The organism is Stenotrophomonas sp. YJH_SMC_69 (assembly GCF_059370495.1).
The window spans coordinates 113124-169607 of record NZ_JCAFTS010000009.1; the positions used below are offsets into that span (position 1 = coordinate 113124).

Sequence of the window (56484 nt, forward strand, 5' to 3'; positions counted from 1 at the left end):
ATGTCACCGTGGTCGGTGGCGGTGCCGTGGGCGTTGACGTAGTCGATCTGCGCCGCGTCCAGGCCGGCATCCTCCAGCGCCAGGCGCATGGCCTGGGCCATGGTGTCGGCGCTGGGCTGGGTGACGTGCTGGCCATCGCTGTTGGTGCCGTAGCCGACCACCTCGGCAAGGATGGTGGCGCCGCGCGCCTGCGCGTGCTCCAGGTTTTCCAGGATCAGCGTGCAGGCGCCCTCGCCCAGCACCAGGCCATCACGGCCGGCATCGAACGGGCGCGGGGTGGTCTGCGGCGCATCGTTGCGCACGCTGGTGGCGAACAGGGTGTCGAACACCGCCGCTGCGGTGGCATCGAGCTGCTCGGCACCGCCGGCCACCATCACCGTCTGCTTGCCACTGCGGATCGCTTCATAGGCCGCACCCACGCCCTGGCTGCCGGAGGTGCAGGCACTGGAGGTGGTGTACACGCGCCCGGACAGGCCGAAGAACACGCCGATGTTGACCGGCGCGGTGTGGCTCATCATCTTCAGGTAGGTGGTGGCACTGATGCCATCGGTGGTGAACTCGTTGAGCATGCGCCCGAATTCACCGGTGGCCTCGTGGCTGCCCGAGGACGAGCCGTAGGCCACGCCGGTACGACCGCTGCGCAGCACCGGATGCTCGTGCAGGCCGGCTTCACGCAGTGCCACCTCAGTGGCGCGCACCGACATGATCGCGACCTTGCCCATCGAGCGGGTGGTCTTGCGGTTGTAGTTCGGCGGCAGCTCGAAATCCTGTGCCGGCGCGGCCAGCTTGGTGTTCAGCCCGGCATAGACATCCCACTCGGGCATCGCACGCACCGCATTGCGGCAGCTGCGCAGGTGTGCCTCGATGGTCGGCCAGTCGTGGCCGAGCGGACTGATGGCGGCGGCACCGGTGACCACCACGCGACGATCGGCGGCCATCAGATCATGCCTCCGTTCACCGAGATCACCTGGCGGGTGATGTAGCCGGCCGGCTCGGACAGCAGGAACGCCACCGTGGCCGCCACTTCGTCGGGACGACCGACGCGGCCGGCGGGAATCAGCTTGAGCGCGTGTTCAACCACTTCATCGTTGAGCATTTCGGTCTCGATCAGGCCCGGGGCCACGCAGTTGACGGTGATCTGGCGGCTGGCCAGTTCCAGCGCCAGGGCCTTGGTGGCACCGATGATGCCGGCCTTGGCGGCGCTGTAATTGACCTGCCCGCGGTTGCCGGCCAGTCCGGACACCGACGACAGGGTGATGATGCGGCCAGGCTTGCGCCGGCGCACCATCGGCATGATCAGCGGATGCAGTACGTTGTAGAAACCGTCCAGGTTGGTGTGGATGACCTGGTCCCAATCCTCCGCTGACAGTGCCGGGAAGGCACCGTCACGGGCGATGCCGGCGTTGCAGACCACGCCGTAGTACGCGCCGTGCGCTTCGACATCGGCCTCCAGCACAGCGCGTGCGGCCTCGCGGTCAGCCACGTCGAACATCAGTACGCGGGCCTGCTGGCCCAACGCGTGGATCTCGGCCATCACGGCCTGTGCCTCATCCAGGCGGCTGCGGCAATGCACCACCACGTCGAAGCCGTCACGCGCGATGCGCAGCGCGATGGCCCGGCCGATGCCCCGGCTGGCGCCGGTCACCAGCACGCTTCGATTCCCTGTCATGCCTGTCCACTCTCCAGATAGGCCATCGCATCGGCCGGTTCGAACACCGACACGTTGGCTGTCGCCCATTCGTCCTCGCCTGCCAGGATGCGGCAGGCGAACATCCCCAATCCATTGTCACCCAACAGCTCGCAGCGCGCCTGTACGCGCAGCCGCGATCCGCTGGGAAAGCTGCTGCGCGGGCTGCTGTAGCGGCGGCTGCCAAGCAGGAAGCCCAACTGCGGCGGCTTGCCCGCCGCACGCGCACGGCAACCGGCCCAGGCCGCGATGGCCTGCGCCATGTATTCGATGCCGACCCACGCCGGCACCTGGCCCTCCTCGACGAACAGGCCCGCGTCGGGCACCACCAGTTCGGCCTCGATGGTGTCCTGGTCCCAGTGCGTGATGCGCTCCAGCAGGCACATGTCCTGGCGGTGCGGCACCACCTCTTCGATCGCGTACAGCGTGTTCATCGACGCTCCAGCGCCAGCACGGCATTGCTGCCGCCGAAGGCGAACGAATTGCTCAGCACCCGCCGCGGTGCCTGTGCCAGGCGGGTGGCCGGTGCGACCAGCGGCAGTGCCGGCAGCGCGGGGTCTGCCACGCCGTCCCACCAGTGCGGTGGCAGCTGCTGCTGCGGGTTCCCGGCCAGCACGATCCAGCACAGTGCAGCTTCGATCGCGCCTGAAGCACCCAGCGTATGGCCGGTCAGCGGCTTGGTCGAACTGGCCGGCACCTGGTTGCCCAGCACCTGCGACACCGCCAGGCTTTCCATCGCATCGTTGTGGCCGGTGGCGGTGCCATGCAGGTTCACGTAGTCCACTTCATCGGCCGCCCAGCCGGCGCGCTGCAGCGCCTGCTGCAGGGCATCGATGGCACCCAGGCCCTGCGGATCGGGGGCGGACATATGGTGCGCGTCGGCCGATTCGCCCCAGCCGGCCAGGCATACCGGGCCGGGTTCGCGGGTGAGCAGGAACAGCGCGGCACCCTCGCCGATGTTGATGCCGGCACGGTGCTGCGAGAATGGATTGCAGCGCAGGGCCGACACCGATTCCAGCGCGCTGAAGCCGGCCACGGTGAAGCGGCACAGCGAGTCCGCGCCACCTGCGATCACGGCGTCGACGATACCGGCCCGCAGCATGCGTGCAGCCGACATCAGTGCCTTGGCACTGGACGAGCAGGCGGTGGACAGGGTCCACGCCGGCCCCTGAGCGCCGCTGCGCTGGCGCACGAACTGCGCGGCAGTACCCATTTCCTGCTGGGCGTAATCGAACCCGGGCGGCCATTGGCCCTGTTCGGCATGGGTGCGCAGGGCCTGCTCGGATTCACCGATGCCCGAGGTACTGGTGCCCAGCACGACCGCCACGCGTTCGGCGCCGTGGCGGGCGATCGCGGCGGCCACCGCCGGTGCGATCTGCGCCAGTGCCACGTCCAGCAGGGCGTTGTTGCGCCCGCGCAGGGCGGCCGGCAGTTCTTCCAGCGTCGGCAGCGGTGTACGCACCTGCCCCAGCGCCAGGGTGTGCCCCGGCAGCAGGGTATCGTTGTCGCTGAGCCCGCCCGGCACGCCGGCGAACATCGCCGAAGCCACCGCGTCGCGGCCATCGCCGAGCGCGCAGACCACGCCCAGATCGTTCAGATAGATCGGTGCACTCATCGATCCGGCCCGGCCATGTCGATCGATTCGATGCGCAGCGCATAGCCTTCGGCGCGGTTGTCCAGCTGCACGCTGCCATCGTCCAGGCGCTGCAGCTGCAGCCACACCGTGCCGTCGCGCGACAGGCTGCGCTGATGGCCATCGTCACGGACCTGCCAGCCGGCTGGCAGCGCGGCCGCGATGGCTGCGGTCGGCCACAGCGCGAACTGCAGGTCATCCAGCACGCGCTCGGCGCGCACCTGCGGCGGCAGCCACGGCGCGCGCTGCTGGGTCAGCTGCCGGCCGTCCCACTGCAGGCGCACGCCGGTCTGGCCCATCGCCTGCACCGCCAGCTGCACCTGCTGCGCATCGGCTTCCAGCAGTGCATCCAGGTCGCGCTCATGCGTGCCGAACCGGAAATGCAACTGCTGCTGCAACGCCAGCGGCGTCGGCAGGCTGGCCGGCGACAGGCGCAGCGGCGGCAGTTCCACCAACGGCTTCGGCATGCGGCCGGCGCAGGCCACCAGCAGCAGGCTCAGCAGCAGTGCTGTCGCAAGGGCGATCAGGCGCCGCACAGCTGCTCCAGCACGCGCATGCGGCGGCCACTGTCATCGGCCACGTACGGGTTGTTGGTGTCCCAGGCGTAACCGGCCAGGATGGAGCTGATCATGTCGCGCACTTCGGGCTGCTGCTGCGGGTGGTAGATGATCTTCTGGAAACCGCCTTCGTACCAGCTTTCGACAAAGCGGCGGAAGGTCTTCACGCCCGCCCGCAGCGGGACCGAGAACTCCGCTTCCCAGTCCACGGCTTCGCCGGCATAGCGGCGCGCCAGGCATGCACTGGCCAGCTGCGCGGACTTGAAGGCGATGGTCACGCCGGACGAGAACACCGGGTCGAGGAACTCGCCGGCATTGCCCAGCAGGGCATAGCCCGGCCCCCACAACGAACTGACATTGGCCGAGTAGCCGGTGATGCGGCGCACCGGCAGCACCGCCCATTCGGCATTGGCCAGCAGCCGGGTCAGGTTCGGGTCCTCGCCGACGATGGCCTGCAGTTTCTGCAGGTCGTCGCCCTCGTAGCGCTCGAAGAACGACGGTTCGGCGACCACGCCCAGCGAGCAGCAGCCGTTGGAGAACGGGATTGTCCAGTACCAGACGTCGACGTGCTCGGGATGGGTGGTGATCAGGATCTTGTTGCGGTCGAAGTCCGCTTCGGCCGGAATGTTGTCGCGCACGTGGCAGAAGATCGCCCCGCGCACCGGGAAGTTGGACGGGGATTCCAGCTGCAGCAGGCGCGGCAGCAGGCGTGCGAAGCCCGAGGCGTCGAGGATGAAATCGGCCTCGATGCGGTACTCGCTGCCGTCCGGGCGGCGCACCGTCACCGCCGGCTGCTCGCCGGCTTCGACCGACAGCACTTCATCACCGAAACGCAGCGTGGCCCCCATGCGCTCGGCACCGCGCGCCAGCACGTTGTCGAAGTCGGCGCGCTGCACCTGGTAGGTGGTGCCCCAGCCCGGCGAGAACTTCTTCCTGAAGTCGAATGCGGTACGCGCTTCGCCGTGCACGAAGGCCGCGCCGTTCTTGTGCTGGAAGCCGGCTTCGACCACGTCCTGCAGCAGGCCGGCGGCCTCGATGTACTCCATGCTCTGCGGCAGCAGGCTTTCGCCGATGGAGAAGCGCGGGAACTGCTGGCGCTCCAGCATCAGCACCTGGCGGCCCTGCTGGCGCAGCATCGCCGCAGCCACGGAGCCGGCCGGGCCGGCACCGATGATCAGGATTTCAGTACGTTCGACAGCATCCACAGCAGTATTCATCGGTGCGTCCTTGTTGCTCGATCAAGTGGAAAGAAGGAAGTCGGAAGCAGGCTCAGGCCCGCGGCAGATCATGCGGCGGCGGCCGGAACAGCGGCGAGATCAGCCAGACCAGGCCGATGCCGAACAGCAGGGTCAGGCCGAACGCGCGCAGCGCCGGGGTCTGCGACAGTCCCAGCAGGCCGAACGACAGCCAGGTGCTGGCCGCGCCCACGCACACCGCCAGCCAGGCACTGGCATCGCCGCGGTGCTCGATCAGGAAGATGCCGTAGTCGATGCCCATGCCCAGCAGCAGCATCAGTGCCAGCACGTTGAACAGCTGCAGTGGCTGGCCGAACAGGCCCAGCAGGCCCAGGGTCAACGCACCGGCAATCAGGGTCGGCGCGAACACGCGCCAGGCCTGGCGGCGGTAGCGCAGCCACAGCGCGCCGAACACCAGCACGATGCCGACCAGCAGCAGCCCCCCCATCAGCTTGCGGTAGTGGCCCAGCAGCTGCGAGAAGTCGGCGGTGCGGTCCACCCAGCGCACGCCGGGCAGGCCTTCGGCCGCCCCGCGCAGGGTCGCCAGCGCATCGGCGCGCGACAGGTCATCGACCATCACCACGCTGATCATCTGCCCACCGACCTCACCCACCCACAGGTGGCGGAACGGCTGCGAGGCCGGCGAGGCCAGGAACGCCTCCGCGGTCAGCGGCGTGGTGGCGAAGTCGGGGCGCGGCAAGGGTTCTCCGACCGCATCGGACACGGCCTGCAGCACGCCCGGTTCCACCTTGGCGGTCAGCGCCGCATCGGCCTGCTGGCGTGCCGGCGACGGCAGCCAGTCACTGATCGCGCGGTAACCGCCGATGCGCTTGTCGTTGGCCAGTACACGCAGGCGTTCGGTCAGTGCTTCTTCGCGCTGCAGCAGCTGTGCAGCGTCACTGCCCTGCACCAGATAGAACTGCGCCGGGCTGGGCATGCCCAGCAGCTGGCTCAGGCGGATCTGCTGGGCCATCAGTGCCGGCGGTGAGGACTGCAGGCTGCGCAGGTCGTCATTGCTGTGCAGGCGGGCGATGCCGATGGCAGACAGCGCCAGCGTGATCACCACGAACACCGTCACCGGCCGGCGGCCATGCAACCGCGGGAAGCGCTCCAGCGTGTTGCCCAGCCACTGCGAGAAACGGGTCTGGCGGATCTCGCCGCCATCCAGCCACGGGAACCAGAAGATCACCGTGAGGAACGCGGCGGCCAGGCCGACCACCGAGAACAGCGCCATCTGGCGCAGGCCCGGGAACGGGGCCAGGCCCAGGGCCAGGTAGGCCAGCGCGCTGGTCAGCAAGGCCAGCCACAGGCCCGGCAACAGGTGCCGCAGCAGCTTCCAGCGGCGATCGGCCGGCTCGGCCTGGCGCGAGGCAAACCAGTGGATGCCGTAATCCTCGGCCACGCCCACCAGCGACGCACCGAACACCAGGGTGAGCACGTGCACCTTGCCGAACACCAGCACGGTCACCGCCAGCGCCACGCCACAACCGATCAGCAACGACGCGGCGACCAGCAGGATCGGCCGCAGCGAACGGAACGCCAGCCACACCAGCAGCAGCACCGCGGCCAGCGAGCCCCAGCCGATCGTGTTGATCTCCTGGTTGGCCTGCACCGCGGCCGCCTCGGCGTGCAGCGGCACGCCGGCATGCAGGATTTCCAGCTCCGGCGCTGCCGCCCTGGCAGCCCGCCCGGCACGTTCCAGCAGGCCGTCGAGATGACGCTCACCGTCGAGCTGGAACGCCGAACCCGGTGTATCGAACTGCAGCACGGCCCAGTGCCTGCCCTCGGCTTCGAGCAGGCCGTCATCGCCCAGCCGCAACCCCGACCCCTGCGCCTGCTGCTGCCACCATTGCGGCCACAACGACAACGGGTCTTGCCGCCAGTCGGTCAGGCGCGGAGCGCCCATCGGGCCGTACAGCGCGGCCAACGCCTGCTCGGCCAACGCGCCCGGTTCGCTGCCCTGCAGCTGCTCGCGCTGGGCCGGCGTCAGCAGGCGGTCGCGGTACGGCGCGTAGAACGCGCGCGCCTCATCGAACCAGCCTTTGATCGAACCACTGGGCACCAGCAGGGCTCGGTCAGTGTCCTTGGCCATGGCCGCGGCAAAGGCCGCCTGCGCACGCTTGGCGGCAGCGCCGTCCTTGCTGCCCAGCAGCACCACCACCTGCCGCGAGCTGCCGTCGGCGATGCGCCGGGTGACGTCGCTCAACAGGCGGTCATGCGCATCCTGCGGCAGCAGCGCGAGGATGTCGGTGTCGATCCGCGATTGCTGGCTCCACAGGTGCCACTGCTGCGCGCCCAGTACCAGCAGCAGCAACAGCCAGGCGATGCCCAGCCAGTGCCACCAGCGCCGCAGCCGCTCCGGTGCGTTCGATGCGACGGCCTCACTCAAAGCGGCGTGCCTCGTCGGCGGTGAGGGTGGCCGGCGCCTCGCTCAATGCACTGAACTGGATCTGCGTGCGGTCCTTGTTGGCCTCGACGATCTCGACCTGGCGCACGTAGCGGTCACCCTGCAGGGTCAGCGACTGGAACGCCTTGCCCAGCATCGCCGACTTCGGCGTCAGCCGCAGCCGCCAGCCCTGCCCTTCACGGCTGGCCGCCACGTTGAACTGGCTGGACAGCGCCTGCACGTCGCCACTCATCAGCGCGAACATGATCGCGTTCACGGAACGCATCGCCGGCTGCTGCCGTGCATCGAGTTCGACACGGGTGCTGCCATCACGCTGGCGGCTCAGGATGCGGTCGGCGGTGACCACCACTTCGGAAGGGAACGGCTTGAGCGTGGCCCAGATCACGCCGTGCTGGCGCGCGACCACGAACTGGCCCTGCGAGCGCAGCGGGTTCCTGAAGCCGCTGACCTGCTTTTCCTGGCTGAACTGGCCACGCAGCACGTCCGGCCGCGCCACCGCCTGGGTGATCGCATCGATGGCGGGGTCGGCCGCCTGCACCTGCGGTGCGGCAACGAAGATCAGCGCGCACAGCAGCACGCTCGAAAGACGGGCAAGGGGGTTCACGGCGCAGGCACTCCCAGGCGCTCCCACAGTACCGGCGGGCACTGGTACAGCATTTCCTTGCTGGCCGCGTCCACCGCGACCTGGATGGTCATCGCGCGGGTCAGCACCTGGCCGCTCTGCGCATCGAGGATTTCATAGTCGATCTTCAGCCGGTTCTCCCATTCCACGATGCGCGCGACCACGCGCAGCGCCTGGTTGAACAGCAGCGGGCGCACGTACTTCACCCGCGCATCGACCACCGGCCACAGGTAGCCCGATTCGAGCATCTGCGGGTAGTCGTAGTCGTAGCGCCCGAGCAGCGCGCAGCGCGCGATCTCGAAGTACTTGAAATAGTTGCCATGCCAGACCACGTTCATCGGATCGCAGTCATGGAAGGCAGGGGTCAACGCAATTTCGCCAACCCGTTCGATGGCCTCATTCACCGGCATACAGCTCCCAACGTTGCGCGCGGATCTCCACCAGCAGTTCCCGCAGTTCGCGATCCAGCGCGCGGTCTTCCTCGACCAGGGCGATGCGCTGCCCCAGGTCGGCGTACATGTCGGCCAGACTGCCATGCAGCTGCGCATTCAGGCCAACCCGCTCACGCAGCGCCAGGCCCTGGCGCGCGGCGATCAGCATTGCCGCCACCACCTGTTCGGTCAGCTCGATCACGCGCAGGCAGTCGCGCGCGGCGATGGTGCCCATGCTGACCTTGTCCTGGTTGTGGCACTCGGTGGAACGCGAGAACACGCTGGCCGGCATGGTCTGCTTCAGCGCTTCGGCAGTCCAGGCCGACACGCTGATCTGCAGCGCCTTCAGGCCATGGTTGATGGCCGCGCGCGGGCCGGTGGCCGCCGACAGGTTGGCCGGCAGGCCATGGTTGTAGCGGGCATCCACCACCAGCGCCAGCTGCCGGTCGAGCAGGTCGGCAACGTTGGCCACGGTGTTTTTCAGGGTGTCCATCGCCAGTGCGATGTGGCCGCCGTAGAAGTGGCCGCCATGCAGGATGCGCTCGCCGTCGGCGTCGATCAGCGGGTTGTCGTTGGCACTGTTCAGTTCGGTTTCGATCAGCTGGCGCAGGAACGGCAGGCTGTCTTCCAGCACGCCGATGACGTGCGGCGCGCAGCGCAGCGAATAGCGGTCCTGCAGGCGCTGTTCGTTGCGCGGCGGGCGTTCGCTGTGCAGGTCGCTGCGCAGGCGCGCAGTGATGCGGCCCTGGCCCGGGTGCGGCTTGGCGGCGAACAGGGTTTCGTCGAAGTGGTGCGCGTTGCCGTCGCTGGCCAGCACGTTGAACGCGGTCAGGCGCGTGGCCATGCGCGCCAGGTAATCGGCGCGCTGCCAGGCCAGGCAGGCCAGGCCGGTCATCACCGCGGTGCCGTTCATGATCGCCAGGCCTTCCTTCGGCCGCAGCTTCAGCGGGGTCATGCCGATCTTCGCCAGCACTTCGGCCGCCGGCTGCACGCGGCCGTCATGCAGCACCTCGCGCTCGCCGCACAGCACCGCCGCCACGTACGACAGCGGAGTCAGGTCGCCGCTGGCACCGACCGAGCCTTCGGCCGGGATCATCGGCAGCACGTCGTGCTGCAGCAGCGTGGCCAGGCCTTCCAGCAGCGGCACACTGACGCCGGACATGCCGCGCACCAGCGACGCCAGGCGCGCGGCCAGCACCGCGCGGGTCTCGACCGGGTCCAGGTAACGGCCCAGGCCGCAGCCGTGGTAGGTGTACAGGTGGTGCGGCAGTTCCGCCACCAGCGCCGGCGGGATGTTCACCGTGCACGAGTCGCCGTAGCCGGTGGTCACGCCGTAGATCACGCCGTCCTCGCGCAGCAGGCGGTCGAGGAAGTCGGCACCGCGCTGGATGTGCGCGCGGAACGCCGGCGCGTCGCTCAGTGCGGCCTCGCACTGGCGCTGGGCCAGGGCAACCACGTCTTCGATGGTCAACGGTGCGTCGCCAAAGCGGCACACGGGTACGGCGTCAGTCGTCATGCGGAGCCTGATCCCAGAAGGGGAAGAAATTGAACCAGTCCAACGGGGACTGGATGACCTGGAGTTCCAGCCAGCGCGCGAAGCGCTGTGCCTGTTCGGCCAGCGCGGCGTCGCGCGAGCCACGCGGCAGCACGATGCGTTCGGCGAACTGTTCGAATGCCACCCGATAGCCGTCGCCCTCGTGCAGGCAGGCCATGGTGTAGACCGGGCAGCCCAGCGCCGCGGCGAGCACATAGGCGCCGATCGGGAACGGCGCGCGGTGGCCCAGGAAATCGGCAGTGACGCTGCGGCCACCCTGTACCGGCGTGCGGTCGCCGACGATGGCAACGAAGCCCCCCGCCGCCACGCGCTCGGCCAGCATCACCGCGGTGGCCGGCCCCATTTCGGTCACCTGCACCAGTTCCACCGCCGCCAGCGGGTCCAGCCGCTGCAGCAGGCGGTTGAAGCGCTGCGCATGCGCGGTGTGCACCAGCACGGTGATGCGGAACCCCGGCACCTGTTCGGCCAGCACCTGGCACAGCTCCAGGCAGCCGATGTGCGCGGTGAGGATCAGCCCGCCCTCGCGGCGCGCGATCTTCTGCAGCACCAGGTCACGATGCAGGTGGATGCGTTCGGCCGGGTAGCGCCCGCCCAGGCCGAGGATCTTGTCCAGCATCGTATCGGCGAAGGCGAAGAAGTGGCGCAGGCTGTCACGCCGCGTCGGCGCGCGGCCGAGCACGCCGCTGTGCGCCTGCAGCCGCTGCAGGTACTGCATCGAAGCCTGGCGCCCTATACGGTTGCCCAGCCAATGGCAGGCCACCACCGGCCACACGCACAGGCGGAACGGCCAGCGCCCGAACCAGCGGTGCACCCAGCACAGGAACAGCACGCCGGCCACCGACGTCGATTCGCCGATGTCGGCCCAGTGCGGGGCACCCTGCGCGGCCGCCATCTCAGCGCTGCCCCTGCAGGCGGCGCCACAGCAGCCGCGGCGCACGCCAGAGCATGCCGAAGAACAGGCGGGTATGCATGCGGCTGATGCGCACGTTGTCGCGCCACACATCGAAGTGCGACACGCCATCGGACGGATAGGTCACGCGCGTGGCCAGGTGCTCGACCGGCAATTGCCGCCAGTACAGCCGCACCATCACTTCGGTATCGAAATCCATGCGCCGGCCGATGGTCTCTTCACCGATCAGGCGCAGTACCGGCGGCAGCGGATACACGCGGAAGCCACACATGGTGTCGCGCAGGTGCAGCGACAGCGTGTTGATCCAGACCCAGATGTGGGTGGCGTAGCGGCCATACAGGCGCGCCTTGGGAACACTGGCGTCGTAAGCCGGAATGCCGCAGATCACCGCCTCGGGATGGGCCCGCGCGGCTTCGATGAAGCGTGGCAGGTCAGTGGTATCGTGCTGGCCGTCGGCATCGATCTGCAGCACGTGGCTGTAGCCACGCGCGCCGGCCTCGGCAAAGCCGGCCAGCATCGCCCCGCCCTTGCCCTGGTTGACGTCCAGGCGCAGCAGGTCGACGCCCTGGCGCTGTGCCAGAGCGCGCAGCACCGCCGCGCACCCATCGTGCGAACCATCGTCGACCAGCAGGCAGGGCAGTCCCGCGGCCTGCACGCCATCGACCACCGCCGCGATGGCGTGCTCGTGGTCGTAGACGGGGATCACCACCAGTGGCGCGAATGCGGCACCGGCAACGGCCGGGTCAGTCCGCATCAGCGAAAACCACCCTGCCGCTGGCATGCACACCGTGGCTGGAGGTGTAGCGGAAGGCCAGCACGTTGCGTGCGGCATCCCAGTCCAGCTGCAGGGTCAACTCGTCACCGGGGCGGGCCACGTGCTGGAATTTCACCGCATCCATGCGCACGAACGCGCCCCGCATCACAAACGCCTGGCGGGCGAAGCGCACCGCCCAGTCCAGCTGCGCCACGCCGGGCAGGATTGCCGCCTGCGGGAAGTGGCCCTGGAACGGCCGCAGCGCCGGGTCCAGGGTCATGCGCAGGGTGGCGCTGGCGGCATCGCGGTGATCCCACGCCGGCACCGGCATCAACGGCTGGAACAGCGCCGCCAGCGCGGCCTGGGTCACCTTGCCCTGCGCATTGATCGGCAGCGCCTGCACCAGGCGCCAGCGACGCGGCCGGGTCACTGCGTCATGCGCATGCGCCAGGCGGGCGCCAAGGCGCTGGCCCAGCGCCCGCCGCGCAGCGTCGCCGCCCTCCAGCAGCGCCGGATCGGCCGGCACCACCACGGCGGCCAGCTGCTCGCGCTGCCCGGGCAGCACCAGCACGCGCGCGTCATCCACCTCGGCGTCTTCGCGCAGCGCGCGTTCCAGCGCATCCAGCGACACCCGGCGTTCCTCGATCTTGACGATGCGGTCGGCCCGGCCCAGCAGGCGGAAGCGGCCGTCGGCCATGGCTTCGACACGGTCCTGGGTGCGCCACCAACCGGGGGTGTCCAGGTGCGCCGAGGCCACCGCCAGGCAGCCATCGTCGATGCGCCACTGCACGCCCGGCAGCGGCTGCCACGGCGGCAGGTCGATGTCCCAGCGGCGCCAGGCGATGCCGCCGGTCTCGCTGCTGCCATAGACCTCGGTCGGGGCCACGCCCAGCCACTGCCGCACCTGCCGCGCTGCGTCTTCCGGCAGCGGACCACCGGAGGAGAACACCGCGCGCAGGCGGCCATGCAGGCTGGCCCAGTCGAGCTGCCCGGGCAGGCGCTTGAGGTGGGCCGGCGTCGCCACCAGCACCGTATCGGTACCGGCCAGCGCACCCACCAGGTCTTCGTGGAAGAACCGGCGCGGATGAATCAGACGGCCGGCGGCCAGCGGCCACAGCACGCGGAACAGCAGCCCGTAGATGTGCTGGTGGGACACCGTGCCATGGACCTGCACACCCTCCATCTGCGCACCGAACGCGGCCTGCAGCGCCTCCACCTCGCGCGCCAGCTGGTCCAGGCGCTTGCCGATCGCACTGGGCTGGCCGGTGCTGCCGGAGGTGAACACGCACAGCTCGCAGGCGCGCTCGTCCAGCGCCTGCAGCTCATCGTCCAGCGCGGCGTCCAGCGCCACCAGCGAGCGGTAGTCGGCGGACACGTCGCCTGCGAAGCCGCTCACCTGCGGCTGCAGCGCCTGCAGCGTGGCTGGCAGGTTGTCGGCGGCCAGGAACACCCGCTTGCCGGCATGCCAGGCACCGAACAGCGCGGCGGCAAAGGCCACGGCATCATCGAAGTACAGGGCCCAGTCGCGGCCTTCGGCGGCCGCAAAGGCGGCGCGCCAGGCCAGTACGCGCTGGCGGAAGCCGGCATGGTCGATCACCTCGCCGTCGCACAGGCCGACGCTGCGCTGCGGCCGTGCCTCCAGCAGCAGCCGGTCCAGGGCAATCCACTCAGCCATGCGCGTGCGCCGCCTTCACCTGCCGCCGCACCAGCCACTCCCCTGCGAACAACACGCCCATCATCACGTACGCCAACAATCCGTTGTAGAGCATCCAGACCCGGTCCGACGCGTACAGCGCGGTCAGCAGGGCCAGGCTGCCGTTGAGAACGAAGAAGCCGCACCACACCTGGGTGACGCGGCGGGTATAGGCCACCGCGAACGGCGGCAGTTCCGGCTCCTGCAGCCGCGCCAGGCGCTCCACCAGCGGTGGCCCGAAGCGCAGGCTGGTGCCGAACACCGCCAGCATCACCACGTTGACCAGCGCCGGGTACAGCTTCAGCGGCAGGGCCTGGTTGAGCACGGTGGCCAGCACCGCCAGCAGGCCGGTGCCAGCGGCGGCGGCCCACCACAGCGGCTGTCGCGTGCTCAGCGCACGCAGCAGGGCCAGGGTGAACAGCAGCAGCGACAGCCAGCGCGGCTCGAAACGGCCCATCGCCAGGTACACCAGCAGCGGGTAGGCAAGCGAAATCGCTGCCACCACGACGGTACGTGCGCGAGCCATGGCGAAGCCGCCGGCGCTGCGGTCAGGCGGCTGCCTGGTCCGGCAGCAGTCCATGCACGACATCGACGATGTCCTGCACGGTGCGCACGGCCTTGAACGCTTCCGGCTGCAGATTGCGGCCGAGCAGCGGCTTGAGCTGCACGATCAGGTCGACCGCATCGATGCTGTCGATGTCCAGGTCGTCGTACAGGCGGGCCTCGGGGGTGATCCGGGCGGTTTCGATCTCGAAGCTGTCGGTCAGGATGCTGACGATGCGTTCGAACAGTTCATTCTTGGTCATGGCAATTCCTGGCGCCGTTACGACTGGCGGGCGGCGACGAACTCGCCGAGCGCGCGCACGCTGGAGAAATGGCGACGGGTTTCTTCTGAATCGGCCGAGAGGCTGACACCGTACTTCTTCTGCAGCGCCAGGCCCAGTTCCAGCGCGTCGATCGAATCCAGGCCGAGGCCCTCGACGAACAGCGGCGCGGTCGGATCGATGTCCTCCGGCGTGATGTCCTCCAGCGAAAGGGAGGAAATGATCAATTCCTTGATCTCGTGCTCAAGTGCTTGCACGGGGCGGATCTCCAGACAGGTCGAAATAACGAGAAAGGTGCTCGGTGACGCGGCGTGCTGCCAAGGCATCCCCCCTTGGCGAGTCGTCATCGGCCAGGAAGGGCGCGATCGGGATATCTTCGCCGATCTGCAGCCGAACGTGAAAGCGACGTGAGGGGACACGATACCACTTCTGTCCCTTGGTCAACGTGGGCGGGGTGCAGGTGATCCGTACCGGGGTGATGTCCAGCCGGCCGCGGACGGCGATGTTGGCGGCCCCGCGCTGCAGCCGCGGCGGTTGGCCCGGCACGCTGCGGGTGCCCTCCGGGAAGATCACCAGGGTACCGCCGGCATGCACCGCCGCTACGCAGTCGTCGACCAGGCCGGCCCCGTCATCGTTGGCGATGTAGCCGGCCGCCCGCACCGGGCCGCGCATGAACGGGTTGCAGGCCACGGCCCGCTTCACCACGCAATCGGCGTTGGGCAGCAGCGAAATCAGGCAGACCACGTCGATCAGGGTCGGGTGATTGGCCAGAACCAGCAAACCGTCGCGCTGCAGGCGTTCCCCGCCCTCGATCTGGTAGGTCATCACCCCCAGCGCACGCATCAGGCGCAGGTGGCTGGCAAAGGCGACCTGGACCACGCGGCGGGCCCGGCGGCGGCGGACCACCGGGTCGCGCATCAGCAGCAACACCGGCATCACCAGCACGCCCAGCAGCAGGCCGCCCACGCCAAATGCGGCGAAGCTCAGGCCGGTGCCGAACACCCGCCAGGCATGATCGAGGCGGCGCAGCGCCTCAGCCACGGCGTCCCCAGCGCCAGCGCTGGCCCTGGGCCACGTGCTCCAGCGCCGGCGCGCCAGACAGCAGGAAGCGGTGCAGGTCCAGCGCGTGCGGCAGCGTGCCCGGGGCGGTGGCGGTGGCCTCCGGCGCCGCCTCCCATTGCAGCGAGAGGGTCGGCTGGCCCGCTGTCGGCGCGGTCAAACGCCAGCACCAGGCAAAGAACGGGTCGGGTTCGTCGGCAAACGTCGCGTAAATTTCAGGAAGCGGCGACTCATAGACCACCACCCGCACTTCGCGGGCACCATCGGCCAGCAGCCCGGCGGCCTCCAGGCAGGCGGTCTCGACCGTGGCCTGGCCGGCGGCCAGCGCCAGGTAGTTGCCGCGGTGGCCGCGGGCGATCGAGTACAGCGCCGCGATCGCGTTGTGCACCGACAGGCCGAACCCGGTGGGGGACAGGGGCTGATCGCTGGCCAGCGCCCCCAGCAGGTCCATCGAACGGGCCACGTCGCCGTGGCGGCTGGCGAACACCAGCGGCACCTGGCTGTCAGCGCCCTGCCCGTCCTCGCACCAGCAGGCAGCCTGGATCGCCATCCGGCCCAGCCGCTCGATGCGGCGGCGCTGCATCGCCGGGATCTCGGCCAACGCCGGCGTGTCTTCGCCCTGCGGCGGATACGGCGCATCGGCCCAGCCCAGCCACTGGCTACGCTCGCTCAGGCCGGGCGCCCAGGCGGCCCAGTCGACGATGGAGAATTCGATCATTTAGCGATGGTGCTTCAACGGGAGAACGATAGGCACGAGCCATTACGGCGACGCGCGGCGGCCCCCCATTCCTGCAGCCGTGCGTCCGTCCAGGACGTCGCCGGCTGCCCCCCTGGCCGCCGGAAAGGAGCGCACGCTAGCACGTCCTGCGCGGGGTGTGCAGGTTTCACATTCCCCAACGCGGGGGCCGGCACCGGCCGGCCCCGCATTCAAACGATCAGTGGTAACCGGTGTCGGCGTGCACCTTGCCGCGGAACACCCGGTACGACCACGCCGTGTAGCCGAGGATGACCGGCAGCAGAATGACCAGCCCGACCAGGGTGAAGCCCAGCGAGGAGGCCGGCGCGGCGGCCTGCCACAGGGTCATCGACGGCGGCAGCAGGTAGGGCCACATGCCCAGCACCAGGCCAAGGAAGCCGAGCACGAACAGGGCCAGGCTGAGCAGGAACGGCGGCAGGTCGCGGCGCGGATGGGTCGCGCTGCGCCACAGCGCGGCCGCCACCGCCAGGGTCAGCAGCGGGACCGGCGACAGCCACCAGAAGTTGCCGTCGCTGAACCAGCGGTCCATCAACCGCGAATCGAGGAACGGCAGCCAGCTGCTCACCAGGCCCATCGCCGCGATCACCGCCACCACCAGCGGGCGGGTCATCTGCCGCGCCAGCGCCTGCACGCGCCCTTCCGTCTTCAGGATCAGCCAGGTGCTGCCCAGCAGCGCATAGCCGGCCACCAGCGCGGCACCGGTCAGCATCGCAAACGGGCTGAACCAGGCGAACGCGCCGCCCTGGTAGGCACCGTCCACCAGCGGGATGCCCTGCACCAGCGTGCCCAGGATCACGCCCTGGGCAAAGGTGGCCAGCAGCGAGCCCAGGCCGAACCCCACGCTCCACAGGCGGCGCGAACGATGTGCCTTGAAGCGGAACTCGAACGCCACGCCGCGGAACACCAGCGCCACCACCAGCAGCAGCACCGGCAGGTACAGCGCCGACAACAGCACCGCATAGGCCTTCGGGAACGCCGCCAGCAGCCCGGCGCCGCCCAGTACCAGCCAGGTCTCGTTGCCGTCCCAGATCGGCGCGGCGGTGTTCATCATCAGGTCCAGCTGTTCCTCGTCCTCGGCGAACGGGGCCAGGATGCCGATGCCGAGCACGAAGCCGTCCAGCACCACATACATCAGCACGCCGAAGCCGATCACCGCGAACCACGCCACCGGCAGCCAGGTCATCAGGTCCATGTCAGCGGTCCTCCAGGGGTTCGTCGGCCGCCGACAGCGGGCGTGCCGGCGTATGGCTGCCATGGTCCAGCGACGGCCCCTCGGCATACGGCTGCGGCCCGTGGCGCAGGATCTTCACCAGGTACCAGATACCCCAGCCGAACACGAAGGCATAGCCAACCACGTAGACGCCCAGCGACAGCGCGGTCATCCACGCACTCTGCGGGCCCACCGCATCAGCGGTGCGCAGTACGCCATACACCACCCACGGCTGGCGACCCATCTCGGTAACGAACCAACCCGACAGCAGCGCGATGAAACCGCTGGGCAGCATCCAGTTCCAGCCGCGCAGCAGCCACGGCGAATCCAGCAGCTTGTTCCGCCACAGCTGGAAGGCCGACACCCAGGCCAGCAGCAGCATCAGCGTGCCCAGCCCGACCATGATGCGGAAGGCGAAGAACACCGGCGTCACCGGCGGCCGTTCGCTGGCGGGTACCGAGGTGAGCGGATCGAAGGTGCCGTCCAGGCTGTGGGTAAGGATCACGCTGCCCAGCTTCGGAATGGCCACTTCGAAATCGTTGCGCTCTTCCTTCTCGTTCGGCAGCGCGAACACCACCAGCGGCACGCCTTCGCCTTCTTTGGTTTCATGCCAGTGCGCCTCCATCGCCGCGATCTTCATCGGCTGGTGCTTGAGCGTGTTCAGGCCATGCATGTCGCCGACGAAGATCTGCACCGGCACGGTCAATGCCGCGAATGCAACGGCGGCGATCAGCATGCGCCGCCCCGCTTCCACGTCCGTGCCCCTGCGCAGGTACCACGCACCGACGCCACCAATCACGAAACAGGTGGTGATGAACGAGCCCAGCGCCATGTGCGCCAGGCGGTACGGGAACGAGGGGTTGAACACCACCTGCCACCAGTCCACCGGATGCACGATGCCGTTGACCATCTCGTAGCCGGCAGGCGTATGCAGCCAGCTGTTGGACGACAGGATCCAGAACGTGGAGAACAGCGTGCCCAGCGCCACCATGCAGGTGGACAGGAAATGCAGGCGCGGCGAGACCCGGCCCCAGCCGAACATCATCACGCCGAGGAAGCTGGCTTCCAGGAAGAACGCGGTCAGCACCTCGTAGGTCAGCAGCGGGCCGATGACCGTACCGGCCACCTCGCTCAGCCGCGGCCAGTTGGTGCCGAACTGGAAGGCCATGACGATGCCGCTGACCACGCCCATGCCGAACGACACCGCGAAGATCTTCTGCCAGAAGAAATACAGCTCGCGCCAGACGGGCAGCTTGGTGCGCAGCCAGCGCCATTCGATGAAGGCCAGCCAGCTGGCCGTGCCGATGGTGAAGGCCGGGAACAGCACGTGGAAACTGATGACGAATCCGAACTGGATCCGGGACAACAACAACGCGTCCAAGGGACGCCTCCTGCCTGCGACCGGTGGGATACCGGACCACTTTAGGAGGATTTCGTTAAGGTGGGATGCGACCGGGTGACGCGCTGCTTCACTTTGTCGCAGGGGTCAACCGTTCTGGTAGCTGCCAGCCTTGGTTGGCACACACGCCCAAACGCCGACCCAGGTCGGCATCTACCAACGGCGACTGGAACGGCCCACCGCCCGGAGGGCGCCTCAGAGCCAGAAATACCAGGCCGCTGCAGCCAGCAGCGCGCCAAACAACAGCACCTGCACCACCACATAGCCCACGCCACCGTCGCGCGACTCAGCGGCAATGCGCTTCTGCAGCGCCTCGCTCACATCCGGCGTTGCTTCCTGCTGCGCCTGCTCGCGCAACGCCTGTGCCAGCACGCGCGCTTCCGCATCGCGAGGATCGTTGGGTGGGTTCACAGCAGCTCTCCGGCAGTGGCATGCCGCGTCAGTTCCTGCTTCAGGACCTGGCGCGCGCGGTGCAGGTGGCTCTTGATGGTACCGCGTGCCAATCCGGTCACCTGCTCGATCTCGGCCAGATCGAAATCCTCCAGGTAATGCAGGCCGACGATCAGGCGCTGCGGCGCGCTCAGCCGTTCCAGTGCCGCGCCGAGCTGGCGCCCGGCCTGCAGCGCCTCGCTCAACTCGGCGGGCCCGGGGCCTTCATCGCCGATCCCCAGTTCCTCCGGCACCTCCACCGCCACCATCCATTGCGCCTCCAGCCGCCGCCGGCGCAGGTGCTGTAGTGCAGTGGTGTAGGCCACCCGCGAAACCCAGGTACGCAACGAAGATTCAAAGCGGAACCGGTGCAGCTGGCGGAACACGGCCAGGAAGGTTTCCTGCAGCAGGTCAGCCACCTGGTCGCGGTCGCCCACCATGCGTCCGATCACATGCGCGCAGGTGCGCTGGTGGGCTTCAACCAGTTGCGCGAAGGCCGACTGCGAGCCATCGATGATGGCCCGCACCAGGGCCTGGTCCGCGTCCAGCGCTTTGGCGGGAGCCGCCGTCGCCGCCGTATCCTCGCGGCGACGGCCCCGCAGTGCCGACAGCGCTTCGCCGAGCAGGCTCATGCGCGGGGCGCCCCCTGTGCCCGTGGCATGCGCCGGCTCAGCCCTTGCGTGCGGCAGGACGGGTGAAGTGCCAGGCCAGCAGCTGGCCCAGGCCGGCACTGCCGACCAGCGCGGCAGCGGCACCGAAGGTCAGGTCACGCGCACCGATGGCCTCCAGCAGGGCCATGGCCAGGGCCAGGCAGACCAGGCTGATGCCCCAGCGCAACGCCCCCTGGCGGCGCCGCTCTTCTTCCAGCACGGCCAGCGAGCGGATCACTTCCTCCGGCACGTGCGGGGCCACCAGCTTGCTGCGCGCGCGCGCATCGGCAATGGCATGGATCGCGTAGGCGATGCAGATGAAGAGGGTGATCGGGATCAGTTCCTGCATGGTCGGGCTCCTGTTCGATGGATGATGCGGGTTCAGGAGAATGGATGCGCGACCACGGCAACCGGTTGCACCAGCTGCCTGCCACCTCGTCGCTGGCGCCGGGCGTGTCCGCCGGGTCCGGGAAATAGGTCTCCACCTGGAAACCCAGCTGCAGGTCCGCCAACAGTCGCAGCAACTGCTGATCCAGCACAAAACCCGCCCATGCGGTCTTTCCAAAGATGCCGACACGCACGTCGATCGCAGCCCCCTCCTGCAGCAGTTCCCCGATCACATCGGCGCGTGCCCGCAGGAGATCGACCAACGCCGGCCAGGCATCCATCAGCCAGCCGTCCTTGCCCCTCTCCAGTACGAACACCACGCGGGTCTCCGCATGCCCGCTGATCAGGCTGCCGTCGCGATCCCGGTATCCGGTTCCGACGTCTCGGGAAAACGCCGGTTCCAGATCCAGCCGGGCGGCAATCCCGGCGCCGGCCTCTGTTGGGTGCTGCACGCGCAGCGAGATCCTGTAGTCGTAGCAGTACATATCGGTTCCATCCGAACGGAATGGCCATCATGCCGCACACGCCGTCGCAGCGACCTGGAGGGGGCCATTTTGCCGATTCCGCTGCCATGACCTGTGGCCCCTGCCCCGGGCCGGGGCGGCTGGTACCCTTGCCCGGTTTCCTCTACTGGTGCCGTCCGCCCATGTCCCGAGTGCTGCCCCTGTCCCTCCTGCTGTCGGCCGTGCTGGCCGCACCGGCTGCGCATGCCGCGCCGACGCCGATCACCATCGAACAGGCCATGGCCGACCCGGACTGGATCGGTCCGCCGGTCGAGAAGGCCTGGTGGTCGTGGAACAGCCAGCAGGTGGAGTACCAGCTCAAGCGCAACGGCAGCCCGGTACGCGATACCTTCCGCCAGCCGGTAGCCGGTGGCGTGGCCGCGCAGGTGGCCGATGACCAGCGCGGCACCCTGGACGTGGCCGAGCCGGTCTACGACCGCAGCCGCAGCCGCAGCGCCTTCGTGCGCAATGGCGATGTGTTCGTGCGCGACCTGCGCAGCGGCGCGCTGACCCAGCTCACCCGCAGCAACGAGCGCGCGGGCAACGTGAACTTTGCCGCCGACAACGGCGTGATCTGGCGCGTCGGCCAGAACTGGTTCCACTGGACCGCCGCCAGCGGCGTGCAGCAGGTGGCCAGCCTGAAGGCCGAGAAGGACCCGCGCACGCCGCCGAAGGCCGACGTGCTGCGCGACCAGCAGCTGCGCACGCTGGAAACCCTGCGCCGCGACCGCGACCAGCGCGAGGCATTGAAGGACCAGGACCAGCGCTGGCGCCAGGCCGACCCGACCCGCGCACCGGGCCCGGTGTACCTGGGCGCCGACGTCGAGATCGGTGACAGCGTGCTGTCGCCGGACCTGACCCACCTGATCGTGGTGACCAAGCCGAAGGACTTCGACGACGGCCGCACCAGCAAGATGCCGCTGTACGTGACCGAGTCGGGCTACGAGGAAACCGAGGACACCCGCACCCGCGTCGGCCGCAACGGCTTCGAGCCACACACCCTGTGGTACGTGGACGTGCGCACCGGCAAGGCCGAAAAGCTCTCGCTGGCCAGCCTGCCGGGCATCAGCACCGACCCGCTGGCCGAACTGCGCCGCAAGGCCGGCAAGGATGCGCTGAAGGGCGAGCGCAGCGTGCAGGTGATGAGCGACTTCATGGGCGGCGGCATCCGCTGGAGCGCCGACGGCCAGCAGGCCGCGGTGATGCTGCGTGCCAACGACAACAAGGACCGCTGGATCATCAGCGTCAATGCCGCCGACGGTCGCGTGCAGAACCGCCACCGCCTGACCGACAACGCCTGGATCAACTGGGGCTTCAACGATTTCGGCTGGATGGCCGATGGCCGCACGCTGTGGCTGCTGTCCGAGGAATCGGGCTTCTCGCACCTGTACACCCAGGCCGGCACCGCCAAGCCGCAGGCGCTGACCAGCGGCAAGTGGGAAACCTCGGCACCGGTGCCGTCGGCTGATGGCAAGGGCTTCTATTTCCTGTGCAACCAGCAGGCGCCGCATGACTACGAAGTCTGCGCGGTCGACACCGGCAACCGCCAGGTACGCGAGCTGACCAGCCTCAATGGCGTGGAAGACTTCTCGCTGTCGCCGGATGGCCAGCAGCTGCTGGTGCGTTACTCCGGTGCCTACCTGCCGCCGCAGCTGGCGGTGCTGCCCAGCACCGGCGGCCAGGCACGCGTGCTGACCGACACCCGCACCGCCGACTACAAGGCACGCCAGTGGATCCAGCCGAAGCTGGTCGCGGTACCGTCCAGGCACGGTGCGGGCGTGGTCTGGGCCAAGTACTACGAGCCGGAAAACAAGGAACCGGGGAAGAAGTACCCGATCGTGATGTTCGTGCACGGCGCCGGCTACCTGCAGAACGTGCACCAGCGCTACCCGGCCTACTTCCGCGAGCAGATGTTCCACAACCTGCTGGTGCAGAAGGGCTACATCGTGCTGGACATGGATTACCGCGGCAGCGAGGGCTACGGCCGCGACTGGCGCACGGCCATCTACCGCAACATGGGCCACCCGGAACTTGAAGACTACAAGGATGGCCTGGACTGGCTGGTCGACACCCAGCAGGGCGACCGTGACCACGCCGGCATCTACGGCGGCTCCTACGGCGGCTTCATGACCTTCATGGCGCTGTTCCGTGCACCGGGCACGTTCAAGGCCGGCGCCGCGCTGCGCCCGGTGGTCGACTGGCACAACTACAACCACGGCTACACCAGCAACATCCTCAACACCCCGGACATCGATCCGGAGGCGTACCGCGTGTCCTCGCCGATCGAGTACGCGCAGAACCTGCAGGACAACCTGCTGATCGCCCACGGCATGATGGATGACAACGTGTTCTTCCAGGACTCGGTGAACCTGACCCAGCGCCTGATCGAACTGCACAAGGACAACTGGTCGATCGCACCGTACCCGCTGGAACGCCACGGCTACGTGCGTGCCGATTCCTGGCTGGACCAGTACAAGCGCATCCTCAAGCTGTTCGAGCAGAACCTGAAGTGAGCAACGCCGCGGCCACGATCCGGATCGTGGCCGCGGTCATCCTGGATGACCGCGGCCGGGCGCTGCTGGTGCGCAAGCACGGTGCCCGCCGCTTCATCCAGCCCGGTGGCAAGCCCGAACCCGGCGAAGCACCGCTGCTGGCGCTGGCCCGCGAACTGCACGAGGAACTGGGCGTGCAGCTGCGCGCCGAGACCGCCATCGCGCTGGGCACCTTCGAGGACTGGGCGGTGAACGAGCCCGGCCACCGCGTGCAGGCCCAGGCCTGGTGGGTGCAGGTGGACGGTACGCCACAGGCGTGCGCCGAAATTGCCGAACTGGCCTGGGTGCCGCTGCAACCACCGCATGGCCTGCCCTTGGCACCCTTGAGCGAACACCATATCCTGCCGGCGGTCGCCACCCGGGTGACGGCCCGCTGAGCAGGCGGGCGCCGACTGCAAGGACATCGGATGTCAATGTCGATCCCGTCGATCCCCTCGCTGCCTCCCCCGGCCTATCACGCCTGGGTGCGTCCTGTCGCACAGGCCTCGTTCTGGCTGTCACTGGTGCTGACGATCTACTTCGTGCTGCAGGGACTGGTGCTGTGGCCGTTGCACAACCTCGCGCTGTGGCGCCTGGTGGAAAGCGAAGTGCAGCACCAGCAGCTGCACAGCCTGATCTGGCTGCTGGCGCACCCGGTAGCCGCATCGATGGTCGTCGCGCTGTTGTGCCTGGCCTCGACCGTATCCAGCTGGGGCCTGCTGCGCGAACGGCGCTGGGGCCTGTGGAGCTTCGTGGTACTGCTGCTGCTGAGTGGCCTGACCAACTTCGCGGCCGCCTGGTGGCTGGACCTGTTCATGGGCGACTTCATTCCGCTGCTGGCCAATGACCCGGCCCTGCTGCAGGAGCTGCAGCTGAAACGCTGGCTGATCACGCTGACCGTGGTCGGCATGTCGTTCGTGCTTCTCGGCCTGCAGGGCTGGCTGGCCTGGCGCCTGCTGCGGCCGGATGTGCGCTCGCGCTTCCACTGAGTTCTACCGATCCCCGTTCGACAAGGACTGTCGCATGCGCTTGCTGATGCTTCTTCCCGCACTGCTGTTCGCCGCGCTGCCTGCCAGCGCCGACGCGTTGCAGTGTGGCGAATACCGCAGCGCCGATGGCGGCACGGCGCTCGTGTTCACCGCCCCCAGCAGCGGCTACCGCCACAACGACATCCGTGAACGGGAGCCACTATGGGTCGATCGCAGTGCGGCGCAGACCCGGTTGGTCATGCTCGACGATGGCGTGGCGCAACCGATCCGGATCAGCGCCGATGGGCACCGCATCGAGGACGACGTGGTGACCTACACGCTGAGCCACTCCCGCGCCTGCGCCATCGAACCCAGCGTGATGGACGGCAGCTGTCGCGCCGCCGGCAGCCACTGCATCGCGCAGCTGCCCACGGCCTCACCCGGCCAGGCCCTGCGCGCGTGCAATGAAGGCGTTGGCGCAGGCTGCTCGACGCTGCTGCGACAACTGCGCGAGAACAGCGCAGCAGTAGCCAATGACACCGGCCCGGCCCGCTTCGAGCGCCCGGGCATCTGCCGCGAACCCACACCTGGGCATGATCCGGGGGCCTGCGAGACGCAAACCAGTGATGCGCTGGCTGCCGCCATGCAGCAATTGGGCGAACGTCTGCAACAGGTAGACGAAGACGCGCTGGATTCGCCGCTTCCGGGCGCTGCACGTGATCGTCTGCAGCAGCTGTGCCTGCAACACCGTGGTGGTCGCTTCTGCACCGAGGTTGCCGAGCAGCAGTTGATCGCGCTGGAACCCGCGCTGGCCGTGCAGGCGCTGCAGGTCATCTGCGATGCGGGGCGCGCCAGTGCCTGCGAACGTAGTGCGCCATTGCGTGAACTCGGCGCCGATCTACGCCTGGTGCCGCTCCGGCAGGTGCCGTGTGGCCGCTACCAGGCCGAGGGCGGCCAAGTCGACAGGCTCGACTTCGGCGACGGCACGCGCGGCCGCCTGTATGACGGCGCCATCCACCTGCAGCAGGACGGCGAAACCCTTGTCCTGCGCCAGCTGGGCAACGGCGACCTGCTTGGCATGGATACGCAGACCGGTTACCAGCGCTACCAGCCGGTGCCCGGCACGGCACAATGCACGCCCCCGCGCGAGGGCCGTGATTCGCCGTAGCGCCTGGAGTTTCCCGTTCGATCGTCAAGGAGACGACATGCATTCACCCGCACCGCGCCGCCGCTGGCTGGTCTGGGCGCTGCTGCTGGCCGCGCCGATGGCCGCCGCACAGTCACCGCAATGCGGCCTGTTCAAGGCCGACGAAGGCAGCGGCACGCTGCGCATCAGCTCACCGAACCGCGGCGAGCAGAAGCACTTCGGCAGTGCGCCGTCTCCGGTCGCGTTCCAGCAGATCGACGGAAAGCTGCAACTGGTGAACCTGGAGTACGGCCTGCCCAGCGCGTTGCAGGTGCGCGATCGTGGCCGCACCGTCGAGGTGGATGGCACGGTCTACATCCTGCAGGCCCCCGCACAGTGCGCCGCCGCAGCCAGGCCGGCTGAAGGCAGCTGCCTGGCCGATGCGGCGGCGTGCCTGGACAACCGCCGTGAAGCGCCCCCGGCCGCGCTGGAAGCAGGGTGCCGGGAAGGCGTGCCCGGCATGTGCCTGCAGCTGGCCGATCGCTGGCATGACGAGGCCAGGGCGCCGGCCACGCCGGATGAGGCGCAGCAACAGGCCATCCTCGATACCGCACTGGCCGGCATCGAACTGCCTGTGCCGTGCCGGAATGGCGGCTTCAGCAACGAGACACCGGCCTGTGCAGCGGCGCTGGAAGCGGATCCGGCGCTGCAGGAGCAGATCGTCAAGGCCGCGATGGGTGCGGCGATGGTCGAAGCCGTGAGCTCCGTGCTGTCACCCTCCACGCCGGTGGTGGTGCCGGCCGCGCAGCGCCAGCAGCTGTTGCAGTTGTGCCAGCAGGTCGGCCATGGCGGCTTCTGCAGCCGCGTGGCCGAGCTCTCGTGGGAATCCGACGACCCCTTGCAGGCGGTGCAGGCACTGACCACGGCGTGCGCGCCCGGTAAGGAAAGCGCCGCCTGCGAGCGCCTGCCTGCATTGCAGGCGCTGGGCGCCTCGTTGCGGCCGCAGCCGGCTACGGCGCTGCCCTGCGGCACCTTCCGCGCCGCAGGTGGCCTGATGGATACGCTGGACTTCGGCGATGCAGGACGGGTCGGCATCGGCTGGGACAGCCAACTGCGTGCTCGTGTCGAAGACGGCGACATCCGCATCCGCCACGACAAGGGCGGCGACTTCGTGCTGCGGCCGTTGCCCGGGGGCCAGCTGCTGGGCCTGGACACGTGGACACGCTTCCAGGTGTTCGTGCCGACCGGCGAGGGCGCGAGCACCTGCAGCCCGCCGAAACACTACACGGTGCTGCCGCTGCCTCAGGACTGCCCGCAGGCGCTGGCCAGCGGCGGTGCCGAAGCCTGCTGCGCGCAGGGTAAGCTGCAGGGCTGCAACATTCTTGGCAACCGTCTTGCGCTGTCCGGCCAGTGGCGGCAGGCGGCAGAGCACTACACCACCGTGTGCCGTGCCGGCGTGCGCGAGGGCTGCGAAAACCTGGTCGCAGCGCAGGGCCGCAGCAGCGACATCGACGCCCATGCGACGCTGGAGCGGCTGTGTGCCGCCGACCGCAGCGGCCGCCACGTCGCCTGCGACGTGCTGGACACCGGAAACTGGAGCGCCCTGGAGCTGGGCCGTGTCCTGCAGGAGGCGGTGGACGAAGCGACGGCCGAGGACACTCCGGCACCGCGCGCTTCCAACCGCAAGCGATGAGCCGGCCAAGGCCTGCCCGCAGCTTCGGGCGGGCCCTGCGGTAAAGTAGCGCCATGAACGAATTCGAGCGCGTGCGCACCTACCTCACCGACCTGCAGGACCGCATCTGTGCGGCGATCGAGGCCGTCGATGGCCAGGCCCGCTTCCAGGAAGACCTGTGGCAGCGGGCCGAGGGCGGTGGCGGGCGTACCCGCGTGCTGCGCGACGGCGCGGTGTTCGAGCAGGCCGGCATCGGCTTCTCCGATGTGGCCGGCAGCCGCCTGCCGCCGTCGGCCTCGGCCAACCGCCCGGAACTGGCCGGCGCCTCCTGGCGCGCCACCGGCGTGTCGCTGGTGTTCCACCCGCTCAATCCCTACGTGCCGACCACCCATGCCAACGTGCGCTTCTTCCAGGCGCAGCGCGACGGCGAAGTGGTGGCCAGCTGGTTCGGCGGCGGCTTCGACCTGACTCCGTTCTACCCGTTCGACGAGGACGTGCAGCATTGGCACCGGGTCGCACGCAACCTGTGCACGCCGTTCGGCGACGAGCGCTATGCCGCGCACAAGCGCTGGTGCGATGAATACTTCTTCCTGCGCCACCGCAATGAAACGCGCGGCGTCGGCGGCCTGTTCTTCGATGACCTGCACGGCGATTTCGAGCGCGATTTCGCTTATCTGCGTGCGGTCGGTGATGGCTTCCTCGACGCCTACCTGCCGATCGTGCAGCAGCGCAAGGACGCCGCATATGGCGAGCGCGAACGCGAGTTCCAGCTGTACCGCCGCGGCCGCTACGTGGAGTTCAACCTGGTCTACGACCGCGGCACCCTGTTCGGGCTGCAGAGCGGTGGCCGCAGCGAAAGCATCCTGATGAGCCTGCCGCCGCGGGTGCGCTGGGAGTACGGCTTCACCCCGGAAGCGGGCAGCGCCGAGGCGCGCCTGGCCGACTACCTGGTGCCACGCGACTGGCTCTGATCGTCCGGCGCCACGCCTGATCCGTGGCGCCTTCTTACGCCTGTGGTGCGCCCCGCGCCGGACAGGCCCTGCACTGCCTCCTTCAAGGATGACCCCATGCCTGCTGCTGTTCCCTTCCGCCCCCGCGCCGCGGGCTGGCGCTCCCTGCTGTTGCTTGCATTGGCCTCGGCCAGCCTGCCGGCCGCCGCGCAATCGATGGCCTGCGGCACCTACAAGGACGTCGACGGCAACACCACGCTGACCATCGAAAGTGAAGGCCATGGTTTCCTGTCCGGCCCCTACCAAGCCACCGAGCAGCTGCGCATCGCCCGCCAGGAGGACGTGCTCGGCACCGGCAACCTGTCCACCGGCCGCCTGGAAAACTGGTACTTCTCGGACAACGATCGCACGATCAGCACCCCCTATCGCGAATTCACCCGCGAGCACACCGCCGTCTGCAAGACGATGCCGGAGCCCATCGAGGGCGGCTGCGTAATGAACACCTCCGAGTGCCTGGAGGCGTTGCCGGAAGCCGAACCGCTGAAGCTGCATGCCTGGTGCGCCGAAGGCGTGGGCGCGGCCTGCATGCAGCTGCTGGAGACCTACCAGCGGCAGGCCAAGGACGCAGCGCCGGCGCCTGCACGTTCCGAGCCGCCGATGCCGGAGATCTGCAAGGAGGATTCGGCGTCGTTCAATGCCGAGGGCTGCAGGGCGATCGCCGAGGTGGTCGGCGCCGAGATGATGGGCAAGGCCGTGCTCGGCCTGCAGCATTCGAACGACCCTGTCTTGCCGTCCGCGCAGCTCGATGAACTGGCCGCACTGTGCCGGCAGCAGCACGGCGAGGCGTTCTGCGCCGACGTTGCCGAGGCGCTGTGGAGTGGTGGGCGCCTGTTGCAGGCCCATGACGCGCTGCAGCTGTCGTGCGCCCAGCGCGCGGAGCGCGTGGCCTGCGGCCGCGCCGAGGCGCTTGCCCGACTGGCCTCGGTACCGGCCGCTGCACTGGCCCCGGTGCCGGCTTCCGCGCTGCCCTGTGGGAGCTATGAAGCGGTGTACGGCGTGCTCTCGCAGCTGCGCTTCCTCGATGGTGGCCTGGTGGAAGCCGGGGGCCGCGACCAGCGCCTGCGCGCGAGCCTGCAGGACGGGCGCATCCTCATCCATCGCGACGTCGGCAGCGACTTCGTACTGCAGCCGCTGAAGAACGGAAACTTGGCCAGCGTCGACGGCGGCAACCGCTTCGCCTACTACGAGCGCAAGCCGGGCTCAGGCAATGCCAGCTGCGCACCGCCGGTGGCCTTCGTGGAGATCCCCCTGCCGCTGGACTGCCCGACCCTGGACCGCAAGGACGGCGCCAAGGCCTGCTGCACCGATGGCAAGCTGCTGGGCTGCAAGGTTGCCGGCGAGGCACTGTTCAAAAACGAACAATGGGCCGCATCGCGGTCCTACTTCCAGACGCTGTGCAGCGCGGGTGTGCGCGAAGGTTGCCTGGCAATGGCCGCGGTGTATGCGCATACCGCGGATCCGAAGATTCCGCAGGCCATGGCGGCGATCTGCGCGAAGGACGGAAAGGGCACCCACGTCGCCTGCGATGTGGACGCGACGCGCAACTGGCCGGCGCTGAAGGCTGAAGCCGCTCCCTGAGGCCAGGCACCTGTTGAGCCGGGCATGGGCCCGGCGCTACGAGGTCAGGTGCTCTTCCGCGCGATGATCGTGATGTGCCCGGTCGTCTCCAGCAGGGCGATCTGCACGTCCTCGATCTGCAGGCCGCCCTGTTGGCGCAGCGCGGCATCGAAATCGGCCCGGCTGATCAGTTCGCGGCGGAGAACGCCCTCCAACAGCCGGCCATCACGCGCGATCACGGTGGGCTCTCCTTCGATCATCCGCTCCATGCGCCGATTCCGGGTGGTCAACCAGCCCACCCCGTAGTTCAGCACGATCAGGGTGGCCGCCAGCAGCAGGCCACCGCCCAGCGAGGTGTCGGTGCCCAGCAGCGCGTTCTGCACCGCGTTGCCCAGCAGCACGATCAGCAGCACGTCGAAAGGCGTGATCTGCCCCAGAGCCCGCTTGCCGCCCAGCCGGACCATGCCCAGCACCACGACATAGACCACCACCGCGCGCAGGATGAATTCCCACCACGGCATGGCCAGGGCGAACAGGTCGGGCATGGTCTTCCCCTGCAGAACGGTGGCCCAGCCTAGCACCTGGGGTCAGATCCCTTTGCCCGGCGGGCAAAGGGATCTGACCCCCAGTGTGTGTTCCGTTGGCGCAAATAAAAAGCCCCGCTGACCAGGGGGAGGTCAACGGGGCCGGGGAACGGGCACTTGGGGAGGAGTCCCCGTTCCGAGATCTGCTCCAGGGGATGGGAGAGATCCACAACAGGCGTTGCGCCTGTCGGGAGTTATAGAAGCACTTCGAACACTAACGGTTCGTGAAGGGGCCCCATTTAATGAATTTCAATAGGGGCAACATTCATGGTCGAGTCAGAAACACCCGACTCATGAACAAATTCACGTCGTTTTCGGCCTGAAACACCGTCAGTGCGCTTCGTCCCAGTTGTTGCCGACGCCCGTGTCGACCACCAGTGGCACCCGCAGTTTGGCCGCTTGCGACATGCGCTCCACCACCTGCAAACGCAGGTCCTCGACGAAACTGCTTTCGGTTTCGAACACCAGTTCATCGTGCACCTGCAGGATCATCCGTGCCGGCGCCCCGCTGTCACGCAGCCACTGGTCCACATCCACCATCGCGCGCTTGATGATGTCGGCGGCAGTGCCCTGCATCGGCGCGTTGATCGCCGCGCGTTCAGCACCGGCACGCAGGCCCTGGTTGCGGGCGTGGATGTCGTTCAGGTACAGGCGACGGCCGAACAGGGTTTCCACGTAGCCCTGGTCACGGGCCTGCTGGCGCATCCGCTCCATGAAGTCGCGCACGCCCGGGTAGCGGCTGAAGTACAGCGCCACGTAGTCCTGCGCCTGGCCACGGTCGATGCCCAGGTTGCGGGCCAGGCCGAAGGCGCTCATGCCGTACATCAGGCCGAAGTTGATGGCCTTGGCGGCGCGGCGCTCGTTCGGGGTCACCTCCTCCAGCGTGCGCCCGAACACCTCGGCGGCGGTGGCACGGTGTACGTCGGCGCCCTGCTCGAAGGCACGCACCAGGCCCGGGTCCTCGGACAGGTGGGCCATGATCCGCAGTTCGATCTGCGAATAGTCGGCCGCCAGCAGCTGGAAGCCTTCCGGGGCGATGAACGCGCGGCGGATGCGGCGGCCGTCCTCGGTGCGGATCGGGATGTTCTGCAGGTTCGGGTCCGACGAGGACAGGCGGCCGGTGGCGGCACCGGACTGGTGGTAGCTGGTATGCACCCGGCCGGTGTCCGGGTTGACCATCTCCGGCAGCTTGTCGGTGTAGGTGCTGCGCAGCTTGGCCAACCCACGGTAGTCCAGGATGACCCGCGGCAGCTCATGCTGGTCGGCAATCGCCTCCAGCGCCTCTTCGTTGGTGCTGGGCTGGCCCTTCGGGGTCTTCACCACCGCCGGCAGCTTCAGCTCGTCGAACAGCACCGCCTGCAGCTGCTTGGGCGAATCCAGGTTGAAGCTGCGCCCGGCCAGCTCGGTGGCCTTCTGCTGCGCGGCCAGCATGCGCGAGGACAGGTCCTGGCTCTGCCGGCGCAGTTCGTCGGTGTCGATCCGCACGCCATTGGCTTCAATGCTGGCCAGCACCGGCACCAGCGGCATCTCGATGTTGCGGTACACGCTGTCCAGCGCCGGCTCGGCCAGCAGCTGCGGCTGCAATGCGTGGTGCAGGCGCAGGGTGATGTCGGCGTCCTCGGCGGCGTAGCGGCTGGCTTCGTCGATGCCCACCTGCGAGAACGGGATCTGCTTGGCGCCCTTGCCGGCCACGTCCTCGAACTTGATGGTGCTGTAGCCCAGATAACGCAGCGCCAGCGAATCCATGTCGTGGCGGGTGGCGGTGGAATTGAGCACGAAGCTCTCGAGCATGGTGTCGTCGTGGTAGCCCTGCACCGCCACGCCGTGGCGGCGCAGCACATGCAGGTCGTACTTGCCATGCTGGCCCAGCTTCTTCTTCGCCGGGTCCTGCAGCGCCGGGCGCAGTGCGTCCAGCACCTGCTGCATGGGCAGCTGGGCCGGCGCACCCGGGTAATCGTGGCCGACCGGAATGTACGCCGCCCTGCCCGGCTCGACGGCCAGGCTGATGCCCACCAGGCGCGCGCGCATCGCGTCCAGCGCATCGGTCTCGGTATCGAAGCTGATCAGTTCGGCCTGCTGCAGGCGTTCGACCCAGGCCTGCAGCTGCTCGGCGGTCAGCACGGTCTCGTACTCACCCGGCGCGGACAGTGCCGGATCCAGCGTGCCAGCGGCGGGCGCCTCGACGCTGCCACGGGCGAAGCCAGCGGCGGTGCCACGCAGGCTCGGGGTCGCCTCGCTGGCGGCCACCGGTGCCGGCACCGGCGCGCCCAGCTCCTTCAGCGCCTGGGTGAAGCCATAGCGCGTATACAGCTCGGTCAGCGCCGGCACATCCTGCTCGCGCAGGGCCAGCGTGGTCGGGCTGGCGTCCAGCTGCACGTCGGTACGGATGGTCACCAGCTCGCGGTTCAGCGGCAGCCGCTCCAGCGCGGCGCGCAGGTTCTCGCCGATCTTGCCCTTCATGGCCGGCGCGGCCGCCATCACGCCGTCCAGGTGCTGGTACTCGGCCAGCCACTTGGCGGCGGTCTTCGGCCCGCACTTCTCCACGCCCGGCACGTTGTCGACCGCGTCGCCCATCAGCGCCAGCAGGTCGATGATCTGGTCGGCGCGCACGCCGAACTTCTCCATCACCGCCGCATCCGAATCCATGCGGCTGCCGGTCATGGTGTTGACCAGCTCGATGCCCGGGCGCACCAGCTGGGCGAAGTCCTTGTCGCCGGTGGAAATGGTCACCTTCAGGTCCTGCGCCAGGCCCTGAAGGGCCAGCGTGCCGATCACATCGTCGGCCTCCACGCCGGGGATGCGCAGGATGCTGATGCCCAGCGCTTCGACGATGCGGCACATCGGCTCGACCTGGCTGCGCAGCTCATCGGGCATCGGCGGGCGGTTGGCCTTGTACTGGTCGTACAGGTCGTCACGGAAGGTCTTGCCCGGCGCGTCGACCACGAACGCGACGTAGGCCGGGCGCTCCTTCAGCGTCGAACGCAGCATGTTGACCACGCCGAACAGCGCGCCGGTGGGTTCACCCTGTGCATTGGACAGGGGCGGCAGCGCGTGGAACGCGCGGTACAGGTAACTGGACCCGTCGATCAGGACTAATCTGCTCATGTGCCGATTCTACGCGCCCGTGCCTGCACCGCGGCGACACGGCCCGTACACCGCGATGGGGCATAATCAGGGCTCTTTCCAGGCAAAGGCTCCGCCGATGAAGACCCTGATGCTGGCTTCCCTGCTCCTGCTCGCTGGCTGCGCCAGCATGGGTGGCGCGGGCGCCCCCCCGGTGGACGTCAAGGGCGCGGATGTATCCAAGCGCACCATGGACAACGGTGACACCATCGAGGAATACCGCGTGTCCGGCCAGCTGCGCATGGTCAAGGTGACCCCGTCGCGCGGTGCCCCGTTCTACATGTACGACAAGAACGGCGACGGCCGCATGGACAACGACAAGGACGGCGTGTCGCCGGTCTACTGGAAGCTGTACAGCTGGTGAGGTGACCGGGGTTGTGACCGGGGTCGGATCCCTTTCCACAGGAAAGGGCTCTGACCCCCTCGAAGCCACCGGCACGGCCCCGATCCCCCACAAAAAACAACGCCGGCGCGCATCCTGCGGCCGGCGTCGGGTCCCCTCCCCGGGAACGCTTGAATCAGCGGGTATGGATCAGCGGATGACCAGCACCGGCAGCGTGCTGCGTGCCAGCACTTCGGCGGTCTGGCTGCCCAGCAGTACACGGGTCACGCCACGGCGGCCGTGCGAGGTCATCACGATCAGGTCGCTGTTGCGCTCGCCGGCGGTCTCGATGATGCCGTCGGCCGCATAGCGGTCCAGCACGTGCACCGGGTTGGCGGTGATGCCCTGCTCGGCGGCCTTGGCCAGCGCCGGCTGCAGCACCTTCTGCGCGCCTTCCTCGCGGTCGGCCTTGTATTCGGGGCTGTTCATGTAGCCCACGCTCCAGCCCATGGCGTCGTACATGCCGACGGCCCACGGCTCGGAAACAGTGACGATATCGACCTCGGCGTTGAGGTCCTTGGCCAGCTCCAAGCCCTTGGCCAGGCCCTTGTCGGCCAGTTCGGACCCGTCAGTGGCAATCAGGATGCGCTTGTACATGGTGGGGCTCCGTGGCGGTCTGCCGGATGGGAACGACACCATTGCACACCGTATGTGCAGGCGGCGCCTTGAGCAGGATCAATCCGGCGCCGCGCAGCGGCGTGTGCGCACCGTCACGTGGTCCGGGGGACAGGCTCGGCCCGCCCTCTTCTGTAGAGCCGAGCCCGTGCTCGGCTGCTTCTGGCGGGAAAAGCAGCCGAGCATGGGCTATGCCGGTCGTCCTGACCGGCACCCTTCGGGCCGTCGCAAGCGACGTTGGCAGCGGCTCCTGCCGCTACCTTCGGCTCTACAACAACGTCGCTCAGGCGATCTGCACCACGCGCGCGTTCTGGCACAGCGGGTAGCTGGCCACGAACTCGTCAATCGCATCGCGCATCGCCTCGAACGATTGGCCGTACATGTACAGCGCGGTCTCGGTCGGGCCCTGCCACCAGCTGCAGATCTCGCCCAGGCCGTCGATGTTCCCGGACAGCTGCTCGAACACGTGGTTGGAATCGCACTGTTCGTAGACCTCGTCCGGCAGGTTCAGGCCATCCAGGTAGATGCCCAGGCCTTCGGTCACGCCGAAGCTGCGATCGGCCTCGCCTGCGCCCTGTATCTGCGAACCCTTCGGTGCACCCAGCTGCTCCAGCAGGTCGATCAGCTTCGGCACGCCCGCGGCATCGACCAGTGCCACTTCGATATCGCCGTATTCGACCTCACCCAGGTCGGACATCGCGGTGCCGCCGCCGGTCAGCTCGCCCACCTGGGCCGCCTGCAGCAGCGCGTCGAGCGGATCCTCGAACAGTTCGTGGCGGTGCTCCGGCTGCAGCCGGGCGTTCAACTTCACGGTGACGTGCAGCGTGGGTTCGGTCATGGGGGCGTTCCTGGAAGAAGTGCCACCTATTGTAGAGCCGAGCCCATGCTCGGCTGCTTCTGGCCGGAAAAGCAGCCGAGCATGGGCTCGGCTCTACAACAGCCTGTCAACGCAGGAACGGCGTGACCTTGCGCTTCAGCAGTTCCACCAGCACCGGGTCCATGTACTCGTAGTCATCCGGAATATCCAGGCAGATCACCCGCTTGCCGTTCAACCAGGCCTTGTAGCGGCTGGACAGCCGGTTGCGGTGGGCGCGCTCCATCACGAACACGATATCGGCCCACTGCAGCAGCTCGGGGCTGAGCACTTCCTCGGCGTCGGCCAGCAGCCCGGCCGAGGCGGTCTCGATGCCCGGCCAATCGGCGAATACCTGCTCGGCCGTCGGGCTGCGCAGGCGATTCTGGCTGCAGAGGAAGAGCACATTGCGGGTCATGAGCGCAGCCTAATGGGGGCAGAGCCCTTTTCCAACGGAAAAGGCTCCGGCCCCAACCACGTGCATTCCGCGATGGGGTCAGAGCCCTCCCTGCGGGAGGAATCCGACCCCTCGACGGCGATCAGATCACCGTCAGGTTGGCGTAGGCCATCACCAGCCACTTGCTGCCGGCATCAGCAAACTCGACCTGCACGCGGGCGTGCGCGCCGCTGCCTTCGTAGTCGGTCACCATGCCTTCGCCGAACTTGGGATGGGTAACCAGCGCGCCGAGCTTGACCGGCGGCGCCTCGATCGAGGCATGGCCCATCACCCGGCTGGCGCCCATCGAAGCCGGGCGCGAGACCTGCACCTTCGGGCGCACTTCGTGCAGCAGTTCGCGCGGAATCTCGCGCAGGAAGCGTGACGGCAGGCTGTAGTTGTCCTGGCCGTGGATGCGGCGCGATTCGGCATAGCTCAGCACCAGCTTCTGGCGCGCGCGGGTGATGCCGACATAGGCCAGGCGGCGCTCTTCTTCCAGCCGCCCGCTTTCCTCCAGCGAGCGTGCGCTGGGGAACAGGCCTTCTTCCAGGCCGGCCAGGAACACCAGCGGGAATTCCAGGCCCTTGGCCGAGTGCAGGGTCATCAGCTGCACGCCCTCTTCGCCCGCCTGCGCCTGGCCCTCACCGGCCTCCAGCGCGGCATAGGCCAGGAACGCGACCAGCTCGTCCATGTCCTCGCCCACTTCCTCGATGTCGTCGGCCCGGCGCACGAAGCGCGAGGCCACCGAGACCAGTTCGTCGAGGTTGTCGGTGCGCGACTCCGAGTCCAGCGCATTGCGGCTTTCCTTGCTCCAGTGCTCGCGCAGCTGCGAGCGGGCCAGCACGTGGTCCACGCGCTCGGCCAGGGTCATGTGCACGGTCTGCGCCTGCAGCTCGTTGACCAGCCCCAGGAAGCCGGCCAGCGCATTGCGCGCGCGTGCGGCCAGCGCGTTGCCCTGGGTGACCAGCATCGTTGCTTCCCACAGCGAGATACCCTGCGCGCGTGCCTCGCGGCGCACTTCGTCCAGCGTGCGGTCGCCGATGCCCCGGGTGGGGGTGTTGACCGCGCGCTCGAACGCGGCGTCATCGTTGCGGTTGGACAGCAGGCGCAGGTAGGCCAGCGCGTCCTTGATTTCGGCACGCTCGAAGAAGCGCATGCCGCCATACACGCGGTACGGCACCTGTTCGCTCAGCAGCGCTTCTTCCAGCGCGCGCGACTGCGCGTTGCTGCGGTAGAGCACGGCCACTTCGGTGTAGCTGCCACCGTCGCGCACCCACTGGCGGGCACGCTCGACGATGTAGCGTGCCTCGTCCATCTCGTTGTACGCGGCGTACAGGTCGATCGGCTCGCCGTCACCGCTGTCGGTCCACAACTGCTTGCCGATGCGATCCGGGTTGTGCGCGATCACCGCGTTGGCAGCGCCGAGGATGTTGGCGGTGGAGCGGTAGTTCTGCTCCAGGCGGATGGTCTGCGCGCCCGGGAAATCGCGCAGGAAGCCCTGCACGTTCTCGACCTTGGCACCGCGCCAGCCGTAGATGGCCTGGTCGTCGTCGCCGACCACGAACACGTGGCCGGAATCGCCGGCCAGCACGCGCACGAAGGCGTACTGGATGGCATTGGTGTCCTGGAACTCGTCCACCAGGATCTCGCGGAAGCGGGCGCGGTAGTGCGACAGCAGCGCCGGGTTGTCGCGCAGCAGTTCGTGCGCGCGCAGCAGCAGCTCGGCGAAGTCGACCAGGCCGGCGCGGTCGCAGCGCGCCTGGTACTCGATGTAGGCCTGGCGCATGGTTTCCAGCCACGCGTCGTGCGGTTCGGGCTGGATGTGCTGCGGGCGGCGGCCCTCGTCCTTCTGCGCGTTGATCCACCACGCGATCTGCTTGGGCGGGTACTTGCCGTCGTCCAGCTCCAGCGCCTGCACCACGCGCTTGACCAGCCGCAGCTGGTCGTCCGAATCCATCACCTGGAAACCTTCGGGCAGCTTCGCGTCCTGCCAGTGCAGGCGCAGCAGGCGGTTGGCCAGGCCGTGGAAGGTACCGATCCACATGCCACGGCTGCCATGGGGCAGCTGGGCGTCGATGCGGTGGCGCATTTCGCCGGCCGCCTTGTTGGTGAAAGTCACCGCGAAAATGCCGTGGGTCGGCACGCCGTCGACTTCATGCAGCCAGGCGATGCGGTGGGTGAGTACGCGGGTCTTGCCGGAACCGGCACCGGCCAGCACCAGGTGGTGGCCGGGGGGAGCGGAGACGGCTTCGCGCTGGGCCGGGTTCAGGCCATCAAGCAGGTGGGAGACATCCATGCCCCCATTTTACGGCATCGCCGTCGCGGCTCCTGCGACCACCTGGGTGGCCAGTGCCTGCGCCTGCTGACGCAGTTCAGGCACCGCCAGGCTTTCCCACAGGCTGCCGATGCGCAGGCTGCCGAGTACGCCCAGCCGCGCCTGCGGCTGGCCACCGGCGGCACGCAGGCGGTCGCCCGGCACTGTGCTGTCCAGGCCCAGCCCGTGCGGGCCGGGGCGGGCCAGGCCATCGCTCTGCAGCTGTTGCAGCAAGGGATTGCGCAGCGCGCTGGCGCGGGTTTCCACGCCGGTGGCGTTGATCACGCCGCCGATCGTCCAGTGCTGATCCTTGCCGGAGGCGTCGCGACCCGACAGCCGCAGGGCATCGCCTTCGCGGCCGATGCGTTGCAGGCGGGACCGGTGAATACGCAGTTGGCCGCTTTCGATCAGCGCCTGCAGCTGTGCGTCGACCTCTTCGGCGATGCGGTGGCGATGCACGTCCCAGTAGCGCACCACATGGCGCAGGAAGCGGCGCTGGTCGGCCGCGTCGAGGCTGCACCACAGTGCCTGCCCGTGCGGACGGATGCGGTCCATCACCCCCTGCCACGGCAGACCATCGGCCTGCGCCTGGCGCGCGAACCCGCGCAACGCGCGCAGGCGCTGGCGCAGGCTCATCGGCAGCAGCGCAGCCGGGTCGAACGCGGGCAGGCCGCCATGCGCATGCGGCAGCGGCAGCAGGCCATGGCGCGAGATCACGTGCAGCGGGCCGGTGTGGCCGGCAGCGACCAATGCCAGCACGGTGTCAGCCATGCTCAGGCCGGAGCCGACGATGGCCACGGCCTGCTCACCGGCCAGGGTGCGTATGCCGTCGTAGTCCCAGGCCTCGATCACGTCATCGGCGGGCAGTGCCTCGGCACCGGCTACCGGCAGCGGCCGCATGCTGTTGCCGGTGGCGAGCACTGCCTGTGCGGCGTGCAGCGTCTGGCCATCGCCGAGTGCCAGCTGGTAGCCGTGGTCATCCGGCTGCAGGCCCAGTACCGGCTGCACGATCACCTGCAGCTGTGCCGGGCTGGCCGCGGCGGCCTCCTGCAGGCGCTGCTGCAGGTACGCTGCAAAGTAGTGGCGGCACACGTAACGCTCGCCCAGCACCTCGCGCGCCTCGCCCGGGTAGGCGTTGGCGGCCATCAGGTAGTCGAGGAAATCGCCGGGCTGGTCGGCAAACGCACTCATCTTCGCCGCCGGCACGTTCAGCAGGTGCTCCGGCCACGGCGTGGCATAGGCGATGCCCTGCGCCAGCTGCGAAGCCGGTTCGAAGATGGCCAGCGCCAGCGGCGCCTGGGCCTGGCGCAACACCTGGATCGCCACCAGCACCCCGGCCGCACCACCACCGATGATTGCCAGGTCCAGTTCGCCATTACGCGGTGAATCAGTCATGCGCCGATTGTAGGCCATCGGCGATGACGGGCCGGATTGCCGAAGCGGGCGGTTGCCGCCGTTTCACATCAACGCATCGGCCAGCCGTGCGATGCCTTCGCGGCTGCGCCGCCACGTGGGACGGCTGCGCCACTGCTGCAGGTCCAGCTGCCGCGACTCGCGCAGGTAGCCATCCTCGATCGCGCACAGCTGCTGCACCAGCGCACGGTCGTAGCAGACCAGGCCGATTTCGGCATTCAGCGCGAACGAGCGGATATCCATGTTGATCGAGCCGAGCACGGCGATGTCCTCGTCCACGCTCATGTGCTTGGCGTGCAGGAACTGCGGCTCGTACAGCGCGATGCGCACGCCACAGCGCAGCAGCTCGTCGTAGTAGGCCTCCTGCGCCCACGACGTCAGCCGCTGGTTGTTGCTGGCCGACAGGATCAGCTGCACCTGCACGCCGGACAAGGCCGCAATGCGCAAGGCGCTGAGCGTGGCTTCGTCGGGCACGAAATACGGGGTGACCATCACCAGCCGGCGCCGCGCCAGGTGGATCAGCGCCGCCACCGCATCGCGTGCGTTGCTGTAGGGATAGGCGGGGCCGCTGGGCAGCAACTGGGTGGCGATGTCGTCGCTGCACTCGGGCACATCGGCGATCACGTCCAGGCGCTGGCCGGTTTCCATGTACCAGTCGCTGGCGAACACCGCTTCCAGATGCGCCACCGCCGGGCCGCGCACGCGCGCCACCAGCTCGCGGTTCGGGTGGCCAGGCACGAACTGCGGGCCGGCCAGGTTCTGCGAACCGACATAGGCCACTTCGTTGTCGATCACCGCGATCTTGCGATGGTTGCGCAGGTCCATGCGCCCGCTGCGGCGCCAGCGCAGGCCACCGGGCAGCATCGCGCGCACTTCGATGTCGCGCGCCTGCAGGCGCTTGCGATAGGCACGCAGGCCGCGCTTGGCGCCCACCGCGTCGAGCAGCACGCGGCACTGCACGCCACGTGCAGCCGCACGCTGCAGGGCCTCGACGATCGCCTCGCCCACCGCGTCGTCGAACATCAGGTAGTACAGCAGGTGCACGCGGTCTTCGGCCTGGTCGATGTCGGCGATCAGCGTGTGCAGTGATTCGTCGTAGTCGGTCAGCAGATCGACGGCGTTGCCGTGCACCGGCATGAAGTCGCCCTGGCGCTGCACCAGCGGCACGATCTCAGCGCTGGCGGTGTCCGGCTGCGGTGTCCAGCGCAGGCGATGCTGCAGCGCCTGTTCCTCTCGGATGACCTGCGAGGCCTCGGCCTGGCGGCGGATGCGCTCGCGCGACAGCCATGGGTGGCCGAACAGCAGGTACAGCGGCAGGCCCAGCAGCGGCACGAAGCCGACCAGCAGCAGCCAGCTACGCGCCGCCCCCGGCGTGGTGCGGGTGGGGATCCAGCACAGTGCAACCAGCCGGATCAGCCAGTCGATCAGCAGCAGGTACGAACCCAGCAACCACTCGAACAGCATCGTGTCGCCCGTCGGGAGGTGATGGGCCATTCTGCCCACCGGCCCTTGTGGAGTCGAGCCGCGCTCGACGGCCTTCCGGTCCGACCGCACAGCAGCCGAGCGTGGGCTCGGCTCTACAGGATGGCTCAATGCCGCACCGGCACCTCGCACAGCCGCCGCACCGCGTCGGCATGGCGGCGGCCGTTGAGCGCCATGCAGGCGATCGCCTGTGCGGCCCGCTCCAGCTGCGCCTCCGGCAGCGGCGACGGCGCGCCGTTGGCCAGTGCCAGATGGTGGTCGCACAGCAGCAGCGCCATGCCCTCGATGCCTTGCAGCATGCGCTGCAGGCGCAGCCAGCCCAGTTCCAGGTCCTGCCGGTGTGATGGGGTGTTCATGCAACCTCCTTCAACGGATCTGGCCACCGTGAAGGTGGCGGACGATGCGTGGTTGCAATACCGGGAAGCAATCAATCAGCAAACGAACCGGCGGGCGCAAGGCCCCCTCGCACCGTCCGCCATAGAGGCGGATAGGTCACCAACCGTCGCCGGAGGGATCTCCGGCGACGGCGGGCGAGTCTACTGATTGATTGACTTCACGGGATTGCAAGCCCGACCGCTGCAACCGCAGCGGCTCACCATCATGGGCACGGCCACGCCCGTCGTTCCAATCGATTTGAACCGTGCGAGGCGCCCGAACCGGTAGGAACAATCACTTATCGCATTCGGCCCTTCGCTCCAGGCATGGCGCCATTGGCGACAGCGTGCGCAGGGACTGCCCAGTGCCGACCAACGGTCGGCACCCACCACCACCACAGCAGCATCGGAACGGTCGGTATCCACCAGGTAAACGCAGGGCATGAAAAAACCCGCCACAAGGGCGGGTTTCTTCGCGGGGACCAGCAATCCATGCGGATTACTTGATCTTGCCTTCCTTGTACAGGACGTGCTTGCGCACGACCGGATCGTACTTCAGGAATTCCATCTTCCCCGGGGTGTTCTTCTTGTTCTTGTCGGTCGTGTAGAAGTGGCCGGTACCGGCCGAGGAAATCATACGGACCTTATCGCGCTTGCCTGCCATGATGCTTTACTCCTCAGACCTTTTCGCCGCGCGCACGCAGCTCAGCCAGAACGGAATCGATGCCGTTCTTGTCGATGGTGCGCAGTGCATGCGCGGAAACACGAAGCTTGACCCAGCGGTTCTCGCTGGCCACCCAGAAACGGCGCTCGTGCAGATTCGGCAGGAAACGACGACGGGTCTTGTTGTTGGCGTGCGAGACGTTGTTACCCGTCTGCACTCGCTTGCCGGAAACCTGGCATACGCGGGACATTGCGCACCTCGATAGTAGTAGTTGTCAGCCCGTAGCCCGGGCGACGGCGGCCTCGATGGTTGCCCACCACACGTCAAGAGAATCAAAGGGTTACGCTGGCGTTGGGCGGCCGGGGACGTGCTCCCGGGAGCGCCGCCCGGTAGAAAACCGGACACAGCGAGCCGCGCATTATGCACGGGTTCAAGCACTTGCGCAAGTTACCCACAGGCGGGGACTGGACCGGCGGGGCGGGGGGACTTCGCCAACCGGCATACTGGCCCGGATCACTGCGGAGCTTTCCATGCGGCTGCTGGCCCTGACCTACGGAACCGAAGGCGATACGCGTCCGCTGGCCATGCTCTGCCATGGGCTGATCAGCGCAGGCCACGCGGTGACACTGCTGGCCGATGGCGGCACCCTGGGCAGCGCGCAGGCCCTGGATGTGCCCCACGCGGCCCTTGAGGGTGACATCCATGACGAAGTGGTCGCCCTTGTCTCGCGGGGCAACGGTGTTGCCGCCGCCAGTACCGGTCTGGCACGGATGGCGCTGCAGCATGTCAGCGGCTGGATGCGCCAGGCCGATGCCGCCGCCGAAGGCTGCGATGCGATTCTGACCGGCGGACTGGCGGCCCTTGTCGGCATGAGCGTGGGCGAACGTCGGGGTCTGCCGGTCATCGGCACCGGCATGATTCCGCTGACCCCGACGCGAGCCTTCCGCTCTCCGTTCCTGCCACCCGGACGCTCGCCGGGCTGGTTGAACCGGGCCAGCTACGGGTGGGTCAACGGCCTGATCTGGCGCCAGTTCCGTCGGCCGATCAACGCGGCACGCCAGCAACTGGGGCAATCGCCGCGTCGCGCGCTGTGGTCCGGCCTGCCGATGCTCTATGGCATCTCGCCGCAGCTGCTGCCGCCACCGGCGGACTGGCCGGCCGACCACATCGCCTGTGGCCAATGGCGGCTTCCTGATGCGCCCTGGACGCCGCCAGCCGATCTGCAGGCCTTCCTCGATGCCGGGCCGCCGCCGGTCTATCTGGGCTTTGGCAGCATGACCGGATTCGATCGCGAGCGCGTGCTGCCGGCCCTGCTGCAGGCGCTGGCACCGCGCCGGGTGCTGCTGTTTCCAGGGTGGGCCGGATTGCCGACGGGTGCGCTGCCAGCAGATGTGTTCGTGCTCGGCCCGACGCCACACGAAGCACTGTTCCCGCATTGCGCACTCGCCATCCACCATGGTGGCAGCGGCACCACGCATTCGGCCTGCCGCGCCGGCATTCCCTCGCTGGTGATGCCGTTCGCCGCGGATCAGTTCTTCTGGGCCGATCGCCTGTATCGGTTGGGCGTGGCACCGCCACCGTTGTCACCGAAGCGACTGGATGCAGCAACGCTGGCGGCAGCCATCACCTTCGTTGAAACCGACGCAACACGCGCACGCGCGGCGGCCCTGGGCGTGGCGATGGGCCATGAGGACGGGGTGGCCTGTGGCGTGGCGATGATCGAGCGCTGGTTACGGCCGGTGTAACAGCGGCCAGGCCTCAGCGCAGGTGCGGGATCACCTGCGCCAGCAGATGGGCATCCTTGAGCGCGCCGTGCAGGCCGCGCTGGCTGGGAATGCGCAGGCGCTGCAGCACATCGTCCAGCTTGTTGCCCTGGCCGGGCCAGCGCCCGCGCGCCAGCTTCAGGCTGCAGGTGATGCGGCAGTGCTGGGCCAGCGTGCCGGGAATACCGGACAGACGCAGCTCGTTGTCCAGGAAGCCCACATCGAAGGTGGCGTTGTGCGCGACCATCTCGCTGCCGCGCAGGAAGTCCAGCAGTTCGGCGGCCTTGCTGGAAAACAGTGGCTTGCCCACCAGCATCGCATCACTGATGCCGTGCACGCGCTGTGCACCCCAGTCGACCCTGCGCTGCGGCTGCAGGTAGGTGTGGAACTGGCGGCCGGTGAGCTGGCCATCGATCAGTTCGACGGCACCGATTTCGATCACCCGGTGCCCCAGGCGGTGGGAGATGCCGGTGGTTTCGGTATCCAGTGCGACGATGCGACTCATGCGTGGCGATGTTTCCTGTTACGTGCTGTGGTGATTTTCGCATGCCGGTAGAGCCGGGCCCACGCTCGGCTGGCGCGCGTAGCGCGGGCTTGGTGATGCCAGAAGCAGCCGAGCGTGGGCTCGGCTCTACAGATGCGCGCGCGCGATCAACCCAACGCCTCCACCACCCAATCGATGAACACCCGCAGCCGCTGGCTCATGTGCCGGTTCGGCGGGAACATCACATGCATCGGCATCGGCGGCAGCTGCCAGTCCGGCAACACCGGCAACAGCTCGCCGCGCGCCACGTGCGGCTCGGCCATGTAGCTGGGCAGCGCCACCACGCCCAACCCCGCCAACGCAGCGGCCAGATAGGCATTGCCGTCGTCAAAACCGACCGTGTAGCAGCCCTGCACCTCGATGCGCTCATCGCCGCGCTGTGCAACGAACACGCGTGCGCGGCCACTGCGCGGGCTGAGGAAGCCGACCATGTGGTGATCGGGCCCTTGCAGCGCGCGCGGATCGGTCGGCAGGCCGAAACGTTGCACATAGTCGGGGCTTGCGTGGAAGCCGATCGGCAGCGCCGCCAGCGGCCGCGCTACCAGCGCCGGGTCGGCCGGGGTGCCACCCCGGATCACGCAGTCGACGTTGTCGGCGATGACATCGACTTCGCGGTCACTCACGCCGATGTCCAGCTGGATCTCCGGGTAGCGCGCCTGGAAGTCCGGCAGCGCCGGCACCAGCCGCAGCCGCGCGTAGGGCCCGGGCACATCCACGCGCAGCCGCCCGCGCGGCTGGGTGGCCGCGTCGCCCAGCCCGCCCTCCACTTCTTCCAGCTCGGCCAGCAGGCGGGCGATGCGCGGGTAGTAGGCCGCGCCGTCGGCGGTGACGCTGACCCGGCGCGTGGTGCGGTTGAGCAGGCGCAGCCGCAGGTGTGCCTCCAGCTGCTGCACCAGCTGGGTGGCCGTGGTGCGGCTGATCTGCAGGGTCTGCGCGGCGCGGGTGAAGCTGCCGGTTTCCACCACCCGGGCAAAGGCCCGCATCGCCTCGAAACGGTCCATGGCGGGCCATGATTGTTTGGAATTGACAATCAATCTAGGCCGATCATCGCGGTTTATCCAGACAGCGCTGACGGGGAGGATGGCGTTCTCTCCCACGGGATCTTCCCCATGTCACAGCGTGATGTCGTTTTCCCCGCCGGCCGCCAGGCCCTGTACGAGCGCAACCGCTACTCGCCTGCGATCCGTTCCAACGGCTTCCTGTTCGTATCCGGCCAGGTCGGCAGCCGTGAGGACGGCTCGCCCGAGCCAGACTTCGAAACGCAGGTGCGCCGCGCTTTCGAGAATCTCAATGCGGTGTTGGCTGCTGCCGGCTGCACGTTCGATGACGTGATCGACGTGACCGTGTTCCTGGTCGATCCAGAGAAGAACTTTGAGAAGGCCTGGGCAATCGTGCCGGAGTATTGGGGCGAGGCGCCGCACCCGACCCTGACCGGTATCGGCGTGACCTGGCTGTATGGGTTCCAGTTCGAGATCAAGGTGATCGCGAAGCTGCCGTGATACGGGTAGTGCCGGCCGCTGGCCGGCAACGCGGTGGGGTCGAAAAGCGTGTCGACCAAGGTCGACACCTACCTGAGCACATGTGCGCGGCGCACCCGAACGGTGTGGTGGGGTCAGAGCCCTTTCCGGAGGAAAGGGATCCGACCCCGCGCCCGGCCCAGCTGAACGGGAGATTCCGACGAATTCCCGAAGCGTCCATTGATATTGTATCCGGCGAAAACCGCTTGCTAGCCTGCCGTCCATGCGCTGGATCACCCGCCACCTCCGTTCGACCCTGCTGATGCTGCTGATGGCGGCATTCGTGGTCGTGCCGGTGGCCGACGCGCTGGCCTGCACGGTGGAACCGCACGCCAGCACGGTGCATGTGGAGTCCGCACCGGATGCCGATGGCGATGCCGACGGCAAGCACGCCGGTGCCTGCAGCCACAACCACTGCCACCACTCCAATCTGAGCCTGCCGGCCAGTACCTTCGCCGCCTTCGGTGCGCCGCTTCCGGCGCGCTGGATGAATGCCGGCGACGCGGCGACCTATGCGGTCGCCCAGGATGAACTGACGCGTCCTCCCCGGGCGTGAGTTGAGCGCGTCCCGCATTCGCGGGCTTCGGTTCCCCTCACCTCCGGAAATTCTCCATGTCGACCCTGACACGTCGGCCGCTGCGTGCGGCCGGGCGGGTCGTCGCCGTGTTGCTGGGCCTGGCCCCGGCGGCATCGGTGATGGCGCAAGCCGCCCCTTCCTACGACACCCTGCTTGAACGCCTGGACCAGCTGCCCGGCACCCGCGTCGGTGCGGCGCTGGCCGAGGCCGCCGACGCGCGCGCCGACCAGGCCCGTGCGTTGCCCAACCCTTCCCTCTCTTACTCCGCCGAAAACGCCTGGGGCACCGGCTCCTATGGCGGCATGGGCAAGGCCGATACCGTGCTCACCCTGTCCCAGCCGCTGGAGGTCTGGGGCCAGCGTGGCGCGCGTGTCCGTGCCGCCCGTGCCGAGGCACAGGCCGCCAACCTGCGTGGTGCCCAAAGCCGCAGCGACGTGGCCAGCCAGCTGGCGGTGGTCTATGCACAGGCGGAAAGTGCACTGCGCCGCTACACCCTGGCCGAAGAAGCACTGAGCCTCACCCGCGCTGACGCCAACGCGGTCAACGCGATGGTCAAGCAGGGCCGCGAGCCGCAGCTGCGCGCCGTGCAGGCGCAGAGCGAAGTCGCCAACGCCAGCGCCGCGCTGGATGAGGCGCAGGCCTTCCGCGATGCCGCGCTGGCCCGCCTGGCCGGTGCCGCGCTGCTGGATGCGCCGGTGCAGTCGATCGGCGACAGCCTGCTCGACCGCGCGCCGCCGTTGCCACGCGGTGCCACCGATACCGCGCTGGCGGTGCGCATCGCCGAAGCCGAAGCGGATGCGGCGGGCAAGCTGGTCGACGTGGAGCGCAAGCGCGCCCTGCCCGACCTGAGCGTCACTGCCGCGCAGACCCGCTTCCGCGAGGGGGGCGAGCGCGCCTACAACCTCGGGGTCAGCCTCAGCATCCCGCTGTTCGACCGCAACCGCGGGGGCATACGCGCCGCCAATGCCGACCAGCGCGCGGCCGAGGCACGCCTGGACCAGCAGCGCCGCGACAGCGAGGCGGCACGCCTCTCCGCGGTGGCCGGTTTGAAGGCCGCCGGCAGCCGTACCCGCGCCGCCGATGAAAGCGTGGTCGCCGCCGAAGAGGCGTATCGCCTGGCCCGCATCGGCTTCGACGCCGGGCGCATCTCGCAGCTGGAACTGCGCAGCACGCGCAGCGCCCTCATCGCCGCCCGCGGCACCGCCGTGGATGCGCGCCTGTCGCGCGTCGCCGCGGAAATCGATCTTGCCCGCCTTGAAGGGCGCGCACCTTTTGTGGAGGTCCCATGACGCTCTCCCGTACTTTCCCGCTGATCGGCGGCGTGCTGCTGGCCGCGCTGCTGGCCGGCTGCGCTGGCAACGCGCAGACACCTGCCAATGAAGACCCGGCTGCGGCCAAGGCCGGCACCGACGATGGCCACGGCCATGCCGCCGACAGCAAGGAGGCCAAGGCCGAATCCGCAAAGGCGCCCGCCGATGGCGATGAGGGTGTCGTGCAGCTGACTCCTGAGCAGATCAAGGCGTCCGGTATCGAAGTGGTCGCGGTCGGTCGTGGTGGCGGTAGCTCCACGCGCCTGTCCGGCCGGGTCGAACCGTCGGTCGGTGCACGCGCCTCGGTGGCGTCGACCGTGACCGGCCGCGTCGAACGCGTGCTGGTCGCACCGGGCACCGCGGTGAAGCAGAACCAGGCACTGGCGATCGTGGTCAGCGGCGAAGCGGCGGTGTTCCGCGCCAATGCGCTGGCCGCCTCGGCCGAAGCCGAGGCCGCGCGCCTGGCCTATGGCCGCGACAAGGCGCTGGTCGACCAGGGCGTGGTCGCCCGCCAGGAGATGGAAGCCTCGCGCGCACGGTCGCTGGCGGCACAGGCCCAGGCCGCTGCCGCGCAGGCCCAGGCCGCTGCCAACGGTGCGCCCGATGCCAGTGGCCGCGTGCGCATCACCAGCCCGGTAGCCGGCATCGTCGGCAACGTGCAGGTCACTCCGGGCGGTGTAGTCGCCGCCGGCAGTGCAGTCGCCGATGTCGCCGACCCGACAATGAACGAGCTGGTGTTCACCGCACCGCCGGCGCTGGCCGCACAGGTCACGCCCGGCATGACGCTGGAAGTGAGCGTGCCGGGTGGCAGCTTCACCGCCACCGTCACCGGTTCGGCCGCCGATGTGCGCCAGCAGGGCGGCGTCGCGGTGATCCGCGCCACGCCGGTGGATGCGTCGCTGCCGCCGGCCGGTTCGCCGGTCTCGGCCGTGGTGGTCACCGAAGGCCAGGACGGCTCGCTCAGCGTCCCGGCCGATGCAGTGCAGAACGTTGATGGCAGCAGCGCGGTGTTTGTCGCCGTCGAAGGTGGCTTCAAGGCGCAGCCGGTGCTGGCCGGGCGCCGTGCCGGTGACCGCATCGAGATCCTCGCTGGGCTGACCGGCAGCGAGCGCATCGTCGGTGCCAATGCCTTCCTGCTCAAGGCCGAGCTGGCCAAGGGCGAAGCCGAGCACGGCCACTGAGGAGGCGACTATGTTCAAGCTGATCATTGAAACAGCGGTGCGCCACCGCTGGCTGGTGGTGTTCATGGCCGCACTGATCGCCGCGGTGGGCCTGTTCCAGCTGGGCAAGCTGCCGATCGACGCGGTGCCGGACATCACCAACCGTCAGGTACAGATCAACACGGTAGCACCGGCGCTGACACCGGAGCAGATCGAGCGGCAGGTGACCTATCCGCTGGAAACCGCGCTGGCCGGCATCCCCGGCCTGACCACCACGCGTTCGCTGTCGCGCAATGGTTTCTCGCAGGTCACCGCGATCTTCACCGATGCCACCGACATCTACTTCGCCCGCCAGCAGGTGGCCGAACGCATGCGCGAGGCATCGGAAGACCTGCCCGATGGTGCATCACCGATGCTGTCGCCGGTCACCACCGGCCTTGGCGAGGTGCTGATGTGGACCGTGGACTTCACCGCGTTCGATCCGGCCAAACTGGCCAAACCCGATGAAGCGGGCTGGCAGGCCGGCGAGGTCTACCGCACACCGGAAGGCAACCTGCTGGGTACGCCCGAAGAACGTGCGACCTACCTGCGCACCGTGCAGGACTGGATCATCGCGCCGCAGATGCGTTCCAGCCCGGGGCTGGCCGGCGTCGATACGGTTGGCGGCTACGTGAAGGAATACGGCGTGCATCCGGACAGGGCCAGACTGGCCGCGCATGGCCTCGGCCTGGCCGACCTGGTCACTGCGCTGCAGCGTTCCAACGTGCAGGCCGGTGCCGGCTTCGTACAGCGTGCCGGCGAGGGCCTGGTGGTACGTGCCGACGGCCTGGCGCTGACCACCGACGACCTGGCACAGGCCCCGGTGGCGACCCGCAATGGCGTGGTGGTACGCGTAGCCGATGTGGCCACGGTGGAACTGAGCCGCGCGCCGCGGCTGGGTGCGGCCAGCCGCAACGGCCATGAAGCCGTGCTGGGCACCGCGCTGATGATTGCCGGTGGCAACAGCCGCACCGTGGCCCAGGCAGCGGCCGCGCGCCTGGAACAGGTAAACAAGTCACTGCCGGCCGACATCGTGGCGGCACCGGTGCTGGACCGCAGCGTGCTGGTCAATTCCACCATCAAGACCGTCGCCAGGAACCTCACCGAGGGCGCGCTGCTGGTGGTGGTGGTGCTGTTCCTGCTGCTGGGCAACCTGCGTGCGGCAACGATCACCGCGCTGGTGATTCCGCTGTCGTTCCTGTTCGCAGTGATCGGCATGAACCGCTTCGGCATCAGTGGCAACCTGATGAGCCTGGGTGCGCTGGACTTCGGCATCCTGGTGGACGGTGCGGTGATCGTGGTCGAGTCGACACTGCTGATGCTGGGCCAGCGCCGCGCCGAACTGGGCCGTGCGCTGACCGCGATGGAACGCCTGCGCGTAGCCGCCGATTCGGCCATTAAGATGGCGCGCCCTGCGGCCTTCGGCCAGCTGATCATCCTGCTGGTGTTCGCGCCGATCCTCACGCTGGAGGGCGTGGAGGGCAAGACGTTCCACCCGATGGCGGCCACGTTCATGCTGGCCCTGGTCGGTGCCTTCCTGTTCTCCTTCACCTTCGTGCCGGCGATGGCCGCGCTGCTGGTGCGCGAGCCCAAGGTGAAGGACGGCGATGCGCACGCGGACGACGGCGAGCACGAAACCAGGCTGATCCGCGTGCTGCGTGCGCGCATCGAACCGGTGGTGCGCAAGGCCGTGGCGCACCCGCGCACGGTGCTGGCCGGTGCGGTGATGATGGTGGTGGTGGGCATCGGCGCGTTCTCGCTGCTGGGCCGCGAGTTCATGCCGACCCTGGATGAGGGCAACGTGGCGATGCAGGCCCTGCGCGTGCCATCGACCTCGCTGGAGCAGTCACTGGCAATGCAGCTGGCGCTGGAAAAGGCGATTGCCAAGCAGCCGGAAGTGGAAACCGTGTTCTCGCGCACCGGTACCGCCGAGGCGGCGATCGACCCGATGCCGACCAACATTTCCGACAGCGTGATCGTGTTGAAGCCACGCAAGGACTGGCCCGATCCGACGCTGGCCAAGGACGCACTGGTGGCGCGCTTCGAGAAACTGGCCGGGCAGCAGCTGGGCAACAGCTTCGAGTTCAGCCAGCCGATCGAGCTGCGCTTCAACGAACTGATTTCCGGCGTGCGTACCGACCTGGCCGTAATGATCTTCGGTGATGACTTCAGCCAGCTGCAGAAGGTGGCCGACCAGGTGGCGTTGAAGCTGCGTGCGGTGGATGGCGCGGCCGACGTGCGGGTGGAACAGATCTCCGGCCTGCCCACGCTCAACGTGGCGATCGACCACGTGGCGGCGGCACAGTACGGGTTGAGCGCTGCAGATGTGAGTGATGCGCTGTCCACCGGCATCGGCGGTACCACGGCCGGCAAGATCTTCGAAGGCGACCGCCGCTTCAACGTGGTGGTGCGCCTGGACGATGCCTCGCGCAACGATCCGGACCAGCTGGCCTCGCTGCCGATCGCCACGCCATCGGGGCTCGTGATTCCGTTGTCGTCGGTGGCGCGCATTACCGTGAGCGAAGGGCCGAACCAGATCAGCCGCAACAACGGCAGCCGCCGCGTGGTGGTGCAGGCCAACGTGCGCGGTCGCGATCTGGGCGGCTTCGTCGGCGAGGCGCAGGCCGCGGTGGCCGACGTGGCGCTGCCGCCGGGCGCCTACCTGACCTGGGGCGGTCAGTTCGAGAACCTGCAGCGCGCGGAGAAGCGGTTGGCAACCGTGGTGCCGGTGGTGTTCCTGCTGATCGGCAGCCTGCTGTTCATGGCCCTGCGCAGCGGCAAGGAAGCCATTCTGGTGTTCAGCTGCGTGCCGTTGGCGCTGGTCGGTGGCATCCTCGCGCTGCTGCTGCGAGGCATGCCATTCTCGGTATCGGCGGCAGTTGGCTTCATCGCCGTCTCCGGCGTGGCCACGTTGAACGGCCTGGTGCTGATGCAGGCGATCCGCGAACGCCTGGACGCCGGCGACCTGCCGCTGCAGGCAGCAATCAACGGTGCCTCCAGCCGCATCCGCGCGGTGCTGACCACGGCGCTGGTGGCGATCGTCGGCTTCATCCCGATGGCGATTGCCAGCGGTTCCGGTGCGGAGGTGCAGAAGCCGCTGGCCACGGTGGTGATCGGTGGCCTGATCACCGCCACCGTGCTGACCCTGCTGGTGCTGCCGACCTTCGCAGCACGGGTGGCCAAGCCGCGGCCGGTGGGGTGAGGCGAGAGGGGGTCGGAGCCCTTTCCACAGGAAAGGGATCCGACCCCGTGACCGGGTCGGGTTGCCGGCCAGCGGCCGGCACTACCCTTGCACGGTCAGGCCTTCTTGCGCTCGGCGATGTAGGCCTGGATCTGCTGTTCCAACACCGGCAGCGGCACCGAGCCCTGCTTGAGCAGGGTGTCGTGGAAGCCCTTGATGTCGAACTTGTCGCCCAGCTCCTTCTCGGCCTGCGCACGCAGGCGCACGATGGCGATCTCGCCCAGCTTGTAGCTCAGCGCCTGGCCAGGCCAGGAGATGTAGCGGTCCACCTCGGTGGTCACTTCATGCTCGCTCAGCGCGGTGTGGTCACGCAGGTAGGCCAACGCCTGCTCGCGGGTCCAGCCCTTGCTGTGCACGCCGGTGTCGATCACCAGGCGCGCCGCGCGCCACATCTCGTAGGTCAGGCGGCCGAAATCCTCGTATGGGGTTTCGTAGATGCCCATCTCCACGCCCAGCTTCTCGCAGTACAGCGCCCAGCCTTCGCCATAGGCGGAGATGTAGGCGTTGCGGCGGAACTCCGGCAGGTTCTTCTGCTCGGCGGCGATCGCGCCCTGCAGCGAGTGGCCCGGATCGGATTCATGCAGGGTCAGCGCCGGCAGGTTGTACAGCGGGCGCGACGGCAGGTTGTAGGTGTTGAGCCAGTAGGTGCCCATGCCACCGCGGCCGGCCGTCCAGAACGGTGCGATGTCCGGCGGCACCGGCACGATGGTGAAGCGCGCGCGCGGCAACGTCATGTACTTGCCCAGCTGGCCGTCCGCCCGCTTGGAGATCCACGCGGCACGCGACAGCAGCTCTTCCGGTGTCTTTGCATAGAACTGCGGATCGGTACGCAGGAAGGTCAGGAACTCGGCAAAGCTGCCCTTGAACTTCACCTGCTTGATGATGTCGTTCATTTCCTTCTGGATGCGCTCGACCTCGCCCAGGCCGATGCGGTGGATCTCGTCCGGCGACAGGTCCAGCGTGGTGTATTCGTGGATCTGCTGCCGGTAGTACGCCTTGCCATCGGGCATCGCTTCGGCGGCCAGGGTGGTGCGCGCCTGTGGCACGTACTCGTTGACGAAGAAGGTGCGCAGCTGCTGGAACGCCGGCACCACCTTGCCGCTGATCGCCGCGCGCGCCTGCGCCTGCAGCCTGGCCTGCTCGGCGGCCGGGATGGTGGTGGGCAGCTTCTTGAACGGCGCGTACAGCGGCGACTCGGTCGGGTCCTTCAGCTCGGCGACGGTGGCGATGGACACTTCGCGGCCATCGAGCACCGCGCGCGGCACGCTGAAACCACGCTTCAGGCCGGCGCGCATGTTCTCGGTCTGCTGGCCGAAGTAGCGCGGTACATCATTCAGGCGTGCGATGTAGTTCTGGTAGTCCTGCACGGTCTTCATCTCGCGCCGGGCCATGAAGGACAGGTTGGACCAGAAAGAGGAATCGGCGTTGAACGGCATCTCGTAGCCGCGCAGGCGCGTCTCTTCGGCCAGGTTGAACACCTGGTCGTGGTAGATCGCGTAGTTGACCTGGTTGTCGGCCGACAGGGTCTTCGGGTCGATCTTCTTCAGCGCGGCCAGGGTCTCATCCCACACCTTCAGGCGCGCCTGCTGCGCGGCCGGGCCGACGTCGGGCATGCGGGTGGCGTTGGCCGGGGCGTCCTCGTCCTCGCTGGCCTCGCCACCGCCCTGCTGGCGCCACTTCCATTCCTTCTCGTACAGCGCGCGGAAGGCGGCGTCGGCGGGCGATTCAGTGGCCACGCCGGACGGTGCGGCGGTGGCGGGCGGCGCGGCCAGGGCCACGGCGGGGGCGGACAGGGCGATCAGCAGGGCAACGGCAAGACGGGTTTTCACGAGCACAGGTTCCCGGGAAGGCAGACCCCGATCATGGCACCCCCCATCGCCCGTGGCATGGGACGAAGGTCCTGCCTGCGCAGCAGACCGGGGCCCCGGTAGCCGCCAACCTTGGTTGGCGCTGGGCTTCCCCGTGTGCCAACCAAGGTTGGCAGCTACCAGGCACGGTAGCCAGGTACGCAGTAGACCCACGTCATGCGTGGATGCGCCGCGGATCCGGACAGGGTGATCCGGACGGGGTCAGAGCCCTTTCCCATGAAAAGGGATCCGACCCCGGGGCCTCAGTGGCTGGCCTTGTCTCGCTTCCAGCCGCGGTGCTTGATGTCCAGGTGCAGGCTGTACAGCGCGGTGAACGCCGGGAACAGGTTCTGCAGCACGCCCACCGAGTCCTGCTTGGCCGAGAACAGGAAGTAGCTCAGCGTCATCAGGCTGCCGAGCACGCTCATGTACCAGAACAGGCGCGGGATCACCGGCTTGCCGGCGCGCTTGGACGCGACGAACTGGACCAGCCAGCGGCCGCCGAACATCAGCGCGCCGGTATAGCCGATCAGCTTCCAGCCGGTCACGTGCAGGCCGGTCCAGTACAGCCAGGTCAGCGGCTGGTCGAGCCAATGCAGCTCCAGATCCATCAGCGCTCCTCCACCGCGGTGCGCTTGCTGCGGGTGATCAGCCAGGCCACGCCACGCAGGTCGCGGATGCCGACCAGCGCGCGGCCGAGGTTGTTGTACTTGGACACGCCAGCGGTACGGTGGCGGTGGTTGACCGGCACGCTGGTGGTCTTCCAGCCGGCGCGCTGCATCAGCGCCGGCAGGTAGCGGTGCATGTGGTCGAAGTACGGCAGGTCGAGGAACGCGCTGCGTTCGAACAGCTTGATGCCGCAGCCGGTATCGGGCGTATCGTCGCGCAGCATGCGTGCACGGATGGCGTTGGCCCATTTGCTGGCCCAGCGCTTGCTGCCGCTGTCCTGGCGGTTGACGCGCCAGCCGGCGAACAGCTTCACCTGCGCCTCGGCGGCGTCGCGTGCGGCGAGCAGCTTGGGGATATCGGCCGGATCGTTCTGGCCATCGCCATCCAGGGTCGCGATCCACGGCGCGCGGGCGTGCTTGACGCCGGTGCGCACCGCGGTGCTCTGCCCGCTCTGGTTCACATGGTGCAGCACGCGCAGTTCCGGGGTGGTCGCCTTCAGTCCCTGCAGCACCGCCAGGGTGTCATCGCGCGAGTGATCGTCGATGTAGACGATTTCGAACGGCAGCCGGCCACGCAGCGCGGCGGTGATTTCGGCGACCAGCGGGGCGACATTGTCGCGCTCGTTGAATACCGGGACGACAACGGAAAGCTCGGGTTGGCTCATAAGGCACTCGGCCAAAGGGGGGACAAAGACCGCGCATTCTCCGCTGCCGAGGTTATCCGAAGATGAACCCCGCGGCGTGAGGATCCATCCTCAGGCGCGATCGCCAAAATACTCGCGGCACCACTGCACCACAGGCGGCAGGCCTTCTTCGATCGGGGTCACCGCATCGAAGCCGAAAGCGTCATGTGCGCGCCGGGTATCGGCCATCGTGCGCACCATGTCGCCGGGCTGCATGGGCTTGTACACCTTCTGCGCGGGGCGGCCGGCGGCCTGCTCGATCACGCTGATGAAGCGCTCCAGCTCGACCGGCGTATGGTTGCCGAGGTTGAACACCCGGTGCGGCACCGGGCCGTCGGCCGGATGCGCGAGGGCGCCGAGGATACCGGACACAATGTCGGAGACATGTGTGAAATCGCGCTGCATGCGGCCTTCGTTGAACACATCGATCGGCCGCCCGGCCAGCACCGCGCGGGAGAACAGCAGCGGTGCCATGTCCGGCCGGCCCCACGGGCCATACACGGTGAAGAAGCGCAGGCCGGTGGCATGCAGGCCGTACAGCTGCGCGTAGGTGTAGGCCATCAGCTCATTGGCCGCCTTGGTCGCCGCGTACAGCGAACGCGGCTGGTCTACGCGCTGGTCCTCGGAGAACGGCGGCGTGGCCGAATCGCCGTAGACCGAGCTGCTGGAGGCATACACCAGGTGCTGCACGCCGCGGTGGCGGCACAGTTCGAGCATGTTGACGAAGCCGACCAGGTTGCTGTCGACGTAGGCGTGCGGGTTTTCCAGCGAATAGCGCACGCCGGCCTGGGCGGCCAGATGGATCACCGCCGTCGGCTGCACTTCATCGAACAGCGCAGCCAGGCCCTCGCGGTCGGTCAGGTCCAGCGCGCGCAGGTCCAGCGACGGGCACAGCGCGGCCACGCGGTCGCGCTTGATCTGCGGGTCGTAGTAATCGTTGAAGTTGTCCAGGCCGACCACGGCCTGGCCGGCCTCCAGCAGTGCGCGGGCGGTGTAGGCACCGATGAAGCCGGCAGCGCCGGTGAGCAGGATGGTCATGGCAGGGGCCTGGAAACGAAGTTCAGGCCCCTGATGTTACCGGTCTCAGAACAAACCGAAACGCTTCTTCGCCACGTTGGTGCGGCCGGGTTCGATTACATCCTGGATCTTCTTCGCGTCGAAGCGGTCGAGCAGCGCCTCGGCGCCCTTCCTCAGCTTCAGGTCCATCTCTTCGGGGTACAGCGGGACCAGGCTCATGAAGCTGATGGTCTTGCCGTCGTCCAGTTCCAGCGTGGCAAAGTCCTCCGGGGTGGTTACCGGCGTCAGCACGATGGCGCCGTCGAAGCCCAC

56 protein-coding genes (2 of these 56 running past the window's edge) are annotated in these 56484 nt (G+C 68.3%); 15 read left to right on the forward strand and 41 right to left on the reverse strand.

The window, feature by feature from the left end:
- The 23 genes from AC5P8F_RS15805 to AC5P8F_RS15915 form a co-directional block, all read right to left on the reverse strand.
- Positions 1-938, reverse strand: partial view of a beta-ketoacyl-ACP synthase gene (locus tag AC5P8F_RS15805; protein ID WP_495228532.1) — the 5' portion only. It extends 301 nt beyond the left edge of the window; only the first 938 of its 1239 coding nucleotides appear in the window; its start codon is at positions 936-938; its stop codon lies beyond the left edge, outside the window.
- Positions 938-1669 carry a 3-ketoacyl-ACP reductase FabG2 gene (locus AC5P8F_RS15810; RefSeq protein WP_032960607.1) on the reverse strand — a complete coding sequence of 244 codons (732 nt, stop codon included), beginning with the start codon at positions 1667-1669 and terminating at the stop codon, positions 938-940. The genes AC5P8F_RS15805 and AC5P8F_RS15810 overlap by 1 nt, the downstream gene beginning before the upstream one ends.
- Positions 1666-2121 (reverse strand): hotdog family protein, encoded by a 456-nt coding sequence (locus AC5P8F_RS15815; protein WP_032960608.1) that lies wholly within the window; start codon positions 2119-2121, stop codon positions 1666-1668. The genes AC5P8F_RS15810 and AC5P8F_RS15815 overlap by 4 nt, the downstream gene beginning before the upstream one ends.
- On the reverse strand, positions 2118-3302 hold the full coding sequence (locus AC5P8F_RS15820; protein ID WP_014648838.1) for a beta-ketoacyl-[acyl-carrier-protein] synthase family protein: 1185 nt from the start codon (positions 3300-3302) through the stop codon (positions 2118-2120). Before AC5P8F_RS15820 ends, AC5P8F_RS15815 begins: the two co-directional genes overlap by 4 nt.
- Positions 3299-3856, reverse strand: coding sequence for a DUF3261 domain-containing protein (locus AC5P8F_RS15825; RefSeq protein WP_495228534.1), 558 nt, complete (start codon positions 3854-3856; stop codon positions 3299-3301). The genes AC5P8F_RS15820 and AC5P8F_RS15825 overlap by 4 nt, the downstream gene beginning before the upstream one ends.
- Positions 3844-5094: an NAD(P)/FAD-dependent oxidoreductase gene (locus AC5P8F_RS15830; protein ID WP_014648840.1), complete on the reverse strand. Its 1251-nt coding sequence runs from the start codon at positions 5092-5094 to the stop codon at positions 3844-3846. Before AC5P8F_RS15830 ends, AC5P8F_RS15825 begins: the two co-directional genes overlap by 13 nt.
- Before the next feature lie 52 nt (positions 5095-5146).
- Entirely contained in the window at positions 5147-7501 is a 2355-nt protein-coding gene (locus AC5P8F_RS15835; RefSeq protein ID WP_495228536.1) for an MMPL family transporter, read from the reverse strand.
- Positions 7494-8123 carry a LolA family protein gene (locus AC5P8F_RS15840; RefSeq protein ID WP_495228538.1) on the reverse strand — a complete coding sequence of 210 codons (630 nt, stop codon included), beginning with the start codon at positions 8121-8123 and terminating at the stop codon, positions 7494-7496. Before AC5P8F_RS15840 ends, AC5P8F_RS15835 begins: the two co-directional genes overlap by 8 nt.
- Positions 8120-8551 (reverse strand): acyl-CoA thioesterase, encoded by a 432-nt coding sequence (locus AC5P8F_RS15845; RefSeq protein WP_134809429.1) that lies wholly within the window; start codon positions 8549-8551, stop codon positions 8120-8122. The genes AC5P8F_RS15840 and AC5P8F_RS15845 overlap by 4 nt, the downstream gene beginning before the upstream one ends.
- On the reverse strand, positions 8538-10088 hold the full coding sequence (locus AC5P8F_RS15850; RefSeq protein ID WP_495228541.1) for an HAL/PAL/TAL family ammonia-lyase: 1551 nt from the start codon (positions 10086-10088) through the stop codon (positions 8538-8540). Before AC5P8F_RS15850 ends, AC5P8F_RS15845 begins: the two co-directional genes overlap by 14 nt.
- Positions 10078-11019: a lysophospholipid acyltransferase family protein gene (locus AC5P8F_RS15855; RefSeq protein ID WP_014648845.1), complete on the reverse strand. Its 942-nt coding sequence runs from the start codon at positions 11017-11019 to the stop codon at positions 10078-10080. The genes AC5P8F_RS15850 and AC5P8F_RS15855 overlap by 11 nt, the downstream gene beginning before the upstream one ends.
- A gap of 1 nt (position 11020) precedes the next feature.
- Positions 11021-11791, reverse strand: a complete 771-nt coding sequence (locus AC5P8F_RS15860; protein ID WP_197605252.1) for a glycosyltransferase family 2 protein — start codon at positions 11789-11791, stop codon at positions 11021-11023.
- Complete coding sequence (locus AC5P8F_RS15865) at positions 11781-13466, reverse strand: ApeI family dehydratase (protein WP_495228543.1); 1686 nt, start codon at positions 13464-13466, stop codon at positions 11781-11783. Before AC5P8F_RS15865 ends, AC5P8F_RS15860 begins: the two co-directional genes overlap by 11 nt.
- The gene (locus tag AC5P8F_RS15870) at positions 13459-14010 is read right to left on the reverse strand and encodes a COG4648 family protein (protein ID WP_495228546.1); all 552 of its coding nucleotides are present in this window, start codon (positions 14008-14010) and stop codon (positions 13459-13461) included. The genes AC5P8F_RS15865 and AC5P8F_RS15870 overlap by 8 nt, the downstream gene beginning before the upstream one ends.
- 22 nt (positions 14011-14032) lie before the next feature.
- Entirely contained in the window at positions 14033-14290 is a 258-nt protein-coding gene (locus AC5P8F_RS15875) for an acyl carrier protein (protein ID WP_005411609.1), read from the reverse strand.
- Between the two features lie 17 nt (positions 14291-14307).
- Entirely contained in the window at positions 14308-14565 is a 258-nt protein-coding gene (locus AC5P8F_RS15880; RefSeq protein ID WP_005411610.1) for a phosphopantetheine-binding protein, read from the reverse strand.
- Entirely contained in the window at positions 14552-15349 is a 798-nt protein-coding gene (locus tag AC5P8F_RS15885) for a lysophospholipid acyltransferase family protein (RefSeq protein WP_014038937.1), read from the reverse strand. Before AC5P8F_RS15885 ends, AC5P8F_RS15880 begins: the two co-directional genes overlap by 14 nt.
- Positions 15342-16085 carry a beta-ketoacyl synthase chain length factor gene (locus AC5P8F_RS15890; RefSeq protein WP_014648849.1) on the reverse strand — a complete coding sequence of 248 codons (744 nt, stop codon included), beginning with the start codon at positions 16083-16085 and terminating at the stop codon, positions 15342-15344. The genes AC5P8F_RS15885 and AC5P8F_RS15890 overlap by 8 nt, the downstream gene beginning before the upstream one ends.
- A 217-nt stretch (positions 16086-16302) precedes the next feature.
- Positions 16303-17316 (reverse strand): cytochrome d ubiquinol oxidase subunit II, encoded by a 1014-nt coding sequence (gene cydB, locus AC5P8F_RS15895; RefSeq protein WP_032960627.1) that lies wholly within the window; start codon positions 17314-17316, stop codon positions 16303-16305.
- Between the two features lies 1 nt (position 17317).
- Positions 17318-18715: a cytochrome ubiquinol oxidase subunit I gene (locus AC5P8F_RS15900; RefSeq protein WP_049442071.1), complete on the reverse strand. Its 1398-nt coding sequence runs from the start codon at positions 18713-18715 to the stop codon at positions 17318-17320.
- 213 nt (positions 18716-18928) lie between these two features.
- Complete coding sequence (locus AC5P8F_RS15905; protein WP_197605243.1) at positions 18929-19144, reverse strand: hypothetical protein; 216 nt, start codon at positions 19142-19144, stop codon at positions 18929-18931.
- Complete coding sequence (locus AC5P8F_RS15910) at positions 19141-19794, reverse strand: RNA polymerase sigma factor (protein ID WP_014648853.1); 654 nt, start codon at positions 19792-19794, stop codon at positions 19141-19143. Before AC5P8F_RS15910 ends, AC5P8F_RS15905 begins: the two co-directional genes overlap by 4 nt.
- Before the next feature lie 37 nt (positions 19795-19831).
- Positions 19832-20161: a hypothetical protein gene (locus tag AC5P8F_RS15915; RefSeq protein ID WP_005414880.1), complete on the reverse strand. Its 330-nt coding sequence runs from the start codon at positions 20159-20161 to the stop codon at positions 19832-19834.
- A 40-nt stretch (positions 20162-20201) separates the two neighbouring features.
- Between AC5P8F_RS15915 and AC5P8F_RS15920 the strand changes: the two genes are divergently transcribed.
- From AC5P8F_RS15920 to AC5P8F_RS15955, 8 genes are all read left to right on the forward strand, one after another.
- Entirely contained in the window at positions 20202-20774 is a 573-nt protein-coding gene (locus tag AC5P8F_RS15920) for a hypothetical protein (RefSeq protein ID WP_495228548.1), read from the forward strand.
- 71 nt (positions 20775-20845) lie between these two features.
- Entirely contained in the window at positions 20846-23215 is a 2370-nt protein-coding gene (locus tag AC5P8F_RS15925) for a S9 family peptidase (RefSeq protein WP_111205370.1), read from the forward strand.
- Positions 23212-23631 (forward strand): NUDIX hydrolase, encoded by a 420-nt coding sequence (locus AC5P8F_RS15930; RefSeq protein WP_111205371.1) that lies wholly within the window; start codon positions 23212-23214, stop codon positions 23629-23631. The genes AC5P8F_RS15925 and AC5P8F_RS15930 overlap by 4 nt, the downstream gene beginning before the upstream one ends.
- Before the next feature lie 30 nt (positions 23632-23661).
- Entirely contained in the window at positions 23662-24222 is a 561-nt protein-coding gene (locus AC5P8F_RS15935; RefSeq protein ID WP_111205372.1) for a hypothetical protein, read from the forward strand.
- A 34-nt stretch (positions 24223-24256) separates the two neighbouring features.
- On the forward strand, positions 24257-25369 hold the full coding sequence (locus AC5P8F_RS15940; protein ID WP_495228551.1) for a hypothetical protein: 1113 nt from the start codon (positions 24257-24259) through the stop codon (positions 25367-25369).
- A gap of 37 nt (positions 25370-25406) precedes the next feature.
- A complete protein-coding gene (locus AC5P8F_RS15945) occupies positions 25407-27020 on the forward strand; it encodes a hypothetical protein (protein WP_227864170.1) in 1614 nt (537 codons plus the stop codon).
- A 53-nt stretch (positions 27021-27073) separates the two neighbouring features.
- Positions 27074-27970: an oxygen-dependent coproporphyrinogen oxidase gene (gene hemF, locus AC5P8F_RS15950; protein ID WP_032960638.1), complete on the forward strand. Its 897-nt coding sequence runs from the start codon at positions 27074-27076 to the stop codon at positions 27968-27970.
- 96 nt (positions 27971-28066) lie between these two features.
- Positions 28067-29587: a hypothetical protein gene (locus AC5P8F_RS15955; protein ID WP_495228552.1), complete on the forward strand. Its 1521-nt coding sequence runs from the start codon at positions 28067-28069 to the stop codon at positions 29585-29587.
- A 44-nt stretch (positions 29588-29631) separates the two neighbouring features.
- On the opposite strand, the gene AC5P8F_RS15960 is transcribed toward AC5P8F_RS15955, so the two are convergent.
- Complete coding sequence (locus AC5P8F_RS15960; protein WP_046433229.1) at positions 29632-30111, reverse strand: DUF421 domain-containing protein; 480 nt, start codon at positions 30109-30111, stop codon at positions 29632-29634.
- A gap of 369 nt (positions 30112-30480) precedes the next feature.
- Entirely contained in the window at positions 30481-33255 is a 2775-nt protein-coding gene (gene polA, locus AC5P8F_RS15965; RefSeq protein ID WP_111205375.1) for a DNA polymerase I, read from the reverse strand.
- A gap of 97 nt (positions 33256-33352) precedes the next feature.
- Here polA and AC5P8F_RS15970 point away from each other — a divergent pair, with 97 nt between their 5' ends.
- On the forward strand, positions 33353-33637 hold the full coding sequence (locus AC5P8F_RS15970) for a DUF2782 domain-containing protein (RefSeq protein ID WP_014038952.1): 285 nt from the start codon (positions 33353-33355) through the stop codon (positions 33635-33637).
- Positions 33638-33805: 168 nt separating this feature from the next.
- Here the strand turns inward: AC5P8F_RS15970 and AC5P8F_RS15975 are convergent, their stop codons facing one another.
- From AC5P8F_RS15975 to rpmB, 9 genes are all read right to left on the reverse strand, one after another.
- A complete protein-coding gene (locus AC5P8F_RS15975) occupies positions 33806-34252 on the reverse strand; it encodes a universal stress protein (protein WP_005411629.1) in 447 nt (148 codons plus the stop codon).
- 301 nt (positions 34253-34553) lie between these two features.
- Positions 34554-35108: a hypothetical protein gene (locus AC5P8F_RS15980; protein ID WP_014648865.1), complete on the reverse strand. Its 555-nt coding sequence runs from the start codon at positions 35106-35108 to the stop codon at positions 34554-34556.
- A gap of 106 nt (positions 35109-35214) precedes the next feature.
- A complete protein-coding gene (locus AC5P8F_RS15985) occupies positions 35215-35541 on the reverse strand; it encodes a low molecular weight protein tyrosine phosphatase family protein (protein WP_032960648.1) in 327 nt (108 codons plus the stop codon).
- Positions 35542-35662: 121 nt separating this feature from the next.
- Complete coding sequence (gene uvrD, locus AC5P8F_RS15990; protein ID WP_014648867.1) at positions 35663-37855, reverse strand: DNA helicase II; 2193 nt, start codon at positions 37853-37855, stop codon at positions 35663-35665.
- Positions 37856-37864: 9 nt separating this feature from the next.
- Entirely contained in the window at positions 37865-39286 is a 1422-nt protein-coding gene (locus AC5P8F_RS15995; protein ID WP_288495470.1) for an FAD/NAD(P)-binding protein, read from the reverse strand.
- A gap of 45 nt (positions 39287-39331) precedes the next feature.
- On the reverse strand, positions 39332-40750 hold the full coding sequence (gene cls, locus AC5P8F_RS16000) for a cardiolipin synthase (protein ID WP_014648869.1): 1419 nt from the start codon (positions 40748-40750) through the stop codon (positions 39332-39334).
- A gap of 125 nt (positions 40751-40875) precedes the next feature.
- Positions 40876-41124 (reverse strand): hypothetical protein, encoded by a 249-nt coding sequence (locus AC5P8F_RS16005; RefSeq protein WP_126411524.1) that lies wholly within the window; start codon positions 41122-41124, stop codon positions 40876-40878.
- 517 nt (positions 41125-41641) lie between these two features.
- Positions 41642-41809, reverse strand: coding sequence for a 50S ribosomal protein L33 (rpmG, locus tag AC5P8F_RS16010; protein WP_169411268.1), 168 nt, complete (start codon positions 41807-41809; stop codon positions 41642-41644).
- Between the two features lie 10 nt (positions 41810-41819).
- Positions 41820-42056: a 50S ribosomal protein L28 gene (rpmB, locus tag AC5P8F_RS16015; protein WP_005411638.1), complete on the reverse strand. Its 237-nt coding sequence runs from the start codon at positions 42054-42056 to the stop codon at positions 41820-41822.
- Between the two features lie 280 nt (positions 42057-42336).
- On the opposite strand from rpmB, the gene AC5P8F_RS16020 reads away from it, so the two are divergent.
- Entirely contained in the window at positions 42337-43551 is a 1215-nt protein-coding gene (locus tag AC5P8F_RS16020; protein ID WP_262225201.1) for a glycosyltransferase, read from the forward strand.
- Between the two features lie 13 nt (positions 43552-43564).
- Here the strand turns inward: AC5P8F_RS16020 and dnaQ are convergent, their stop codons facing one another.
- Both dnaQ and AC5P8F_RS16030 read right to left on the reverse strand, forming a co-directional pair.
- On the reverse strand, positions 43565-44074 hold the full coding sequence (gene dnaQ, locus AC5P8F_RS16025) for a DNA polymerase III subunit epsilon (protein WP_014648871.1): 510 nt from the start codon (positions 44072-44074) through the stop codon (positions 43565-43567).
- A gap of 146 nt (positions 44075-44220) precedes the next feature.
- Positions 44221-45114, reverse strand: coding sequence for a LysR family transcriptional regulator (locus AC5P8F_RS16030; protein ID WP_262225199.1), 894 nt, complete (start codon positions 45112-45114; stop codon positions 44221-44223).
- A gap of 108 nt (positions 45115-45222) precedes the next feature.
- On the opposite strand from AC5P8F_RS16030, the gene AC5P8F_RS16035 reads away from it, so the two are divergent.
- The 5 genes from AC5P8F_RS16035 (at position 45223) to AC5P8F_RS16055 (ending at position 51918) form a co-directional block, all read left to right on the forward strand.
- A complete protein-coding gene (locus tag AC5P8F_RS16035; RefSeq protein WP_014648873.1) occupies positions 45223-45612 on the forward strand; it encodes a RidA family protein in 390 nt (129 codons plus the stop codon).
- A 241-nt stretch (positions 45613-45853) separates the two neighbouring features.
- Positions 45854-46186, forward strand: a complete 333-nt coding sequence (locus AC5P8F_RS16040) for a hypothetical protein (protein ID WP_111205381.1) — start codon at positions 45854-45856, stop codon at positions 46184-46186.
- A 56-nt stretch (positions 46187-46242) separates the two neighbouring features.
- Positions 46243-47496, forward strand: a complete 1254-nt coding sequence (locus AC5P8F_RS16045) for a TolC family protein (protein ID WP_049407169.1) — start codon at positions 46243-46245, stop codon at positions 47494-47496.
- On the forward strand, positions 47493-48698 hold the full coding sequence (locus AC5P8F_RS16050; RefSeq protein WP_032960667.1) for an efflux RND transporter periplasmic adaptor subunit: 1206 nt from the start codon (positions 47493-47495) through the stop codon (positions 48696-48698). Before AC5P8F_RS16045 ends, AC5P8F_RS16050 begins: the two co-directional genes overlap by 4 nt.
- 10 nt (positions 48699-48708) lie before the next feature.
- Positions 48709-51918: an efflux RND transporter permease subunit gene (locus AC5P8F_RS16055; RefSeq protein ID WP_495228556.1), complete on the forward strand. Its 3210-nt coding sequence runs from the start codon at positions 48709-48711 to the stop codon at positions 51916-51918.
- A 95-nt stretch (positions 51919-52013) separates the two neighbouring features.
- On the opposite strand, the gene AC5P8F_RS16060 is transcribed toward AC5P8F_RS16055, so the two are convergent.
- The 5 genes from AC5P8F_RS16060 to AC5P8F_RS16080 all read right to left on the reverse strand — a co-directional run.
- Positions 52014-53786, reverse strand: a complete 1773-nt coding sequence (locus AC5P8F_RS16060) for a DUF885 domain-containing protein (RefSeq protein WP_049420846.1) — start codon at positions 53784-53786, stop codon at positions 52014-52016.
- A gap of 281 nt (positions 53787-54067) precedes the next feature.
- Entirely contained in the window at positions 54068-54415 is a 348-nt protein-coding gene (locus AC5P8F_RS16065) for a lipid-A-disaccharide synthase N-terminal domain-containing protein (protein WP_014648879.1), read from the reverse strand.
- Positions 54415-55137 (reverse strand): glycosyltransferase family 2 protein, encoded by a 723-nt coding sequence (locus AC5P8F_RS16070; protein WP_005420380.1) that lies wholly within the window; start codon positions 55135-55137, stop codon positions 54415-54417. Before AC5P8F_RS16070 ends, AC5P8F_RS16065 begins: the two co-directional genes overlap by 1 nt.
- Positions 55138-55227: 90 nt before the next feature.
- Positions 55228-56193: an NAD-dependent epimerase/dehydratase family protein gene (locus tag AC5P8F_RS16075; protein ID WP_014648881.1), complete on the reverse strand. Its 966-nt coding sequence runs from the start codon at positions 56191-56193 to the stop codon at positions 55228-55230.
- Between the two features lie 45 nt (positions 56194-56238).
- Positions 56239-56484: the 3' end of a suppressor of fused domain protein gene (locus tag AC5P8F_RS16080; protein ID WP_049442094.1), read on the reverse strand. It continues 489 nt past the right edge of the window; 246 of the gene's 735 nt are visible here — the last part of the coding sequence; its start codon lies off the right edge, out of view; the stop codon is at positions 56239-56241.

Bases quoted from the DNA above. Each gene is read 5' to 3' on its own strand.
- AC5P8F_RS15810 (WP_032960607.1), bottom strand. From the start codon at position 1,669: ATGACAGGGAATCGAAGCGTGCTGGTGACCGGCGCCAGCCGGGGCATC.
- AC5P8F_RS15815 (WP_032960608.1), bottom strand. From the start codon at position 2,121: ATGAACACGCTGTACGCGATCGAAGAGGTGGTGCCGCACCGCCAGGAC.
- AC5P8F_RS15820 (WP_014648838.1), bottom strand. From the start codon at position 3,302: ATGAGTGCACCGATCTATCTGAACGATCTGGGCGTGGTCTGCGCGCTC.
- AC5P8F_RS15830 (WP_014648840.1), bottom strand. From the start codon at position 5,094: ATGAATACTGCTGTGGATGCTGTCGAACGTACTGAAATCCTGATCATC.
- AC5P8F_RS15845 (WP_134809429.1), bottom strand. From the start codon at position 8,551: ATGCCGGTGAATGAGGCCATCGAACGGGTTGGCGAAATTGCGTTGACC.
- AC5P8F_RS15850 (WP_495228541.1), bottom strand. From the start codon at position 10,088: ATGACGACTGACGCCGTACCCGTGTGCCGCTTTGGCGACGCACCGTTG.
- AC5P8F_RS15855 (WP_014648845.1), bottom strand. From the start codon at position 11,019: ATGGCGGCCGCGCAGGGTGCCCCGCACTGGGCCGACATCGGCGAATCG.
- AC5P8F_RS15860 (WP_197605252.1), bottom strand. From the start codon at position 11,791: ATGCGGACTGACCCGGCCGTTGCCGGTGCCGCATTCGCGCCACTGGTG.
- AC5P8F_RS15865 (WP_495228543.1), bottom strand. From the start codon at position 13,466: ATGGCTGAGTGGATTGCCCTGGACCGGCTGCTGCTGGAGGCACGGCCG.
- AC5P8F_RS15870 (WP_495228546.1), bottom strand. From the start codon at position 14,010: ATGGCTCGCGCACGTACCGTCGTGGTGGCAGCGATTTCGCTTGCCTAC.
- AC5P8F_RS15875 (WP_005411609.1), bottom strand. From the start codon at position 14,290: ATGACCAAGAATGAACTGTTCGAACGCATCGTCAGCATCCTGACCGAC.
- AC5P8F_RS15890 (WP_014648849.1), bottom strand. From the start codon at position 16,085: ATGATCGAATTCTCCATCGTCGACTGGGCCGCCTGGGCGCCCGGCCTG.
- cydB (WP_032960627.1), bottom strand. From the start codon at position 17,316: ATGGACCTGATGACCTGGCTGCCGGTGGCGTGGTTCGCGGTGATCGGC.
- AC5P8F_RS15910 (WP_014648853.1), bottom strand. From the start codon at position 19,794: ATGAGCCTGCTCGGCGAAGCGCTGTCGGCACTGCGGGGCCGTCGCCGC.
- AC5P8F_RS15915 (WP_005414880.1), bottom strand. From the start codon at position 20,161: ATGCAGGAACTGATCCCGATCACCCTCTTCATCTGCATCGCCTACGCG.
- AC5P8F_RS15920 (WP_495228548.1), top strand. From the start codon at position 20,202: ATGGATGCGCGACCACGGCAACCGGTTGCACCAGCTGCCTGCCACCTC.
- AC5P8F_RS15925 (WP_111205370.1), top strand. From the start codon at position 20,846: ATGTCCCGAGTGCTGCCCCTGTCCCTCCTGCTGTCGGCCGTGCTGGCC.
- AC5P8F_RS15935 (WP_111205372.1), top strand. From the start codon at position 23,662: ATGTCAATGTCGATCCCGTCGATCCCCTCGCTGCCTCCCCCGGCCTAT.
- AC5P8F_RS15940 (WP_495228551.1), top strand. From the start codon at position 24,257: ATGCGCTTGCTGATGCTTCTTCCCGCACTGCTGTTCGCCGCGCTGCCT.
- AC5P8F_RS15945 (WP_227864170.1), top strand. From the start codon at position 25,407: ATGCATTCACCCGCACCGCGCCGCCGCTGGCTGGTCTGGGCGCTGCTG.
- hemF (WP_032960638.1), top strand. From the start codon at position 27,074: ATGAACGAATTCGAGCGCGTGCGCACCTACCTCACCGACCTGCAGGAC.
- AC5P8F_RS15955 (WP_495228552.1), top strand. From the start codon at position 28,067: ATGCCTGCTGCTGTTCCCTTCCGCCCCCGCGCCGCGGGCTGGCGCTCC.
- AC5P8F_RS15960 (WP_046433229.1), bottom strand. From the start codon at position 30,111: ATGCCCGACCTGTTCGCCCTGGCCATGCCGTGGTGGGAATTCATCCTG.
- polA (WP_111205375.1), bottom strand. From the start codon at position 33,255: ATGAGCAGATTAGTCCTGATCGACGGGTCCAGTTACCTGTACCGCGCG.
- AC5P8F_RS15970 (WP_014038952.1), top strand. From the start codon at position 33,353: ATGAAGACCCTGATGCTGGCTTCCCTGCTCCTGCTCGCTGGCTGCGCC.
- AC5P8F_RS15975 (WP_005411629.1), bottom strand. From the start codon at position 34,252: ATGTACAAGCGCATCCTGATTGCCACTGACGGGTCCGAACTGGCCGAC.
- AC5P8F_RS15980 (WP_014648865.1), bottom strand. From the start codon at position 35,108: ATGACCGAACCCACGCTGCACGTCACCGTGAAGTTGAACGCCCGGCTG.
- AC5P8F_RS15985 (WP_032960648.1), bottom strand. From the start codon at position 35,541: ATGACCCGCAATGTGCTCTTCCTCTGCAGCCAGAATCGCCTGCGCAGC.
- uvrD (WP_014648867.1), bottom strand. From the start codon at position 37,855: ATGGATGTCTCCCACCTGCTTGATGGCCTGAACCCGGCCCAGCGCGAA.
- AC5P8F_RS15995 (WP_288495470.1), bottom strand. From the start codon at position 39,286: ATGGCCTACAATCGGCGCATGACTGATTCACCGCGTAATGGCGAACTG.
- cls (WP_014648869.1), bottom strand. From the start codon at position 40,750: ATGCTGTTCGAGTGGTTGCTGGGTTCGTACCTGCTGCTGATCGACTGG.
- AC5P8F_RS16005 (WP_126411524.1), bottom strand. From the start codon at position 41,124: ATGAACACCCCATCACACCGGCAGGACCTGGAACTGGGCTGGCTGCGC.
- rpmB (WP_005411638.1), bottom strand. From the start codon at position 42,056: ATGTCCCGCGTATGCCAGGTTTCCGGCAAGCGAGTGCAGACGGGTAAC.
- AC5P8F_RS16020 (WP_262225201.1), top strand. From the start codon at position 42,337: ATGCGGCTGCTGGCCCTGACCTACGGAACCGAAGGCGATACGCGTCCG.
- dnaQ (WP_014648871.1), bottom strand. From the start codon at position 44,074: ATGAGTCGCATCGTCGCACTGGATACCGAAACCACCGGCATCTCCCAC.
- AC5P8F_RS16030 (WP_262225199.1), bottom strand. From the start codon at position 45,114: ATGGACCGTTTCGAGGCGATGCGGGCCTTTGCCCGGGTGGTGGAAACC.
- AC5P8F_RS16035 (WP_014648873.1), top strand. From the start codon at position 45,223: ATGTCACAGCGTGATGTCGTTTTCCCCGCCGGCCGCCAGGCCCTGTAC.
- AC5P8F_RS16040 (WP_111205381.1), top strand. From the start codon at position 45,854: ATGCGCTGGATCACCCGCCACCTCCGTTCGACCCTGCTGATGCTGCTG.
- AC5P8F_RS16045 (WP_049407169.1), top strand. From the start codon at position 46,243: ATGTCGACCCTGACACGTCGGCCGCTGCGTGCGGCCGGGCGGGTCGTC.
- AC5P8F_RS16050 (WP_032960667.1), top strand. From the start codon at position 47,493: ATGACGCTCTCCCGTACTTTCCCGCTGATCGGCGGCGTGCTGCTGGCC.
- AC5P8F_RS16055 (WP_495228556.1), top strand. From the start codon at position 48,709: ATGTTCAAGCTGATCATTGAAACAGCGGTGCGCCACCGCTGGCTGGTG.
- AC5P8F_RS16065 (WP_014648879.1), bottom strand. From the start codon at position 54,415: ATGGATCTGGAGCTGCATTGGCTCGACCAGCCGCTGACCTGGCTGTAC.
- AC5P8F_RS16070 (WP_005420380.1), bottom strand. From the start codon at position 55,137: ATGAGCCAACCCGAGCTTTCCGTTGTCGTCCCGGTATTCAACGAGCGC.
- AC5P8F_RS16075 (WP_014648881.1), bottom strand. From the start codon at position 56,193: ATGACCATCCTGCTCACCGGCGCTGCCGGCTTCATCGGTGCCTACACC.